This window comes from Enterobacter sp. AG326 (genome assembly GCF_004362415.1).
In the GTDB taxonomy this organism is placed as follows: domain Bacteria; phylum Pseudomonadota; class Gammaproteobacteria; order Enterobacterales; family Enterobacteriaceae; genus Enterobacter; species Enterobacter asburiae.
The window spans coordinates 285,272-340,938 of record NZ_SNXG01000001.1 but is presented as its reverse complement, the minus strand read 5'-3'; the positions used below and the strand labels follow the sequence as shown (position 1 = coordinate 340,938).

General features: G+C 55.3%; 60 protein-coding genes and 1 pseudogene (2 of these 61 running past the window's edge). 23 read left to right on the top strand and 38 right to left on the bottom strand.

Going from position 1 to position 55,667, the window contains the following annotated elements; all coding sequences use genetic code 11:
* The 4 genes in view from DFO52_RS01620 to silA are tightly spaced (at most 28 nt apart) and all read left to right on the top strand, a layout consistent with a single transcriptional unit that may run on beyond the window.
* On the top strand, window positions 1-482 hold the 3' end of the coding sequence (locus tag DFO52_RS01620; protein WP_133548998.1) for an efflux transporter outer membrane subunit. 904 nt of this gene lie to the left of the window's left edge; only the last 482 of its 1,386 coding nucleotides appear in the window; its start codon lies beyond the left edge, outside the window; its stop codon occupies window positions 480-482.
* Between the two features lie 28 nt (window positions 483-510).
* Window positions 511-852 carry a cation efflux system protein CusF gene (gene cusF / locus DFO52_RS01615; protein ID WP_047647704.1) on the top strand — a complete coding sequence of 114 codons (342 nt, stop codon included), beginning with the start codon at window positions 511-513 and terminating at the stop codon, window positions 850-852.
* Between the two features lie 11 nt (window positions 853-863).
* Window positions 864-2,114 carry an efflux RND transporter periplasmic adaptor subunit gene (locus DFO52_RS01610; RefSeq protein WP_133548996.1) on the top strand — a complete coding sequence of 417 codons (1,251 nt, stop codon included), beginning with the start codon at window positions 864-866 and terminating at the stop codon, window positions 2,112-2,114.
* Between the two features lie 10 nt (window positions 2,115-2,124).
* Complete coding sequence (gene silA, locus DFO52_RS01605) at window positions 2,125-5,265, top strand: Cu(+)/Ag(+) efflux RND transporter permease subunit SilA (protein ID WP_133549836.1); 3,141 nt, start codon at window positions 2,125-2,127, stop codon at window positions 5,263-5,265.
* A gap of 42 nt (window positions 5,266-5,307) precedes the next feature.
* Here the strand turns inward: silA and DFO52_RS01600 are convergent, their stop codons facing one another.
* The 4 genes and pseudogenes from DFO52_RS01600 to DFO52_RS01585 form a co-directional block, all read right to left on the bottom strand.
* Window positions 5,308-5,892, bottom strand: coding sequence for a hypothetical protein (locus DFO52_RS01600; RefSeq protein WP_133548994.1), 585 nt, complete (start codon window positions 5,890-5,892; stop codon window positions 5,308-5,310).
* A 15-nt stretch (window positions 5,893-5,907) separates the two neighbouring features.
* Entirely contained in the window at window positions 5,908-6,873 is a 966-nt protein-coding gene (locus DFO52_RS01595; protein WP_063439400.1) for a hypothetical protein, read from the bottom strand.
* 214 nt (window positions 6,874-7,087) lie between these two features.
* A pseudogene (locus DFO52_RS01590) lies at window positions 7,088-7,213 on the bottom strand (AraC family transcriptional regulator N-terminal domain-containing protein); the annotation flags it as partial.
* A gap of 250 nt (window positions 7,214-7,463) precedes the next feature.
* The gene (locus tag DFO52_RS01585) at window positions 7,464-8,372 is read right to left on the bottom strand and encodes a LysR family transcriptional regulator (RefSeq protein ID WP_133548992.1); all 909 of its coding nucleotides are present in this window, start codon (window positions 8,370-8,372) and stop codon (window positions 7,464-7,466) included.
* Between the two features lie 94 nt (window positions 8,373-8,466).
* Between DFO52_RS01585 and DFO52_RS01580 the strand changes: the two genes are divergently transcribed.
* The 5 genes from DFO52_RS01580 (at window position 8,467) to DFO52_RS01560 (ending at window position 11,388) form a co-directional block, all read left to right on the top strand.
* The gene (locus DFO52_RS01580) at window positions 8,467-9,429 is read left to right on the top strand and encodes an NAD-dependent epimerase/dehydratase family protein (protein ID WP_133548990.1); all 963 of its coding nucleotides are present in this window, start codon (window positions 8,467-8,469) and stop codon (window positions 9,427-9,429) included.
* Window positions 9,430-9,505: 76 nt separating this feature from the next.
* Window positions 9,506-9,949, top strand: a complete 444-nt coding sequence (locus tag DFO52_RS01575; protein WP_029741276.1) for a PACE efflux transporter — start codon at window positions 9,506-9,508, stop codon at window positions 9,947-9,949.
* Between the two features lie 38 nt (window positions 9,950-9,987).
* The gene (locus DFO52_RS01570; protein WP_133548988.1) at window positions 9,988-10,416 is read left to right on the top strand and encodes a DUF4354 family protein; all 429 of its coding nucleotides are present in this window, start codon (window positions 9,988-9,990) and stop codon (window positions 10,414-10,416) included.
* 88 nt (window positions 10,417-10,504) lie between these two features.
* Window positions 10,505-10,876: a VOC family protein gene (locus DFO52_RS01565; protein ID WP_029741274.1), complete on the top strand. Its 372-nt coding sequence runs from the start codon at window positions 10,505-10,507 to the stop codon at window positions 10,874-10,876.
* Between the two features lie 149 nt (window positions 10,877-11,025).
* Entirely contained in the window at window positions 11,026-11,388 is a 363-nt protein-coding gene (locus DFO52_RS01560) for a DUF4406 domain-containing protein (RefSeq protein WP_029741273.1), read from the top strand.
* Between the two features lie 38 nt (window positions 11,389-11,426).
* Here DFO52_RS01560 and DFO52_RS01555 read toward each other — a convergent pair whose 3' ends face one another.
* The gene (locus DFO52_RS01555; RefSeq protein ID WP_133549834.1) at window positions 11,427-12,200 is read right to left on the bottom strand and encodes a DeoR/GlpR family DNA-binding transcription regulator; all 774 of its coding nucleotides are present in this window, start codon (window positions 12,198-12,200) and stop codon (window positions 11,427-11,429) included.
* Between the two features lie 86 nt (window positions 12,201-12,286).
* Here DFO52_RS01555 and DFO52_RS01550 point away from each other — a divergent pair, with 86 nt between their 5' ends.
* On the top strand, window positions 12,287-12,871 hold the full coding sequence (locus DFO52_RS01550; protein ID WP_133548986.1) for an NUDIX domain-containing protein: 585 nt from the start codon (window positions 12,287-12,289) through the stop codon (window positions 12,869-12,871).
* Window positions 12,872-13,173: 302 nt separating this feature from the next.
* Complete coding sequence (locus DFO52_RS01545) at window positions 13,174-13,866, top strand: LuxR family transcriptional regulator (RefSeq protein ID WP_029741270.1); 693 nt, start codon at window positions 13,174-13,176, stop codon at window positions 13,864-13,866.
* A gap of 14 nt (window positions 13,867-13,880) precedes the next feature.
* Here DFO52_RS01545 and DFO52_RS01540 read toward each other — a convergent pair whose 3' ends face one another.
* Window positions 13,881-14,519 carry an acyl-homoserine-lactone synthase gene (locus tag DFO52_RS01540; RefSeq protein ID WP_133548984.1) on the bottom strand — a complete coding sequence of 213 codons (639 nt, stop codon included), beginning with the start codon at window positions 14,517-14,519 and terminating at the stop codon, window positions 13,881-13,883.
* Window positions 14,520-14,903: 384 nt separating this feature from the next.
* Here DFO52_RS01540 and tam point away from each other — a divergent pair, with 384 nt between their 5' ends.
* Window positions 14,904-15,662 (top strand): trans-aconitate 2-methyltransferase, encoded by a 759-nt coding sequence (tam, locus tag DFO52_RS01535; protein ID WP_029741268.1) that lies wholly within the window; start codon window positions 14,904-14,906, stop codon window positions 15,660-15,662.
* 4 nt (window positions 15,663-15,666) lie between these two features.
* Here the strand turns inward: tam and DFO52_RS01530 are convergent, their stop codons facing one another.
* From DFO52_RS01530 to DFO52_RS01500, 7 genes are all read right to left on the bottom strand, one after another.
* The gene (locus DFO52_RS01530; RefSeq protein ID WP_133548982.1) at window positions 15,667-16,857 is read right to left on the bottom strand and encodes a cytochrome c biogenesis protein/redoxin; all 1,191 of its coding nucleotides are present in this window, start codon (window positions 16,855-16,857) and stop codon (window positions 15,667-15,669) included.
* 139 nt (window positions 16,858-16,996) lie between these two features.
* On the bottom strand, window positions 16,997-18,295 hold the full coding sequence (locus DFO52_RS01525) for an ATP-binding protein (RefSeq protein WP_133548980.1): 1,299 nt from the start codon (window positions 18,293-18,295) through the stop codon (window positions 16,997-16,999).
* Window positions 18,292-19,032 carry a response regulator gene (locus DFO52_RS01520; RefSeq protein WP_023311803.1) on the bottom strand — a complete coding sequence of 247 codons (741 nt, stop codon included), beginning with the start codon at window positions 19,030-19,032 and terminating at the stop codon, window positions 18,292-18,294. Before DFO52_RS01520 ends, DFO52_RS01525 begins: the two co-directional genes overlap by 4 nt.
* A 44-nt stretch (window positions 19,033-19,076) precedes the next feature.
* Window positions 19,077-20,072 (bottom strand): alpha/beta hydrolase, encoded by a 996-nt coding sequence (locus tag DFO52_RS01515; RefSeq protein ID WP_133548978.1) that lies wholly within the window; start codon window positions 20,070-20,072, stop codon window positions 19,077-19,079.
* 145 nt (window positions 20,073-20,217) lie between these two features.
* Window positions 20,218-20,658, bottom strand: coding sequence for a GNAT family N-acetyltransferase (locus tag DFO52_RS01510; RefSeq protein ID WP_133548976.1), 441 nt, complete (start codon window positions 20,656-20,658; stop codon window positions 20,218-20,220).
* A 12-nt stretch (window positions 20,659-20,670) separates the two neighbouring features.
* Entirely contained in the window at window positions 20,671-21,141 is a 471-nt protein-coding gene (locus DFO52_RS01505) for a GNAT family N-acetyltransferase (RefSeq protein WP_133548974.1), read from the bottom strand.
* 9 nt (window positions 21,142-21,150) lie between these two features.
* Window positions 21,151-21,738 (bottom strand): hypothetical protein, encoded by a 588-nt coding sequence (locus DFO52_RS01500; RefSeq protein ID WP_133548972.1) that lies wholly within the window; start codon window positions 21,736-21,738, stop codon window positions 21,151-21,153.
* Between the two features lie 134 nt (window positions 21,739-21,872).
* On the opposite strand from DFO52_RS01500, the gene DFO52_RS01495 reads away from it, so the two are divergent.
* The gene (locus DFO52_RS01495) at window positions 21,873-22,421 is read left to right on the top strand and encodes a GNAT family N-acetyltransferase (protein WP_133548970.1); all 549 of its coding nucleotides are present in this window, start codon (window positions 21,873-21,875) and stop codon (window positions 22,419-22,421) included.
* On the opposite strand, the gene DFO52_RS01490 is transcribed toward DFO52_RS01495, so the two are convergent.
* The 9 genes from DFO52_RS01490 to sad all read right to left on the bottom strand — a co-directional run bounded on the left by DFO52_RS01490 (window position 22,409) and on the right by sad (window position 32,784).
* Entirely contained in the window at window positions 22,409-23,323 is a 915-nt protein-coding gene (locus DFO52_RS01490; protein ID WP_133548968.1) for a bestrophin family protein, read from the bottom strand. The two genes, DFO52_RS01495 and DFO52_RS01490, sit on opposite strands and share 13 nt — an antisense overlap.
* Before the next feature lie 199 nt (window positions 23,324-23,522).
* The gene (locus DFO52_RS01485) at window positions 23,523-24,974 is read right to left on the bottom strand and encodes a tagaturonate reductase (protein ID WP_133548966.1); all 1,452 of its coding nucleotides are present in this window, start codon (window positions 24,972-24,974) and stop codon (window positions 23,523-23,525) included.
* A gap of 116 nt (window positions 24,975-25,090) precedes the next feature.
* Complete coding sequence (locus tag DFO52_RS01480) at window positions 25,091-25,618, bottom strand: GNAT family N-acetyltransferase (RefSeq protein WP_133548964.1); 528 nt, start codon at window positions 25,616-25,618, stop codon at window positions 25,091-25,093.
* Between the two features lie 82 nt (window positions 25,619-25,700).
* Window positions 25,701-26,666, bottom strand: a complete 966-nt coding sequence (locus tag DFO52_RS01475; RefSeq protein WP_047647722.1) for a sensor domain-containing diguanylate cyclase — start codon at window positions 26,664-26,666, stop codon at window positions 25,701-25,703.
* Between the two features lie 119 nt (window positions 26,667-26,785).
* Window positions 26,786-28,225 (bottom strand): GGDEF domain-containing protein, encoded by a 1,440-nt coding sequence (locus DFO52_RS01470; RefSeq protein ID WP_133548962.1) that lies wholly within the window; start codon window positions 28,223-28,225, stop codon window positions 26,786-26,788.
* A 113-nt stretch (window positions 28,226-28,338) separates the two neighbouring features.
* Window positions 28,339-28,695: a DUF4186 domain-containing protein gene (locus DFO52_RS01465; RefSeq protein ID WP_133548960.1), complete on the bottom strand. Its 357-nt coding sequence runs from the start codon at window positions 28,693-28,695 to the stop codon at window positions 28,339-28,341.
* Window positions 28,695-29,621: a glutaminase B gene (gene glsB / locus DFO52_RS01460; protein WP_023311792.1), complete on the bottom strand. Its 927-nt coding sequence runs from the start codon at window positions 29,619-29,621 to the stop codon at window positions 28,695-28,697. The genes DFO52_RS01465 and glsB overlap by 1 nt, the downstream gene beginning before the upstream one ends.
* 62 nt (window positions 29,622-29,683) lie before the next feature.
* Window positions 29,684-31,273, bottom strand: coding sequence for a methyl-accepting chemotaxis protein (locus tag DFO52_RS01455; RefSeq protein ID WP_133548958.1), 1,590 nt, complete (start codon window positions 31,271-31,273; stop codon window positions 29,684-29,686).
* Window positions 31,274-31,395: 122 nt separating this feature from the next.
* Window positions 31,396-32,784: a succinate-semialdehyde dehydrogenase gene (sad, locus tag DFO52_RS01450; RefSeq protein ID WP_133548956.1), complete on the bottom strand. Its 1,389-nt coding sequence runs from the start codon at window positions 32,782-32,784 to the stop codon at window positions 31,396-31,398.
* 98 nt (window positions 32,785-32,882) lie between these two features.
* On the opposite strand from sad, the gene DFO52_RS01445 reads away from it, so the two are divergent.
* Window positions 32,883-33,761: a LysR family transcriptional regulator gene (locus tag DFO52_RS01445; RefSeq protein WP_029741251.1), complete on the top strand. Its 879-nt coding sequence runs from the start codon at window positions 32,883-32,885 to the stop codon at window positions 33,759-33,761.
* On the opposite strand, the gene DFO52_RS01440 is transcribed toward DFO52_RS01445, so the two are convergent.
* The 3 genes from DFO52_RS01440 to DFO52_RS01430 all read right to left on the bottom strand — a co-directional run bounded on the left by DFO52_RS01440 (window position 33,715) and on the right by DFO52_RS01430 (window position 35,889).
* Window positions 33,715-34,197, bottom strand: coding sequence for a GNAT family N-acetyltransferase (locus DFO52_RS01440; RefSeq protein ID WP_029741250.1), 483 nt, complete (start codon window positions 34,195-34,197; stop codon window positions 33,715-33,717). The two genes, DFO52_RS01445 and DFO52_RS01440, sit on opposite strands and share 47 nt — an antisense overlap.
* An 84-nt stretch (window positions 34,198-34,281) precedes the next feature.
* Complete coding sequence (locus tag DFO52_RS01435; protein WP_133548954.1) at window positions 34,282-35,073, bottom strand: PhzF family phenazine biosynthesis protein; 792 nt, start codon at window positions 35,071-35,073, stop codon at window positions 34,282-34,284.
* A 27-nt stretch (window positions 35,074-35,100) separates the two neighbouring features.
* Window positions 35,101-35,889, bottom strand: a complete 789-nt coding sequence (locus DFO52_RS01430) for a PhzF family phenazine biosynthesis protein (RefSeq protein WP_133548952.1) — start codon at window positions 35,887-35,889, stop codon at window positions 35,101-35,103.
* A gap of 177 nt (window positions 35,890-36,066) precedes the next feature.
* Here DFO52_RS01430 and DFO52_RS01425 point away from each other — a divergent pair, with 177 nt between their 5' ends.
* Entirely contained in the window at window positions 36,067-37,263 is a 1,197-nt protein-coding gene (locus DFO52_RS01425) for a sugar transporter (protein WP_133548950.1), read from the top strand.
* Window positions 37,264-37,348: 85 nt separating this feature from the next.
* Here the strand turns inward: DFO52_RS01425 and DFO52_RS01420 are convergent, their stop codons facing one another.
* Complete coding sequence (locus DFO52_RS01420; RefSeq protein ID WP_023311775.1) at window positions 37,349-38,014, bottom strand: MarC family NAAT transporter; 666 nt, start codon at window positions 38,012-38,014, stop codon at window positions 37,349-37,351.
* A gap of 255 nt (window positions 38,015-38,269) precedes the next feature.
* On the opposite strand from DFO52_RS01420, the gene marR reads away from it, so the two are divergent.
* Genes marR through marB form a run of 3 tightly spaced genes read left to right on the top strand, consistent with a single transcriptional unit; the run spans window position 38,270 to window position 39,356 of the window.
* Entirely contained in the window at window positions 38,270-38,704 is a 435-nt protein-coding gene (marR, locus tag DFO52_RS01415; RefSeq protein WP_008502236.1) for a multiple antibiotic resistance transcriptional regulator MarR, read from the top strand.
* Window positions 38,705-38,724: 20 nt separating this feature from the next.
* Window positions 38,725-39,105, top strand: a complete 381-nt coding sequence (marA, locus tag DFO52_RS01410) for an MDR efflux pump AcrAB transcriptional activator MarA (RefSeq protein ID WP_008502237.1) — start codon at window positions 38,725-38,727, stop codon at window positions 39,103-39,105.
* 32 nt (window positions 39,106-39,137) lie between these two features.
* Window positions 39,138-39,356 (top strand): multiple antibiotic resistance protein MarB, encoded by a 219-nt coding sequence (marB, locus tag DFO52_RS01405; RefSeq protein WP_029741246.1) that lies wholly within the window; start codon window positions 39,138-39,140, stop codon window positions 39,354-39,356.
* A 33-nt stretch (window positions 39,357-39,389) separates the two neighbouring features.
* On the opposite strand, the gene eamA is transcribed toward marB, so the two are convergent.
* Window positions 39,390-40,292, bottom strand: coding sequence for an O-acetylserine/cysteine exporter (eamA, locus tag DFO52_RS01400; protein WP_133548948.1), 903 nt, complete (start codon window positions 40,290-40,292; stop codon window positions 39,390-39,392).
* Between the two features lie 193 nt (window positions 40,293-40,485).
* Between eamA and ydeE the strand changes: the two genes are divergently transcribed.
* On the top strand, window positions 40,486-41,679 hold the full coding sequence (ydeE, locus tag DFO52_RS01395) for an efflux MFS transporter YdeE (protein ID WP_133548946.1): 1,194 nt from the start codon (window positions 40,486-40,488) through the stop codon (window positions 41,677-41,679).
* Window positions 41,680-41,725: 46 nt separating this feature from the next.
* Here ydeE and zinT read toward each other — a convergent pair whose 3' ends face one another.
* The 8 genes from zinT to DFO52_RS01355 form a co-directional block, all read right to left on the bottom strand.
* A complete protein-coding gene (gene zinT, locus DFO52_RS01390; RefSeq protein WP_029741243.1) occupies window positions 41,726-42,367 on the bottom strand; it encodes a metal-binding protein ZinT in 642 nt (213 codons plus the stop codon).
* Window positions 42,368-42,419: 52 nt separating this feature from the next.
* Complete coding sequence (gene urtE, locus DFO52_RS01385; protein WP_133549832.1) at window positions 42,420-43,118, bottom strand: urea ABC transporter ATP-binding subunit UrtE; 699 nt, start codon at window positions 43,116-43,118, stop codon at window positions 42,420-42,422.
* 9 nt (window positions 43,119-43,127) lie between these two features.
* On the bottom strand, window positions 43,128-43,925 hold the full coding sequence (gene urtD, locus DFO52_RS01380; RefSeq protein ID WP_133548944.1) for an urea ABC transporter ATP-binding protein UrtD: 798 nt from the start codon (window positions 43,923-43,925) through the stop codon (window positions 43,128-43,130).
* On the bottom strand, window positions 43,925-44,998 hold the full coding sequence (gene urtC / locus DFO52_RS01375; RefSeq protein WP_133548942.1) for an urea ABC transporter permease subunit UrtC: 1,074 nt from the start codon (window positions 44,996-44,998) through the stop codon (window positions 43,925-43,927). Before urtC ends, urtD begins: the two co-directional genes overlap by 1 nt.
* Window positions 44,998-46,572 carry an urea ABC transporter permease subunit UrtB gene (gene urtB, locus DFO52_RS01370; protein ID WP_133548940.1) on the bottom strand — a complete coding sequence of 525 codons (1,575 nt, stop codon included), beginning with the start codon at window positions 46,570-46,572 and terminating at the stop codon, window positions 44,998-45,000. The genes urtC and urtB overlap by 1 nt, the downstream gene beginning before the upstream one ends.
* 22 nt (window positions 46,573-46,594) lie before the next feature.
* Window positions 46,595-47,866 (bottom strand): urea ABC transporter substrate-binding protein, encoded by a 1,272-nt coding sequence (urtA, locus tag DFO52_RS01365; protein ID WP_133548938.1) that lies wholly within the window; start codon window positions 47,864-47,866, stop codon window positions 46,595-46,597.
* Between the two features lie 203 nt (window positions 47,867-48,069).
* On the bottom strand, window positions 48,070-49,173 hold the full coding sequence (locus tag DFO52_RS01360; RefSeq protein WP_029739575.1) for a cobalamin-independent methionine synthase II family protein: 1,104 nt from the start codon (window positions 49,171-49,173) through the stop codon (window positions 48,070-48,072).
* A 156-nt stretch (window positions 49,174-49,329) separates the two neighbouring features.
* On the bottom strand, window positions 49,330-49,743 hold the full coding sequence (locus tag DFO52_RS01355) for a rhodanese-like domain-containing protein (RefSeq protein WP_047741842.1): 414 nt from the start codon (window positions 49,741-49,743) through the stop codon (window positions 49,330-49,332).
* A gap of 73 nt (window positions 49,744-49,816) precedes the next feature.
* Here DFO52_RS01355 and ftrA point away from each other — a divergent pair, with 73 nt between their 5' ends.
* Together ftrA and DFO52_RS01345 are read left to right on the top strand one after the other, a co-directional pair.
* Window positions 49,817-50,824: a transcriptional regulator FtrA gene (gene ftrA, locus DFO52_RS01350; RefSeq protein ID WP_133548936.1), complete on the top strand. Its 1,008-nt coding sequence runs from the start codon at window positions 49,817-49,819 to the stop codon at window positions 50,822-50,824.
* A gap of 40 nt (window positions 50,825-50,864) precedes the next feature.
* The gene (locus DFO52_RS01345; protein WP_133548934.1) at window positions 50,865-51,401 is read left to right on the top strand and encodes a dihydrofolate reductase family protein; all 537 of its coding nucleotides are present in this window, start codon (window positions 50,865-50,867) and stop codon (window positions 51,399-51,401) included.
* A gap of 162 nt (window positions 51,402-51,563) precedes the next feature.
* Here DFO52_RS01345 and DFO52_RS01340 read toward each other — a convergent pair whose 3' ends face one another.
* Window positions 51,564-51,926 (bottom strand): hypothetical protein, encoded by a 363-nt coding sequence (locus DFO52_RS01340; protein WP_047647739.1) that lies wholly within the window; start codon window positions 51,924-51,926, stop codon window positions 51,564-51,566.
* A gap of 243 nt (window positions 51,927-52,169) precedes the next feature.
* On the opposite strand from DFO52_RS01340, the gene DFO52_RS01335 reads away from it, so the two are divergent.
* Window positions 52,170-52,400, top strand: a complete 231-nt coding sequence (locus tag DFO52_RS01335; RefSeq protein WP_039262502.1) for a DUF2554 family protein — start codon at window positions 52,170-52,172, stop codon at window positions 52,398-52,400.
* On the opposite strand, the gene DFO52_RS01330 is transcribed toward DFO52_RS01335, so the two are convergent.
* Together DFO52_RS01330 and DFO52_RS01325 are read right to left on the bottom strand one after the other, a co-directional pair.
* Window positions 52,401-54,365 (bottom strand): U32 family peptidase, encoded by a 1,965-nt coding sequence (locus DFO52_RS01330; protein ID WP_047647740.1) that lies wholly within the window; start codon window positions 54,363-54,365, stop codon window positions 52,401-52,403.
* An 80-nt stretch (window positions 54,366-54,445) separates the two neighbouring features.
* Complete coding sequence (locus DFO52_RS01325) at window positions 54,446-54,973, bottom strand: XRE family transcriptional regulator (protein ID WP_133548932.1); 528 nt, start codon at window positions 54,971-54,973, stop codon at window positions 54,446-54,448.
* 92 nt (window positions 54,974-55,065) lie between these two features.
* On the opposite strand from DFO52_RS01325, the gene DFO52_RS01320 reads away from it, so the two are divergent.
* On the top strand, window positions 55,066-55,667 hold the 5' portion of the coding sequence (locus DFO52_RS01320) for a benzoate/H(+) symporter BenE family transporter (protein WP_133548930.1). It continues 565 nt past the right edge of the window; only the first 602 of its 1,167 coding nucleotides appear in the window; the start codon lies at window positions 55,066-55,068; the stop codon falls past the right edge of the window.

Below are 55,667 nucleotides of genomic sequence, written 5' to 3'. Positions count from 1 at the left end.
GCGCCGCCTTTTTCCCGTCCATATCTCTCACCAGCGGGCTTTCAACCGGCAGCACGGAGTTGTCCAGCCTGTTCACGTCAGGGAGCGGGATGTGGAATTTTATTCCTAAAATTGAAATTCCCATTTTTAATGCGGGCAGAAATAAGGCCAACCTTAAGCTGGCCGAAATTCGCCAGCAGCAGTCGGTTGTGAATTACGAACAAAAAATTCAGTCCGCCTTCAAACAGGTTGCCGACGCGCTCGCGCTGCGAGATAGCATTAACCAGCAGCTTGCTGCGCAGCAGCGGTATCTTGATTCGCTACGCATCACCCAGCAGCGGGCCAGAGGGCTATATTCCAGCGGCGCTGTCAGCTATATCGAAGTGCTTGACGCGGAACGTTCTCTTTTCTCCACTCAGCAAAATATTCTCGACCTTATTTATGCCCGGCAGGTTAATGAAATTAATCTCTTCACCGCGCTCGGCGGCGGTTGGGTCGAATAACGTTATTTAATTAAACAGGAAAATAACCATGCGCAATTCACTTAAGGCCGTTGTATTTGGTGCGATCTCCATTGTGTTTTCTGCCGGCCTCCAGGCTGAGGTTCATCAGCACGAGATGATGAGTGCTGCCAGCGAAGGGACCTCAGAGCAGCTCATCACCGGGACCGGTATCGTGAAGGACATTGATTTCACAAATAAAAAAGTCACGATCTCCCATGAAGCGATCCCGGAAATTGGCTGGCCTGCGATGACCATGCGTTTCACCTTTATTCAGGCTGACGAGAGTATTAATTCTTTAAAAGTCGGCAGTCACGTGAATTTCTCGTTTGTTCAGCAGGGCAATCTCTCTTTACTCAAGAGCATTAAATAGCGAGAAACGGCATGGCCTCATTAAAAATAAAATATGCTGCCATGATAGTCAGCAGCCTTATTGCGGGAGGGCTGATATCGGTGACGGCATGGCAGGCGATTCATTCATCTGAAAAAACGGAAAATAGCGCACCAGAAAGAAAGGTGCTTTTCTGGTATGACCCAATGAAGCCAGACGTGAAATTCGATAAGCCCGGCAAATCGCCGTTTATGGATATGGATCTGGTGCCGAAATATGCGGATGAAAACGACAGTAAAAGCAGTGCCGGTATCCGTATTGATCCGACCCAGGTTCAGAACCTGGGATTAAAAACGCAAAAGGTGACGCGCGGAACGCTGAACTATGCCCAGACGATCCCGGCTAACGTCAGCTATAACGACTATCAGTTTGTCATTGTGCAGGCGCGCGCGGAAGGCTTCGTGGAGAAAGTGTACCCGCTGACGACGGGCGATAAGGTGAAGAAAGGCACGCCGCTTATCGATATTACCATTCCTGACTGGGTCGAGGCGCAGAGCGAGTTTCTGCTGTTATCCAGTACAGGCGGAACGCCGACGCAAATTAAAGGGGTTCTGGAACGGCTTCGGCTGGCGGGTATGCCGGATGAGGATATTCAGAGGCTGCGCGCGACCCGTACTATCCAGACCCGGTTTACCATCAGGGCGCCGATCGACGGGGCGATCACGGCCTTTGACCTGCGTACCGGCATGAATATTTCGAAAGATAAGGTGGTAGCGCAAATTCAGGGGATGGATCCGGTCTGGATCGGCGCGGCAGTGCCTGAATCCATTGCTTATCTGCTGAAAGAGACCTCACAGTTTGTTATTTCGATACCGGCCTGGCCGGATAAATCCTTCCCGGTTGAAAAATGGAGTCTTCTGCCGAGCGTGGATCCAACCACCCGTACCCTGCAGGTGCGCCTGCAGGTCGCTAACAAGGATGAGCTGCTGAAGCCGGGCATGAATGCCTACCTGAAGCTGAATACCCAAAGCCAGGAAATGCTGCTGATCCCCTCCCAGGCCGTTATCGATACCGGCAAAGAACAGCGCGTGATTACGGTTGATGCGGACGGGAATTTTGTACCGAAAAGGATCCACGTTCTGCATGAATCTCAGCAGCAGTCCGGCATTGGTAGCGGACTGGAAGAGGGGGAGTCGGTGGTGGTCAGCGGTCTATTCCTGATTGACTCGGAGGCCAATATTACCGGCGCGCTGGAGCGCATGCGTCACGCTGAAGCTGCTGACGGCGCGCACTCTGGCCATTAAGGAGACGATGATGATTGAATGGATTATCCGGCGGTCCGTCGCCAACCGTTTCCTGGTCATGATGGGGGCGCTGTTTCTCAGCGTCTGGGGGGCATGGACGATTATTAACACCCCGGTCGATGCCTTGCCCGATCTCTCTGACGTTCAGGTAATTATCAAAACCAGCTATCCCGGCCAGGCCCCGCAGATTGTTGAAAACCAGGTGACCTATCCACTGACTACCACCATGCTGTCGGTTCCCGGCGCAAAGACCGTGCGCGGTTTTTCGCAGTTTGGTGATTCGTACGTGTACGTCATTTTTGAAGACGGCACCGATTTGTACTGGGCCCGTTCGCGCGTGCTGGAGTATCTGAACCAGGTTCAGGGCAAGCTGCCTGCTGGCGTGAGCTCTGAAATTGGTCCTGATGCCACGGGCGTGGGCTGGATATTCGAGTATGCGCTGGTGGATCGCAGCGGAAAACACGATCTCGCGGAGTTGCGCTCGCTGCAGGACTGGTTCCTGAAATTTGAGCTGAAAACGATCCCGAACGTGGCAGAAGTGGCCTCTGTCGGCGGCGTGGTGAAGCAGTATCAGATCCAGGTCAATCCGTTAAAACTGGCTCAGTACGGCATTAGTCTGCCGGAGGTTAAGCAGGCCCTTGAGTCGTCTAACCAGGAGGCGGGGGGATCGTCAGTTGAAATGGCGGAAGCGGAGTATATGGTCCGCGCCAGCGGCTACCTGCAGACGATGGACGATTTCAATAACATTGTCCTGAAAACCGGAGAAAACGGGGTACCGATTTACCTTCGAGATATCGCCCGCGTACAAACGGGGCCGGAAATGCGCCGCGGTATTGCCGAGCTGAACGGGCAGGGGGAAGTTGCGGGCGGCGTGGTCATCCTGCGTTCGGGCAAAAATGCGCGTGAAGTCATTACGACGGTGAAAGATAAGCTGGAGACGCTGAAGGCCAGCCTGCCGGAGGGCGTTGAGATAGTGACTACCTACGATCGCAGCCAGCTCATCGATCGGGCAATCGACAACCTGAGTTCTAAACTGCTCGAAGAGTTTATCGTGGTGGCCATCGTCTGCGCCCTGTTCCTGTGGCACGTCCGCTCTGCGCTGGTCGCGATTATCTCTCTGCCGCTTGGCCTGTGTATTGCCTTTATCGTCATGCATTTCCAGGGGATGAACGCCAATATCATGTCGCTGGGCGGCATTGCCATTGCGGTCGGCGCGATGGTGGATGCCGCCATCGTCATGATTGAAAACGCGCACAAACGGCTGGAGGAGTGGGATCGCCAGCATCCGGGAGAGCAGATTGATAACGCCACCCGCTGGAAGGTGATCACCAACGCCTCTGTCGAGGTTGGCCCCGCGCTGTTTATCAGCCTGCTGATCATCACCTTATCCTTCATTCCTGTCTTTACCCTTGAGGGTCAGGAAGGGCGGCTGTTTGGTCCGCTGGCCTTCACCAAAACGTACTCCATGGCGGGCGCGGCCGCGCTGGCCATCATCGTTATCCCCATCCTGATGGGGTTCTGGATCCGGGGTAAAATTCCCGCTGAGACCAGTAACCCACTGAACAGGCTGCTGATTAAAGCCTACCATCCGCTACTGATTAAGGTGCTCCACTGGCCAAAAACAACCCTGCTGGTTGCGGCCTTATCCATCTTCACGGTGATCTGGCCTCTCAGCCAGGTGGGCGGCGAGTTTTTACCGAAGATCAACGAAGGCGATCTGCTGTATATGCCGTCAACGTTGCCGGGCGTCTCTCCGGCAGAAGCGGCGGCGCTCCTGCAGACCACGGACAAGTTAATCAAAACCGTCCCTGAAGTGGCCTCTGTTTTCGGCAAGACGGGTAAGGCCGAAACGGCTACGGATTCCGCGCCGCTCGAAATGGTGGAAACCACCATTCAGCTCAAACCTGAGAATGAGTGGCGGCCCGGCATGACGATTGACAAAATTATTGACGAACTCGACAAGACCGTTCGGTTGCCCGGCTTGGCTAACCTGTGGGTTCCGCCCATTCGTAACCGGATAGACATGCTTTCCACCGGGATCAAAAGCCCGATTGGTATCAAGGTGTCAGGTACCGTTTTGTCTGATATTGACGCCACGGCGCAGAGCATCGAGGCGGTAGCCAAAACGGTGCCGGGCGTGGTGTCAGCCCTGGCTGAACGTCTGGAGGGCGGGCGCTACATTGATGTCGATATCAACCGGGAAAAAGCCTCGCGCTACGGGATGACGGTGGGCGATGTGCAGCTCTTTGTCTCCTCGGCCATCGGCGGGGCGACGGTGGGTGAAACGGTGGAAGGCGTCGCCCGATACCCGATTAATATTCGCTATCCTCAGGACTACCGGAACAGCCCGAGCGCGTTGAAGCAGATGCCTATCCTCACGCCGATGAAACAGCAGATCACGCTGGGCGATGTGGCGGATATCAACGTGGTTTCCGGCCCCACGATGCTGAAAACGGAGAATGCCCGACCTGCGAGCTGGATTTATATCGATGCTCGCGGCAGAGATATGGTGTCGGTGGTGAACGACATTAAGACGGCCATTAGTCAGAACGTAAAGCTGAGGCCGGGCACCAGCGTCTCATTCTCCGGGCAGTTTGAGCTGCTCGAACACGCTAACAAGAAACTGAAGCTGATGGTGCCGATGACGGTGATGATCATCTTTATTCTGCTGTATCTGGCGTTCCGTCGCGTGGATGAAGCGCTGCTGATCCTGATGAGTCTGCCGTTCGCCCTGGTCGGTGGGATATGGTTCCTCTACTGGCAGGGCTTCCATATGTCTGTGGCAACCGGCACCGGCTTTATCGCCCTGGCCGGGGTGGCGGCAGAATTTGGGGTGGTCATGCTGATGTATTTGCGTCATGCCGTTGAAGCACAGCCGGCGTTGTCCCATCGGGACACGTTCACCGAACAGGGGCTTGATGACGCTCTTTATCATGGTGCCGTGCTGCGCGTGCGGCCAAAGGCGATGACCGTCGCGGTGATTATTGCCGGTCTGCTGCCCATTCTTTGGGGTACCGGTGCCGGGTCAGAGGTCATGAGCCGGATAGCGGCACCGATGATTGGCGGGATGATCACGGCGCCGCTGTTATCGCTGTTTATTATTCCTGCGGCGTACAAGTTAATTTTGCTGCGCAGGCATAAAAAGCCATAAAAAAAACCGCCAGCGATGGCGGGTTTTTTACGGAATGAACGCTTAGTGAGCTGTTTTAGCACGCGTCTGGCTGAGAAGCTTTCGCCAGGCACGATTATGCAGAGTAAACAGCAGCATCTTATAGAAGGCGGTTGAAAGGATACAGCTGCCGCTAAGCAGTAGCATGCCGATACTCACTAGCGCCGCGGTCAGACTGACGCCCGGAGCTGCGCTACCGCTCAGCGCGACCAGCAGATAGGCTGCCGTTAATACCAGGCTTATCACCGCCAGCGTAAGGTGTAACCTCACGGCGCGCATGCTGCCTTTGCCAATCATAAACATCGTCACGCCGTTAAGGCCAGCGAACAGAAGGGCGATCAGGACAACCCAGACGAATACGTGTTCCGCTGGTTGGTTGAGTCCGGCGAGTATGCCATACCCCAGCCACAGCTGAGGAATAGCGAAACTGACAATCACCCCGAGGGTACTAATCGCCGCTGGAATACCCATGGTGTGTAGACCTACAGGTTTGCCCATTTCGTCAGCCAACTCAGTCTTTAGCTGTTGCAGCTGTGTCGGGGAGGCATTGCTTATGCTGGTAGCCACCTCGTTACAGCGTTGCAGGCGACGGGAAAAAACTTTAACCATTTGAATACTCAGCGTTTAGTTAGACGAAAATGACTGCAACAGACCGACTACATAGCGCCCGGACTGGACGGTGTTTTGAGGATTGCGGATCGTCCCCGTTAGTGAACTGCCAACAAAGGCCGATGCGTTGTTCACAGCACTCATCAGCTCACGTTGCAGTGATTTCTGTAATGATTCGCTGGGAAAACGTTTCGGGTAGACGCCTGCGCGGATCGCTGCCTTCACACCGGCGCTGGAAATACCTGGATTCTGCGCTTTAATGATCTCTTCCGTGATGCGCTTACGCTCGGCACGGCTCAGGCTTTGGAACCAGGCGGTAACTTTACTTGAGGATGCCGCTTTCATCAGCTTGTACGTTTCTAAAGTACCTCGCAGCGCGGTTCCTGCCGCAGCCAGCGAAATGACATCCAGAACCGTCGTGGTAGCTACATACCAGTCCTGGCTGTCGAGCCAGGCAACATCGGAACCATGATCGTTATGGATAGCCAGCAGACGGCCCGCGCCAATCATGCATTGTGCGCCCGTTGCCAGCGTACCGGACAGGCTAATCGCAGCAATCACACCAGACCCGCCAGCGGTAAAAGGCACTGCCGCACCGGCACCAAACGCCATAACAAGCGTAACAATCATCGCGCCACAGGCAAAACCGGTTGAGGTAATTTCCGTAGCAAGTGAGGGAGTCGTTAGCGTCGCCACCACAGCTTTTTCTGCACTGATTTCCTTAGCATCCGGAATTTTACTGATTACCACATGGCTGACGGTGCTCTGATTCACATCTGCAATGCGGCGTGAAGGGCGTACCAGCCAGCGCTGTTTGCCATCATCAAAAATGATGCCGACATTGTAAAAATTACGCGTGCAGTCGAGTTGGGCGGCCAGCTTTTTAAAATCGATATCAGCACCGGTTTGTAGTCCCAGGCTGCGCGAAAGGTCATAAGAGGGAAGGGTGCTGTCAGGCGACTGCTGACCTGGTAAGTTCATCGGGGAAGCTCCTTCATTCCGTGAGGACAATTAATTAGCAGGATAATTTATTGAAGAAATTTATGATTCGAACACTAAGACTTAGATAATAGCAGCGTTAACTCGGTGAGCAAATGATATTGCTTGACTAAAATGTAAACGATACTAGGGGGTATTAAACCTTACCCGCAGACTCTCTTAATTCAGTAATATCCCTTTTAGGCGATTGACCGAACTCTCTTTGAATCAGCGGCCCGAGAACAGGAATGGCTTGAGGCTCGTCAAGCAAAGAGAGCAGGCGGCAGAAAGGCTCCAGCAAAACATCAGTAACTGTACCGATCCCTACACCCGTTCCCGCGTCCAGTGGCCAAAAGGCCACTGCATTGATGTGAGAGGGAAGGCAGCTATGAGGGTTTTGACTGAACTGAACAGTTTATGGCTTATTCTCTGATGTCCACATCGTATTTAACATAATATACATTATGCGCACCAATATGGAATCAGAAGAAATCTGGCATCTTATGGGCATCGTTGGCCTGGTTGCTGATGGCCTCTGAGTGTGTCTTCTCAAGTGCTGCTATCGTCACGCTAATCATCTCACAGTGCGTGGCTTACCGCTTTGCCCTGTTGATATAAGCCTGTAAACCCTCAGCAAGAAAATCAAACACCGTTTTACAGGCCTGACTGTGGCGTAAATCCTCATGCATCACCAGCCAGGTGTCCAGATGAAACGCAAAGTATTCAGGCATTATCCTCTGCAACGGCGGAGAAAAATCTGCCAGTTGTACCTGACACATTCCGATACCGGCCCCTGCGCGAATAAGGTTTAATTGTGCAATATCGCTGTCGGTCCGAACGGTAAACAGATCGCGGTTTAGCTGTGGGTATTGTTTAAGCGCCTGTAAAATAAAGGGCGTTAAATTATCGAAACCGACAAGCGTATGGGTTAATAACTCATCAATACTTTCCGGAGCACCACGCCGTGACAGATAGGCTGGCGCGGCATGCAGACCTATTTCCACCCTTCCCATCCGACGTGCAATCAGTTGCTCCTGCACCGGCGTCGCCATGCGTACGGCAATATCCGCCTCCCGATTCAGTAAATCCTGAACTCGATTAGACAGAACCAGTTCAACGGTTATTTGCGGATATTCTTCCTTTATCTGTGCAATCACGGGAGGCAGAACCTCCGTTCCGATGATTTCACTGGCGGCGACGCGCACCACGCCCCGCAATCCGGTTGCGTCGGAACTGAAACTGGCAGCCGACCGCTCAATCATCATGGCCGTATTTTCCATCGCCTGAGCATGACCCTTCAGCTCAACGGCTGCATCCGTGGCCTGCAATCCCGTCTGCGAACGAGTAAATAAAACAAGCCCCAGGGCTGATTCCAGCGCAGCAATATGCCGTCCGGCGGTTGGCTGAGTAATAGCAAGCCTGTGAGCGGCTCCTGACAGTGACCCTTCCTTCATCACGGCCAAAAAGGTGCGATACCATTCCCACGGAATATTTAGCTTCATACAAATATGCATACCTGCTGGCTTATATTATGCAATTACATTTAGCCCGTGTGGCCGCTAAGATGTCAAGCAGATATCCAATAAGGGCCAGACGATGAAAAGCACAAATAAGGTACTGATACTGGGCGCAACCGGTGGGATCGGTGGCGAAATTGCCCGTAAATTGATCCGTGATGAATGGGATGTTCGGGCATTGCGCCGCAGCGCCCCTCAACATGACGATCTCAACGAAAGCATGACGTGGATAAGCGGCGATGCGCAGAATGCTGAACAGGTTGAGGCAGCGGCGTCAGAATGCAGCGTGATTGTCCATGCCGTTAACCCGCCGGGTTATCGAAACTGGGAACAGCTGGTTTTACCCATGCTGCATAACACCATCAACGCAGCGGAGCGAAACGGTGCATTAATCGTTCTGCCGGGCACGATTTATAACTACGGTCCTGATGCTTTTCCCCTCTTACGCGAGGATTCCCCTCAGGATCCAATTACCCGAAAAGGAGCCATACGCGTGCAAATGGAGAATGCGCTCTCAGCCTATGCTCAGCGTGGCGGTAAGGTGCTCATTTTACGGGCGGGCGACTTTTTTGGTCCCCTCGCAGGCAACAACTGGTTTTCACAGGGACTGGTAAAACCGGGGCATCCACCGAAGGTCATTAAAAATCCCGGGCAAACCGGCGCAGGACATCAGTGGGCTTATCTGCCGGATGTCGCCGAAATCGTTGCGGCACTGCTGGCGCGGCGGGATGAGCTCGAAGCGTTTTCCTGTTTCCATATGCGTGGTCACTGGGATCCTGATGGGACAACGATGACCACAGCCATAAAGCACGTCGCGGAGCATGCCGGTATTAAGGCGAAGGTGAAGTCATTTCCGTGGTGGCTGGTCTCTGCAATGAGTCCGTTTAACACCACGCTGCGTGAAATGCGGGAGATGCGATATCTCTGGGAGCAGACAATAGAGATGGATAATTCAAAACTGATTGCCTTTTTAGGCCATGAACCGCAGACCCCCCTTACCGAGGCCGTGTGTTCTACATTAGCGGGCCTGGGCTGTATTTAACATAACCTGCACGTTTAGAAAGGGTTGAAAGATATCTGATATACTTCAGCTTTTGAAAAACCGCTGCCGTAAGCAAATGGAAATTGAATTAAATAAGAGTGTTAAAGAGAGAGTTTTCCATGCTGTCATTTTTGAAGTGACGGCCAACGTTATCATCGCGCTGTCACTCGCCTGGCTGATGAACGTGTCGGTACTCCAGTCAGGCTCGTTGTCCGTGATATCCGCCCTTACCGCAACGGTCTGGAATTTTATTTTTAATAAGCTCTTTGACTCCCTGCAGAAAAAACATCAGTTTCAGCGCACATTTCTCGTTCGCGCAATCCATGCGGTTGGTTTTGAAGCGGGACTTATCATCTCCTTAATCCCTGTGGCAATGGTTATGCTGAATCTGACCGTGGCTGAGGCATTTTTTGTTGAGATTGGTCTGGTGCTGTTTTTCCTGCCCTATACGATGCTGTTTAACTGGCTTTACGACTACCTGCGCTGGACGTTCGTTGGACGGAAACGTACGGCGTTATAGCTATAGTAGATCAATGTAAAAAATGAAGAGGAAGAAAAATGCGAAGTCTCCTGACTAAAAGAATTTGTCTTGCGTTAGCGTTATCCGCCGCCGTGACGGCTCAAGCCGCTCAGAAAGAGAGCCATGACGACAAACTCACCGGGATAACCATTTTCGCTCAAAAAGAGTCTCAGGGAAGCCAATGGGACAGTACAACGGGCGAAGCAAAATATATGGTTAGCTATAAGGTTACGCTGGATAACGCGTCGGGTAAAAGTATTGAGCCGGGCAAAGATAATAAGATTTGTTTCTTCCTGTTTGATAAAAATGGAAAAACATTTATGAGCACCGGCATTGAGCTTGAGATGTTGAAAAAATATAAACCGCGGGACAATAGAACAGGATTGGTCTATTTTTCCAGCTCAAACCCTGACGTTTTAAATATGCCATTTGTCCGTTTCGGCATCGGGAAAGACTGCATAAATTGATGACTGTCACATTGACACGTTGTTTAGCATGTTCGACCCCACTCTCCTTCTATACTGGTTATTTCTCCAACTCATAAAGGAAGGAACCATGTTCGATCATGTGAAATTCGGCGTCAGTGATTATGAAAAAAGTAAAACCTTCTTCCTCCATGCGCTTAAGCCGCTTGGCGTAGAACTCATCGATGAAGGCACGCCAGACTACGGTGTCGAAATGAGTTCAGGGGATGTTTCGCTCTGTCTTTTTCAGACAAATGAAAAACCAGCCCCTCTGCATCTGGCGTTTGTCGCCAACACGCGCCAGCAGGTTGATGCGTTTTACCATGCCGCCCTGCGCGCCGGCGGACGTGATAACGGCGGGCCGGGGCTGAGGTCATACGGTGACAATTACTATGCCGCGTTTGTCATCTCGCCCGATGGCCACAATATCGAGGCGGTGTGCCATGCGCCGGAAAGTCAGTAGCTCAGCCCTTCTGTCAGAAGCGATTAAATGATCTGCCATGCATCTTTTTGCACGATAATGCACGAAACTATTTCATAACGCGGCGACAATCCCGTAATGTATCGGCAGTAAACGTGCAACTTCATGCAATAACACTGACAGAGGTACCTATGACACAACAGCTAATTTTAATTGCCGGCCCCTATCGCAGCGGAACCGAAGGCGTTCAGGCACGCATTGATGAGAATCTGGCGCGTCTCGAAAGCGCAGCATTAGCCGTTTACCAGCGGGGTCACATCCCGGTCATTGGCGAATGGCTGGCTTTGCCGTTGGCAAAAGCCGCAGGATCGAAAACGGTTGGTGATGAAATCAGTGAAGCGATGCTGTACCCCGTTGCTCACCGGCTCATAGCTAAATGTGATGCCATTTATCGTATTGCCGGTGCGTCTAAAGGTGCCGATATGGACATTGAGGTCGCCCGCAAATATGGCCTGAAGGTTTATACCGCCCTTGAGAACATTCCTGAGGCTTAAGGCAGTCCGCCAGCCAGCCTGTGAGCACAGGCTGGCTATCAGAGAGTGTCACTCTCTGAGGTCAACACGACGGATACCCCCTTTTCCGATACCGCGCGGATCCACTCATTATCGGTATTGTCTTCAACGATAATGGTGTTCACCGATGACACATCGCCAATCACAAACGAAGACGCTGTGTTGATCTTTTCCGGAGAAGCCAGGACAACCGTCTCAGCTGCTCTGCCGGAAAATGCACGTTTGATGCACGCTTCTTCGAAATCGCCGGTTGTCAGCCCCGCCTCAGGATGGATCCCGGTCACGCCCATAAAGAACAGATCTGCATGAATATTTTCGATGCCTTCGATGGCCGCAGCGCCGACCGCAACAATGGAATGCTTATACAAGCGACCGCCGATCAGAATCACCTCGATGGACGGATGATCCACAAGCCCCAGGGCGATGCTCGGACTGTGCGTAACCACCGTTATGCGCAGGTCAGGAGGGAAAAACGTAATCAGCTCCGAAGTTGTCGTGCCACCGTCAACGATCACCACCTGGCCTGATGAAATCAGCTGTGCCCCTTTCCGGGCCACCCTTTTTTTTGCATCCATCTTCACGGACTGTCGTTCAGCAAATGGCGCAACAGCAGAAGATGACGGCAGCGCGCCGCCGTGAACACGCTGTAAACGCCCTTCTGCCGCCAGCTCGCGTAAATCACGCCGAATGGTGTCTTCAGAGACGTCAAAGAAAATACTTAGTGCTTTTGACTGGACCTGACCTTCGGCGCCAAGCTTTTCGAGGATCAGTTGTTTTCGCTGACTGGTGAGCATCATGAATTCCTGATGTTGCATGTTTTATCTTGAAGATGAACGATAATGCTGTTTATGATAATTACTCTACGTAAGGAGGAACAAACGTGCAATCAAAACGTGCAGATGTGCGCATCATTGACAGTGAAACCCTGTCAGATAACTGGTACAACCTTAAAAAATACACCTTCGACCTGCAGCGCCGTGACGGTGAATGGCAACGACAGCAACGAGAGGTCTACGACCGTGGCAACGGCGCGACTATTCTTCTCTACAACCGTGAGAAAAAAACGGTGATCCTGACGCGCCAGTTCCGCTTCCCTGTCTTTATCAACGGTCATGAGGACGATTTAATTGAAGCCGCGGCGGGACTGCTGGACAACATGGATCCCGAAAGCCGCATAAAAGCAGAAGCGGAAGAAGAGACAGGATTTCAGGTTTCGAGCGTGCAGAAAATCTTTGAAGCCTATATGAGTCCAGGCTCCGTTACGGAAAAACTCTATTTTTATCTTGCCGAGTACCAGCCGAAAGACAGAACCGGCGAAGGCGGCGGGATCAAGGCTGAAGGAGAAGATATCGACGTGCTGGAAATGACGCTTGAAGAGGCATTATGCGGCATTGAAACAGGCAAGATTGTCGACGGTAAAACCATTATGCTGCTTTATCATATTGCTCTTAAAGGCATTATGTAGCCTGCGGGTTAAAATCCTGATGAGAATCAGCTTCGGTACGCTTGTCCGATACTCGAATGTAAAGCGGAAAACCTCCTAAATTTCGCAGCCTACTATATTTAGTGAACTATTTCGGGATTCGACAAAATCGTCAACAATTCGCTGAGTCATCTGCATTTGCCATTTAGAAATGCCAAACGTTCGACAGGCTACCCGCTTAGGTAGCCTGTCTTATCTGTTGACTGGATTAAAATGCGACTCGCTACAGATAACGAAGCATATTATACTTGCTCCTCCACTCGAACAGGAGGCAAGCAACTCACGTGAAGGATACATATTACAACGACATAACGATCAATACGCTAATTCAGAGTGAGCTGGACGCGTTTTTTGAGGACTTCAAAGGGATCGTCTTCGCCTACGCCATTATGAACAAGAAAGATCCTTCACAGATGCGGATAATCAATAACAGCCCCGAGTGGTTTGATATCTACCTCGACAGGAAATATCAGTTCATTGACCCTGTTATCATTCGGGCTTTGCGCTGTGTTGAGGATTTTTTCTGGGAAAGTGATGTCATCCTGTCTGATGGATATAACCTGACGCGTATTTTCAACGAAAGCGTCCAGTATGATATCTACCAGGGGCAGACTTTCCCTCTGCATGATTATCTGAATAATCTTGTCGTCTTATCCGTCATCAGTCCTAAGCATTCTGGGATTGATATTGAAAAATATCGGCCACAATTTTTAAGCTTCCTTGTTCAACTGCATCAGAAGACACTCAATCTGTATAGCCAGCATCAACAGAAAAAGAATGTTTTTCTGTCGCCACGTGAGCGACAAATCCTTAAATGGGTCAGCGCCGGGAAAACCTACGCAGAAATTTCTGTTATTTTGTCTATTGCTGAACGCACCGTTAAATTCCACATGGGCAATGTAATGAAAAAACTCGGTGTGAATAATGCCAGGCACGCAATTAAACTTGGAACAGAACTACGATTACTGGACGACTGAGCCTCAGCCACTGGTTATAAGTGGCGTAAATGCTCCAGCATTTCGCGAAGCCAGTGACTGGATTTATCTTTGCTAATAATGTCTTCAATAATGCTGATACTGGCAGGCATAAATATATAGTAAATAACCTCCCCTTTTTCAGACACGCCGCGTTGAATAACTTCGACTTTCCAGTTTGCATGACGAAAAATGGCATACATACCACGACTGACTACTGCGTACATTCCATGATATTTATTGTTAATGCAATAAATATTCATCGCAAGAAACAATGCCTTACTCGCGGGCACGCCCTGCAGACTTGAGGAGTCTCGTCTTTCTTTATCTAAAAATAAACGGCTAATTTCACAGCAGGGAACATCTGCCGGAAAAATAATGGTTTCGGTAAAATAATTGTGAAAAATTTCGCTTATCATCGTCGGATGCGTCGCGTTAATGAATCGTGCGCCGCATAACAATTCTCCCTCATACATACCCAACAAGTATGTCGTGTTTGGGTTGTCAAATTGATCCTTTTCCATATCTTCCACGCATTCAACTTTCCAGTCGAGTCGGTCCCGAAAGGTTTTTCTCCTGAGTCGGAAGAGTTCGCGGGCTAATGCTGACGGTAAATCATCGTAATCATGCAAAAAAAACTCAATAACAGAATTCATTGCTCTTATTCCTGATAATAACACCTGAAACTATTATCCCCTGTCTTTTAGGACAGCTTTCATTGTGCATGGTATTCCTTATACTTAAAAAGTACCCGGCCACTAAGTCCTCGTGAAACTCAGTGGCCAGGAGGTCAAAGACCTACGAAACACCAGGGATATATCCATTCATGATTATCTAATATTTATAGTTTCGGGTACAGAGTGTAAGAAGCACTTAGCCGATAAAATATTAAAAAACGATAATCATAAAATAATTACAATTAAAGTATTGCCCCTTAAGAATTTAAGGGGTAATCTTTCCTTTTTCTTATTTTTTCCCCTATTATCTCTGTTCTTACTGCTGTGCTACTCTTGCAGAAGCATGCTAAACGGAGAACCAAAATGGCCGACTGGAATCCTTCTCTTTACCTGCAATACGGCGCGGAAAGAACGCGTCCTGCCGCTGAACTGCTCGCCAGAATTCCTCTGGATGAGGTCTCCACCATCGCTGATTTAGGCTGCGGGCCGGGAAACAGCACCGCGCTGTTGAAGCATCGCTGGCCTTTGGCGCACATTACCGGGGTCGACAACTCCCCTGCAATGCTCGAGGAAGCAAGAGCCGCATTGCCTGACTGCCATTTTGTTGAGGCCGATATCCGCCAGTACAAGCCTGGCCAGCCGCTGAGCCTGATTTATGCCAACGCTTCGCTGCAATGGGTTCCTGACCACTACGATCTCCTGCCTCATCTCGTTTCTTTGCTCACGCTTAACGGCGTATTAGCGATCCAGATGCCTGACAACTGGCTTGAACCCACTCACGTAGCGATGCGCGAAGTGGCGCTGGAGCAAGACTACCCTGACCGCGGCCGCGAACCTCTCCCGGGCGTGCATGCCTATTACGACATCTTGTCGGAGGCCGGCTGTGACGTGGATATCTGGCGAACAACCTATTTCCATAAAATGAGCTCCCACCAGGCCATTATTGACTGGGTAAGCGCCACCGGTTTACGCCCGTGGCTCCAGGAACTGAATGAGAGCGAGCAGAAACGTTTCCTGAAACGCTACCATGAACTTCTGGAAGAGCAGTATCCGCTCCAGGAAAATGGGCAGATACTGCTCGCTTTTCCGCGGCTATTTATCGTGGCGCAACGCCAGCCCTGACGGGTTATGACCGGGCTTCTTTCAGCAGTTGCTGGATGACCTTTTCCTGCTGCGCATAATCTCCTTCGCCAAAGGCGGTATAGCGTAGCTGGCCTTTGGCATCAAAATAGTAATGCGCTGGCCAGTACTGGTTCCCGAAAGCGTTCCAGATTTTGTAGTTGTTATCCGTCACCACCCGGTACGGCAGCTGCCATTTCTCTACAGCGGTTTTTACCGACGAAAGCGGCTTTTCCCAGGGATATTCCGGCGTGTGAACCCCAATCACGACCAGCCCCTGAGACTGATACTTCGTGGCCCAGTCTCTCACATGGGGAAGCGTATGCTGGCAGTTAATGCAATCCCACGTCCAGAAATCAATTAACACCACCTTCCCTCGCAGGGATTCAGACGTGACAGGGTCACCGTTAATCCACCCTGTGCCACCACTTAACGAAGGCAACTGGCTGCTGGGCTCTGTCAGCACGACCGGCCGGAGCTTCACCGGCGCGGCTGTGGGTTTCGCCAGGGTCAAAAGTGTTCTCTCCAGACGATCCGCAACGCCGTTTGCTCCTTTCAGAAGCGAAGTCATTCCTGTCGCGTTAAATACGACTGCCGCCAGCATCACCACGCCCGCCCCCTGCCGCAGCCTTTCCATCAGCGCCGATTTTGCTCTTAACGGCGCCATCAGCGTGCGGCCTCCTAAAACGAGCAGGCTCAGCATCAGCGCGCATCCGCTACCGTAGGCCGCCAGCAGCGCGCCCGTCGCAATGGCCGAGTGGCCCGCGATATTAATGCTGAAAATGGCGCCCAGTATGGGTCCGGCGCAGGGAGACCAGAGCAGCCCCACCGCAAGCCCGGCCAGAAAAGCCGATGCCATACCGCGCGTTTGCCCGCTTCGGGCGTTGAGTATATTGCCCGCGCTGACGGCCGGACCCGCAATACGCTGGGCGAATGACGGAAAAATTAAGGCCAGCGCGGCCGCGGCCAGAATGACGAGGGCGATCCAGCGCCCAACGATGGTTGCCTCGGCGATCCACTCGCTGGCGACGGTGACGACCATCGCCACCAGGGTGAACATCACGATCATCCCCGCGAGCAGGGCCAGAATATGGCGTCGCTGCCCCTGAAAACCAGCGAACAGGAGCGGGATAACCGGTAGCGTACATGGACTGAGCAGGCTTATCATCCCGCCCAGAAAAGCGATTAACAGAAACATAGACACCTCACAATACAAGTCCTGCGACGCTGCAGTGAGGCTATTTCATCGTGCGGATGTGTTCAGGATATGTGTAAAAACGCGGGTTTTGTCTGGCTCTGTATCGCCCTGCCCGGGAGATACAAAGCCGTACAATTACCTAACGGCGCGGTAGCGTAATGGAGACGTCCAGCCCGCCTTCGGTCCGATTCGTTAGGTTGAGCTTTCCTTCCAGCTGAGCGGTAAGCTGTGCGGCAATCGCCAGCCCGAGTCCTGTTCCGCCGGTATCGCGGTTGCGCGATGTTTCAACCCGATAAAACGGCTGTAACACCGCCTCAAGCTCGGCTTCGGGGATCCCCGGTCCGTCGTCCACAATGTGAATAACTACCTCGCTGTCAGACGAATCGTCTATGGCAATCGCGGCACGCTCGCCGAACTTGAGGGCGTTATCCAGCAGGTTGGTCATCACCCGACGAAGCGCCTGCGGACGCGTAACGATCGGTAAACGGGCTTCGCCTGCCTGAAACTGCACGTTTTTACCGATGTCCTGATAATCGCAGGCGATGCTGTTGACCCAGGCATTCAGCTCCAGCTTCAGCGGGGTCTCTTCCAGTGATTCTGATGACCGGGCATACGCAATGCCCTCGCGAACAAGACGCGTCATGCTATCAAGATCGTTCAGGAGCTTGTCGCGAAGTTCGGGTTCCCCAGCCATCTCTACGCGCAGCTTCATGCGGGTAATCGGCGTCTGGAGATCGTGAGAAATAGAGGCCAGGATCTGCGCGCGCTCCCTGAGATAAGACTGAATGCGCGTCTGCATTGCGTTAAAGGCATGGGCTGCGCGCTGCACCTCCAGCGGCCCTTTCTCCGTCATTGGCGTGCTGGCCGCCGGATCCAGTGCATCCACCGCGTGGGTAAATTGTGAAAAAGGCCGCACTACTTGCCGCACGGCAATCCAGGCGCACGCAGCCAGCAGCAGCAACTGCAGGATCAGCACAACGGGCAGCCAGCTGGCGACCGGCGGCATGCGCGGGATCAGGTCAATGGTCAGCGGCGCGCCGTCGCGCAGCGTCAGATGCGCCTGGATGTGTGAAACGGAACCGGGAACGGCGGTGAAGCTGAGCGGGTACCGTGTCGCGAGCGTCACTTTTAAGGTCCGGATGGCATCCTGCGAACGCTTATCCGTCGGCGCGTTGCCGGGCTCTCCCGGCCCCAGAATATAGCGGTAATTGCCCCGTTCGAGGCGCGGAAGCCAGGCCGCGCGTTCGCTGGCCGGTACGCGGTCTAAAATGGCGACGCTGGTTGCGACGTCGTTTTCCAGGTTACCGAGCATCACCGTTCTGGCGCTGTGCATTCGTTCAACCATGACCAGCGTCAGGCTCAGGCCGTTAGCCAGCAGCAGGCCGGACAGCACGACGAGCAGCAAGCGGGCCAGCAGCGAGCGTGGCCAGAGCGTCATTCGTTAGCCTCTTTGATGGTGACCGGCATCGTAAAAACGTAGCCTTCGCTGCGCACGGTCTTGATATAGGCGGGCGTGCGGGCATCTTCGTTCAGGCGCTGACGGACCCGGCTAACCAGCAGGTCGATAGAACGCTCAAACAGCTCGGCGTCGCGCCCCTGCGTCAGGTTGAGCAGCTGATCGCGGGTCAACACCCGCTGAGGATGATCAAGGAAAACGCGCAGCAGGCGATACTCCGCCCCGCTGAGCGCCACGATCACCCCTTCCGGATCGATTAAGTGGCGGGCAACGGTATCGAGCTGCCATTCACCGAACATCACCAGCCGCCCGGCTTCCGTCACCTGCAGATTGGGCGGCATCGTGCGAAAACGTCGTAAAATCGCTTTGATACGCGCCAGCAGTTCGCGGGCGACAAACGGCTTCACCACATAGTCATCCGCGCCCATCTCCAGACCCAGGATCCTGTCCGTCTCCTCATTGCGGGCCGTCAGCATCAGGATGGGCAGATCTTTATATTTACCGACGCGTAGCTCTCGACACAGCGTAAGGCCGTCGTCGCCGGGCATCATGACATCCAGCACCACCAGGTCGATATGCTGTTTATCCAGCACGACGCGCATCTCTTTGCCGTTGGCCGCGCCCGTCGCGCGATAGCCAGACTTACCGAGATAATCGACAATCAGTTCACGAATATCCCTGTCGTCATCGACGACAAGGATATGATCAATATGCTCCACCGAAATCTCCAGACCGAAGGGTAACGTACTGAAAATAGCACATTTCAGAGCTTGTCCGCGTCAACGACGGCCTTGACGAAATCCTGCGGATCTTCCTGGGGCGGATTGTGCCCCACGGTTGCCCCGAAGGTGCGGTGCTCATATTTACCGGTAAATTTACCCGCGTAGGCCTGCGGTGCCGGATGCGGCGCACCGTTGTTCCCGCCTTCGATGGTGATCGTTGGAACGGTGATATTCGGCAGCGTAGCGAGTTTTTGCTCGTAGCTGTCATATTTGCGCTCGCCTTTTTCCAGCCCTAAACGCCAGCGATAGTTGCTGAGCGTCACGGCGACGTGATCCGGGTTATCGAGGGATTTGGCGCTGGCGTTAAACACAGCATCGCTAAATTTCCAGTCAGGCGAGGCCTGAGACCAGATTAAGCGCGCGAAGTCATGCGTGTTTTTGGCATAGCCCTCAGCACCGCGCGCGGTGGCAAAATAGAACTGATACCACCACTGCTGCTCCGCTTTTGGCGGCAGCGGCTGTTTGCCAATCTGCTGGCTGCTGATGAGATACCCGCTCACCGATACCAGTGATTTAACCCGCTCTGGCCACAGCGCCGCAACGATATCCGCGGTACGGGCACCCCAGTCATATCCTGCAAATACCGCCTGCTTAATATTCAGGGCGTCCATCAGGTTTACAATATCTTTCGCCATGGCTGAAGGCTGGCCGTTGCGCGGCGTTTTGGCTGACAGAAAGCGCGTGGTGCCGTAGCCGCGCAGAGAAGGCACAATCACCCGATAGCCTTTTGCCGCCAGCGCGGGGGCGACGTCGGCATAGCTGTGAATGTCGTACGGCCAGCCGTGCAGTAAAATAACCGGCTGACCGTTTTTCGGGCCGATGTCGACATAGCCGACATTCAGATCGCCGGCGTTAATTTGCTGCGGATGATCAAAGGCTGCCGCGACGTTTGTGCCGGTGGCTTCGGCCTGGCAGGACATCACGGTGCCAAGAGAAACGGTCAGTGCGAGAGTTGAGTACGCGAATTTGCTAAACATGTTGGTATCTCCGGTTGAGTACAATTCACGGGGATATAACAACACTGCAATGTATAGCGGATATGTGCGAAAGCGGGTTTATTGCAAGCCTGTGTATGTATCCGGGACGCTGATACAGTGTGATACAAACACAGGCGCTGTCGCCTTAAAGGGAGAGGCGATAGCGGACGTAATCGTCAGCTTCGCCATATTTGTCATAGAGTTTACGCGCCGGGTTGTTTTCCCGGGTGACCCAATACAGCTTGGACCACCCTTCGCGCTTGCCTTCCTCAATCAGAGCATCAATGAGCGCCTTACCTGCGCCCGCCCCGCGTTCGTCGGCATCAACAAACAGATCTTCCAGATAACAAATGGGCGCGGTTGACCAGGTTCCTTCGTGAAGAATGCACATCGCGAAACCGATGACCTTTTGGTCCTTCTCGACCACCCGGCAGAACATCGTTGAATGCGCAGAGAGCGCCCTTTCCCATGTCGATGCGGTGACGGATTCCTCAAGGTAGCAATCATAAAAATGGGTATAGCCATCCCAAAGCGGTCGCCACCGGGAGTAATCGCCTTCGTACAGAGGTCTTACCGTGACAGCCATGTGTTCCTCACATTACAAATCGATCGCCATTTCGAAACAGCGTAAATCAACACCTGCCATACGCGAGTGATGATAGGTTTCGCGCAGCGTCACAAACCCCAGCTTATGATAAAACGGCTGGGCGTTAGGCGTTGCATCCAGCCTCAGGCGGGTTATCCCCCGGCTACGGGCCTCACTTTTGAGCGTCTCGATTATCCGGGTCGCCATGCCTTTACCGAACGCCGCGGGCAAGGTGAATATCGCCTCCAGGCAGTGGGTATCCAGATCCAGATAGCCGGTTGCCGCAATATCACCCTTTTCATCTTCCACCACATAAAAAGGGTATTCAACGATCGTCTGCCGAAAGCGTTCAGGCATGAGATCTGGCGTCCAGCGCGCAATGACGTCGGCGTCGTAGCTGGTTTTACAGCCGTGACGAATCGCCTGATTGCGAATGTTCCAGAGTATTTCGGCTTCCTGTGGCTTAGCTTTTCGTAACGTCATAACCCCTCTTTAACGGCTTTTTAGCCGCATTTCCCGTGCCAGTCTGGCAAGACGCTGAGTACGACAATAGAGCGTAAACAGCACAAAGCCGCTGCTGTTCATCACCACCCGACAAAATAACAGCGCGAAGGATGCGATGACCAGCGGCCAAAGGCCTCCGTCATGCGAAAGCAGGAAATGTAAAACCTGAACGAGGGTCGTTATCAGCAGAATGATGAACAACGCCCTAAACCCCAACAATCCCGACGTTTTCCCACGAGCCAGGAGTACGCTTATCACAATGAGCGCGCCTGTCATCGTCAATGATGGTACGAAAAAGCTCAATGCATGATGTAAAGGTGACAACCCCTGCAACGCGCTGAGAAAAGGCAGAAGGTTTAACGCAAACACCACTAAAAACAGAGGTAAAAGCACCGCTACCGGATAAGGATTTTGACGCGGAAGCTCGCTGAGTTGACGCGAAAAATACCGTTCCAGCTCGGGCGTGGAATGATTCAAGAGACGGGTATCACGATGAGTAATAGCCTCCTCTATCTCTTTGCCATGCTGCAGGAGTTCCTGGAAAACCCGTCCGGTTAAAAGAGACACAAAACTCATCAATATTTCGCCATTAAAGAAATGATGCCCATTTCTGGTAGGTAATAACCCCAGCGCGCCTCAACTGAATGTGATAGAGATGAAAATACCAGAACGCAAACAAAAGTATAACGCTTAAATATGGAGATCCGCGGATGACGATACCGACGTTCACGACAGAACGCCTACTGCTAAAACCGCTGGTTGCCGAAGATGCGGCCCAGATTCAAAAGCTGTATCCGCGCTGGGAGATTGTCCGCTATATGGTCTCTTCCGTGCCCTGGCCCTACCCGGATAACGGCGCGGAAAACTATGTCAACAACGTGGCGCTGCCGGATATGGCAAAAGGGATCGCCTGGTTCTGGAGCATCCGCCGTCGCGAGGTGCCGGATGAGTTGATGGGTATTATCTGTTTGTATGACGTCGAAGATAACAACCGTGGATTCTGGTTGGCCCCGGAGTTTCAGGGCCAGGGATACATGCGCGAGGCCAGCATTGCCGCGACGGATTACTGGTTCAATACCCTAAACAAACCCGTATTACGCGCCCCGAAAGCCGCCGCCAACAGCCGCTCCCGGCGTATTTCAGACCGTAGCGGCATGCGGCTTATCAGGACAGAAAAGAAAGCCTACGTCAGCGGCATGCTGGATTCCGAACTGTGGGAGATCACCCGCGACGAGTGGAACGCCCGTCAGGTCAGCTGATAATGCTTATCCGGCATCAGCCTTTCCGGAATGTTCTCTTCATCGTTCATCTGCAGCAGATCGCGTTCCATCATGTTGCAGATGGCGTCCAGCGGCAGATCGTTATTCTCTGTGCCGAACGGGTCTTCCAGCTCTTCCGCCAGGGTGTCCAGCGAGATAAAGGTGTAGGAGATCAGCGCCGAGACAAACGGCGTCATGTAGTGCAGATCCACAACCAGCGCGAACGGCAGCATGATGCAGAACAGATACACCGTGCGGTGCAAAATCAGCGTATACGCAAACGGCACCGGCGTTGTCGCAATGCGCTCGCACCCGGAAAGGATGATGGACATATCGTTCAGACGGTTGTTCAGACTGTGGAACAGGATGTCTGAAAGCTGCCCGTTTCGCCGCCGCACGGCCAGCCACTCCCCCATGATCAGTAAAATACGGTTCGCCGGCGAGTTGGCGCTCATCACGTGACGTAAATCATCCGGAGCAAGATAGCGAGAAAGTTGCTCGGCGTTCAGCTCCCGCCGTAGGGTCATGCGCAGGCAGTTGGCAAAAGCAATCTGCAGGCGGACAAATTCCCCCAGGTGCTTATCGTCAGGTAAAGTGTTTTTTACCTCGCGAAACAGCGAGCGCGCCGCTATCATCAGCTGCCCCCACAGCAGGCGAGCCTCAACGTAGCGTGAATAACAGGCGTTGTTTCTGAAACCCAGAAAGATAGCGATCGCTACGCCGAGAATGCTAAATGGCGCCACGGTAAATTTGATGCCCAGCGAGGTATACCACGGCAGCATCAGGATAACGGCAATAGAAAGCAGGAAGTTGAGCAGCAGTCGGGTGTAAATTTTGGGAAGTACCGAACCGTGCCAGACAAAAATCAGTTGTAGCCAGTGCTGTTTAGGACGAACAATCATAGTGAATTTCAGGAAGGAAAAGAGCGTGGCTATTAAACGTGATCTCCCTCACCGTTGCAAGCATGTTAACGGAACATTGAATTTTATGACCTGCCCGGCGATAACCGCACGGTGTTGCATGAGGTTTTAAAAAAGAGCAAATAGTATGTTGTAACTAAATTAAGATGTAATTAAACCCGGCCGAAGCCGGGTGACGTCATTAGCAAAGGGGTTTCACCGCTGCGCGCATTCCCTTCAGGAGAATGGCGTCAAGATCCAGGGTGACCTGGTCGACAAGCCCGGAGACCTGCGTGAGATCCTGTTCCCAGTGCTCGCTCACGCTCAGTACGGATTGCACCAGCTCACGGGTGCTCAACTGCTGGTCGCGATGCTGTGCCCACAGCTGCTGATAACGTTCCAGCCAGAAGGCATCATCCTGCACCGGATAGTTTTCCCCGTTACGTTCCCCGCGATAAAACGCTATCAGTGCAGCCAGAGCGAACGTCAGACGTGCAGGCAATTGTCCGCTTGCGTTCTGCCCTGCCAGCAGCTGCGGCAGGATGCGGGTGCGATATTTGGTCATGCCGTTGAGCGCAATGGAAAGCAGCTGGTGTCGGATGTAGGGATTACGAAAACGCCCTGTTACCGCACTGGCGAAAGATTCCAGCTCGTCACGCGGCAGATCGAGGACCGGAATGATCTCCTGATAAATTGCTTTTTCGACGAATGCGCAGATCTCTGCATCATTCATCGCCTCGCCCACCGTATCCAGCCCGGCCTGGAATGCCACCGGCACCAGCGCAGTGTGTGCGCCGTTCAGGATAGCGACTTTGCGCTCTTTGTAAGGCCTGATGTCGTCGACAATCAGCACATTCAACGGGTACTTATCCAGGCGGAGTTCCTGAGCAAGGGATGCCGGCCCCTGGATAACGAACAGATAGAAATGTTCAGCCGTATCCAGGAATCCATCGTGATAGCCCAGCTCAGCTTCAAGCGTGGCCGCTTCGTCGCGCGGGTAACCGGTCACGATACGGTCGACCAGCGTCGAGCAGAAGCTGTTGGCGTCGTTTAGCCACCGGATAAAGGCCGCAGGCAGCGCCCACTCCCGGGCATAGCGCAGGACAAGTTCACGCAGCGCATCACCGTTGTAGTCAATCAGTTCGCACGGAATGATGATCCAGCCTTTATCCGCTGCACCGTTGAAGTGGCTGAAGCGCTCAAACAGCAGTCGCGTCAGCTTCGCCGGGTAGCTCACCGCAGGGGCATCGTCGAATTGGTCACCCGCGTGGTAGCTGATACCCGCTTCGGTGGTGTTCGAGAAAACAAAGCGCATATCCGGATTGTGCGCCAGTTTCAGGAACGCATCATACTGGCTGTAGACGTCGATCTCCCGGTTAACCGAGCGGATAAGACGGCTCTCACTTACCGCTTCATCCTGCCCGTTCAGGCCGCGAATGATAGTGGTATAGAGACCATCCTGAGTGTTCAGCGACGGCGGGAAGTCGCTCTGAATAGGACGGACGATAACCACTCCGGCGTTAAGATCGGTATTTTCATTTAGCAGGTCAATTTGCCAGTCGACAAACGCACGCAGGAAGTTGCCTTCACCAAACTGAATAATGCGTTCCGGGTATTGAACACCGGGAAAATCACGACGGTTGAGCGTGTTCACAGGGATTCCTTTTATGATTAGTCATACAGCATGATAAGATTGGTACGATAACTTATCAAAACTTAACGACCAGATACCCTGTTTTGATCAATCCACGGCGTAGTTGTACAAAATAATCATAAGAACTTATAGAACACGGACGTGGCCGTCATGGTGCCGTCCGGCATCAGGGCATAGCGTGGGATCTCCCCTACCTTTTGCCAGCCGGCACGCTGGTAGAACGTCTCGGCGCCGCTGCCGGTGGAGGTATCGAGCACCAGAACCGAAATATCTCTGGCCCGCGCCTCCGCTTCAAGCGCTTCCATCAATGCCATCGCGGCACCTTTGCGCCGCGCTTTCTCGTGAACCAGCAGCTTCGCCACATCGGCTCGATGCGGCTGGTTTTCCGGCTGGTCGACGATCAGCTGCACCGTTCCGATGACGCCGTCCTGCGGGTCGATACTGGCCAGCACGAGGCGCTCGTTGCGCCCTACGCTTTCAGCGATGCCGCGCCAGAACGAACGAGCCTTATCCAGACTAAAGGGAAGCATAAAGCTGACGGATGCCCCGCCGTTCACACAGTTTTCGAGGATCCCGGCCAGCGCATCAAGGTGGGTGAGAATGTCGTCTCGGGTGAGGTTTTTGATTTGCAGTGAGGTATTCATTGTTTTTCCTTACGTTGAATACCGTCACTGTGCATTTAACATCTTCTTAACGCAAACGGATCGGACATACGCTTTTGTTATGTTACCGGGCGCGCTGGCGCTGCTGTTTCATGGCATACATTTTTTCATCGGCCTCTTTTAACCACTGCTGCAGGTCGTTGCCGTTATGATCGAATTCACTTAGCCCCCACGAGAAATGGAGCGACCAGGGGTGAAGCTTCCGGGCGTTATAGCTTTCGACCTGCTCGGCAAGATACTGCATGGCAATCCAGGCGCCCTGCTCATCCGTATCCGCGAACAGCACGGCGAACTCGTCCCCGCCAAAACGCACCAGCAGATCCGCTTCACGGAAAGAGGCGCGCATCAGCTGCGCCATCGCTTTCAGCGCCTTATCCCCCTCTTCATGCCCGAAGCGATCGTTAATTTCCTTAAAGCGATCCAAATCCAGCCAGCCGAGCGTCAGCGGCTCAGCGCGACGCCGGGCAACGGAAAGCGTGAACCGCACGAGCTGATTAAAGCCCCGACGGTTGAATAACCCGGTTAATTCATCCGTAGTCGCCGCGCTGATGGCAGCAAATTCATCCTCTGCCAGCGCGCCAAGATCTCCCAGCACGGCGAGGTCGGCGGCAGAAAACTCGCGGGGAGCGTAATCAATCAGGCACAGCGAGCCAACGCTTGCGCCGTCGCGCAGGCGCAGCGGGAAGCCCGCGTAAAAGCGCACGCGAGGCTCACCGGCCACCAGCGGGTTATCCGCAAAGCGATCGTCCTGCAGCATATCCCCCACCACCAGCGGCGCTTCGGTGAGGATCGTATGGCCACAAAATGAGATATTGCGCGGAACGCTGCCGGGCGCCTGGCCGTCGGCCGACTTAACGATCAGCGAATGCTCATCAATGAGATTGACCATCGCCAGCGGCACCTGGAAGAAGCGTTTTGCCAGACGCGTTAAGCGGTCAAACGCCGGGGAGCTGTCGATATCAAGCAGGCCTGATTCTCGTAGCGAGTTGAGTCTGTCTGTTTCATTTTCAGGGGTTGCAGGTGCTTTCATAATGTCTCCTGACGTAAAGCGTTACTAAAAGCGTAGCTTAAACAGAGACATTGTCAGTGTTCTGACAGCCTGTTAAGCCGCTTACTATTCACGTCAATGCCTTATGACGATTAACGCAGCTATGTTTCACTCCCGGAGGGCGCGGCAAGTTGCTCGTCCGCCACCCGGGCGCTGGTACGGTTTCGACCCGCTTTTTTTGAACGATAGAGATGATCGTCCGCTTCGGCCATGAGCTTGTTGAAGACCTCGGTCAACTGCCAGGACTCGGCCTTTCCGCTGCCGAGGCCAATGCTGACCGTCAGATAGAGCGTCTGGTGACGCCATGTAAAAGGATGGCTGGCAACGTTGGATCGGATACGTTCAGCCAGTTCAAAACCGTGCTGCGCGTCGCCTGAATTGACCACCACGGCGAACTCTTCCCCGCCCATGCGCGCCACCATGCCGTCTTCCCCGACGACCTGCTGCACCTGTCGGGCAAACGACGCCAGCACGCGGTCTCCGCACTCGTGGCCGTAGTTATCATTAATGCTTTTGAAATAATCAATATCCAGCAGCATGACGGTCAGAAAACGCGTGTGCCGGTACGTCTCTTCATGCTTTAACGCCTCATAAAGCCCGGAACGCGAGTAGACGTGCGTTAGAAAGTCATAATCCGCCCTCAGTGAAACCTGGCGGATCAGGGAATTAATCGCCGCCATGCTGACGGATACCATCACCGGGCAGATCGCCATCGTGGCGATCCCCAGCCGGGCTGAAAACATCATTGGCGTCGTAAACGGCGTCGCCACGGCAATATTAATAATCGAGTTGGCGACCAGAATAATTTCAGTGGCGCCCGTGATAAACGTCAGCAGACAGGTCGCAGGCAACGAGTAACGAACCGCACACCAGATAAGCGCGGGCAGAGGAAACGAGAGGCTCCCCGCGCCGCCAATCACCACCGACGCGATCACCGAGACGATCAGCGCAATTACCGGCAGCAGCTGCTCCAGACGTAGCCTGAGCTCACGCCCGGGCATACGTAACGTGAGCATACAGGGCACAACAAGCACGCCGGTTGAGAACTGCTCGCTAAACCAGTCGGCAAACAGCGGCCAGAAGGTATGACTGTCAATCCCGACCGACCCTACCGCGCCGAGCAAGGCGCAAAGCAGCGCGGCAATCAGACAGTAGTTAAACAGGCGTAGCGCGTTAAGCGGATCGGGGGTTTTCTTCATCAGCCGCTTGTCGCGCTGGACCAGCACGGCGACGGCGACGATAAAGATCATGTTTGACAGGTTGATCACCACGGAGGCCATACCCCAGTTGGTCGTTACCGCGTCGTACAACAGCATCGCGACATAACATACCGCGTAGTAATGCAGGCGATTCAGGTAAACATAGCGGGCGAAGATCCCTGCCATGACGCCATTCAGCGGCCAGAACAGCGACAGGGCCTCAACGAGCCGTAATTCCGCGCCCACAAAATAGAATAAGGTGGTGAGGATGAAGATCGTCGCTGCATTTCGCAGCGGCGTGTCAACCTGGAACGGCCTGAAAGCGGTAAGAGCAGAACGCATTAAATATCATTCCATATGAAAGCTTATGGCAATTATTGCGGTCGTCAGCATGATCGGGACTAACTTGGGATGCATCTATAACACAAATACCACGGGAGCATAACTCGTCAAATTTAGGCGTTCATCTGCAGCACCAGCCAGTGGTGGATGACGCTGACGATATAATTTTGTTGCGGCGCCGTGAGCGTTACGCCCTGTGGAATATTATGCCATTTTGCCAGACAGCCCCGACAACAGGTAGCGGTGGCATGCTGGGCGATAAACACCGGATGACCGCGCATGGGCGTCTGTTTACCGTCGTTGGCGGGGTGCGCGGGCGCAAGGCGCTTTTCGACAAAATCCGCGGTGTGCCGGTCAATGGTTTCGGGGCCTTTGTCCCAGCAGTACTGTCGTTCCTTATCGCCTAAGCGAAAGCGCGAGCGAAATGTCGATCGCGCCAGGCGGGAAAAGAGAGGATCCAGATCGGACATCAGTATACGGAACGTCCCAGGCGCTGGGTCAGTTTCTCCAGAACCGCCACGCCGGCAAGCGAATTTCCCGTTTCATCCAGTTCCGGGCTCCAGACGGCTATCGCCATTTCATGCGGCACAATCGCCACGACCCCGCCGCCAACGCCAGATTTAGCCGGAAGCCCAACGCGCCAGGCAAACTCACCGGCGTTTTGATACATCCCGCTGGTGGCCATCAGCGCGTTAACCTGCCGAGCCTGAAGCGGAGAAACGACCTCCTGATCGAGATGCGGCGCGTGCCCCTGGTGTGCAAGGAACAGGAACGTCTGAGCCAGCTCAACGCAGCTCATTTTCAGGGCGCAGTAATGGAAGTAGTTTTGCAGCACGGTCGCCACGTCGTTGTGGAAATTACCGAAGGATTTCATCAGCCACGCGATAGCCGCGTTACGGGCGGAATGTTCAAACTCCGAGCGTGCCACCACCGCATCATAGGCAATATCGTCAACGCCAGAGAGCTGGCGAACAATCTCCAGCATTCGCTGGCGCGGTGCGCTGAGGCGACTTTGCAGCATATCGCAGACCACCAGCGCCCCGGCATTGATAAAGGGATTTCGCGGTTTACCCTGCTCAATCTCGAGCTGAAGCAGCGAGTTAAAAGGCTGGCCGGAAGGATCTTTACCGACACGCTGCCAGATCTCTTCTTCTTCATACTGGCGCATCGCCGCAACCAGACTCAGCACTTTTGAAATGGACTGAATGGAAAAACGCTCAGTCGCATCGCCTGCCTGGTATCGCTGTCCGTCAATGGTACAGATAGCAATCCCCAGCTTATTCCCGCTCACCGAGGCAAGGGCCGGAATATAGTCGGCAACCTTCCCCTTTCCAATTAACGGACGAACCTGCGCCAGAATCTCGTCCAACATCTCATTATGGATGACCGCAGCCACACTTTGCTCCTTGCCCTCAGGCTAAAACGGGCTGCGAGTATAACAGAGGCTTATGTATTGCGTCAGGCGCTAAGACGAAAACGCGAAACGGCCTGCAATAAAAGATCGGATTGCTTTTGCAGCCGCTCAGAGGCATCCGAGGCGTCTGAGACCAGCAGGTCCGTCTGACGGGAGACCTGATTCAGCGCCTGAAGCTGGCGCGTCATCTGGTGAATACTGTCTCCCTGGCTGAGCGTGGCGGTTGAGATCTCATTAAGCAAACTGCTTAAATTGCCCACCAGACCGGTGACCTGCTGCAAATTCTCTTCCATCAGGTTAACCGCGCGGGAACCGTCTTCAATGCCCTGCAGCGAGCGGTTAATAAGTTCCTGAATGGTCTGCGTCGAGTGGCTGCTTTTTCGGGCCAAAAGCCCGACTTCCCTGGCGACGACGGCAAAGCCGCGCCCCTGGTTTCCGGCATGGGCCGCCTCGATGGCGGCATTCAGCGCCAGGATGTTGGTCTGAAACGCCACGCTGTCGATCATCGCCACGATCCCGCGCATCTCAGAAGATCGGTCGACGATCGCCTGCATGGACGCATTCACGGTCGACATCATCCGGTCGCCGCCCGCGGCCGCATGCCGCGCTTCATCGGCCCTCGAGCTGGCGAGCCTGGCATAGCCGGTATTCCCTTCCACATGGCTTTCCAGCGCCGCGATATGCGCCGTCACATCCTCAAGCTCTTTCGCCTGGCGCGCTGACTGCTGATACAGCTTCTGGTTACCCTCCGCAAGGGAGTCAATGTTCTCCACCATCGTTGCGGTGGCATGGCTGACCTGCGTCACCAGCTGCTGCAGACCGTGCTGCATCGTCGCAATACTGTCGCTAAGCTGACCTATCTCCCGGTTGAAGCGCATGACCTTCGGCGGCGTGCCGGAGAGATCCCCTGCCGCCAGCCGGTTAATATGCGCAATCAATCGACGCAGCGGCGTAATCACCCATCTGGACATGCCGAACCAGACAACAATCGCGATGGCAAGCAACAGCACCGGCGCAAACAGGAACAACGTTTGCAGGCCGGAGAGCTGCGCCATTAAGCTCTGACGTCCCTGCATGGCCTGCTTCTCGCTTGCCTGCTGATAGCGCGCATAGTTGTCGTTAAAATCAGACTGAAACGCCTGAGCCGGTACGGCAAAAAAAGCGTCGATGGTATTTGTCTTGATTAGACCGTCTGCCTGCTCTTTGATCGCGTCGTAGAAAAGCTGATAGCTGTTCACCAGGGCATCGTCTTTCGGCGGATTGAGCGCCAGCCAGGCCTTCCACGCCTGCTGAGAAACCGCCAGCGCCTTTTGCGCATCGTCCATCAGGCTGTGCCAGCTCCCGTCGGAGCCGGTCTCTTTATCCTGCATAAACCAGACGCCGGAGCGGTTAAGCAGGTCGCTTGCCGCCAGCAGGGAAACGCGGGCCAGATCCAGCTTGCTCTGCTGCTGCCAGGCCAGCAGGTTTTGCTGCTCGTTGCGCTGGGCGTCGTTCAGGGAGGCGTTAAGCAGGAATGAGGAGGAGAGCTGCAGCGCGGAGAAAAGGCCAATAATGCAAAAGATACCCGTCAGCAGGCCAAAGTGACGAGGGGTGAGACGCTGCGCAATACGGCGAAAAATTTGCGTTAGGTTCATAATTATCTTCATTAACAATGCATTAGACGCGTGCGAGTCTACGAAATGAAAATGACAGAACCATTGCAGATAAATGACAGCGGCCCTCGTGATGAGGGCCGAAATCACAGGCGGGCGATAAATTACACGCGATCCTTCCAGACCGTTTGCACGTTGCAGAACTCGTGCAGGCCAAAATGGGAAAGCTCGCGACCAAAGCCGCTTTTCTTCACGCCGCCGAAGGGCACGCGCGCGTCGCTGGCGCTAAAGCCGTTGATAAACACGCCGCCGCACTCCAGTTCGCGGGAGAATTTATCCGCCAGCGCCGCGTCAGCGGTAAAGACGGTGGCGGACAGGCCAAAGTCGCTGTCGTTGGCAAGCGTCAGGGCATGCGCCGCGTCTTTCGCAACAGTCACGGCCGCGACCGGACCAAACAGTTCCTGGCGGAACGCCGTCATCGACGGGGTAACGTTCGACAGCACGGTTGGCGCGTAGTAATTACCCTCTCCGCTGATTTTCTCTCCGCCCAGCAGCAGCGTTGCCCCTTCGGCCAGGGTGGCCTGCACCTGCTGATGCAGCTCATCGCGCAGGTCAAAACGCGCCATCGGGCCCAGATAGTTATCTTCTTCTTCCGGCGCGCCCATCTTTAACGCGGCGACGGCGTCAACGAAGCGGCGGGTAAAGGTCTCTGCGATCCCCTCCTCAACGATAAAACGTTTGGCCGCCGCGCACACCTGCCCGGTATTCTGGTAGCGACCTGCAACCGCCGCCTTCACGGCAAGATCCAGGTCGGCATCGTTAAGTACTATAAACGGGTCGGAGCCACCCAGCTCAAGAACGCATTTTTTCAGCGCGGCTCCTGCCTGCGCGCCAATGGCCGCACCGGCACGCACGCTGCCGGTGACGGTCACCGCCGCAATACGACGATCGTTAATCGCCTGGCTTACGCCGTCATTGGTGGCGTTCACCCAGCCGAATACGCCTTCAGGGAAACCGGCATCCGCAAAGATCTGTGCAATAAGATCCGCAGAACCGAGCACGTTTGGCGCATGTTTCAGCAGATAGCTGTTACCTGCCAGCAGAATGGGTACCGCGCCGCGCAGCACCTGCCAGAGCGGGAAGTTCCATGGCATTACCGCGAGAATAGGCCCCAGCGGACGGTATTCAATGACCGCGTTATGGTTTTCCACCAGCGTGGGTTCCGCACGCAGCATCGCCGGGCCGTGCTCGGCATACCAGTCGCACAGACCGGCGGATTTTGTCACTTCCGCCCGCGCCTGCAGGATGGGTTTTCCCATTTCACGGGAGATGGTCTGCGCCATCTCTTCTGCGCGGTTTCGCAGCGCTGCGCCGAGATCCCGCAGCTTCTGCGCCCGGTGGGACACGCTTTCGCGTCGCCACTGGCGATACCCCGCGTCAGACTGAGAAATCGCGCGTTCAACCTCTTCCGGCGTCGCCCAGGCGAAGGCACCGAGGGTTTCCCCCGTTGCCGGGTTAACGGACAGGGCATGTGTAGCAGATGAATATTTCATGATGTTCTCCACGCATTTCGGTTGATTGATTGTGGCTCACTCTGCTATTTCTTAAAAATGAATAATACTAACCACCTTATTCACGAAACGAGAATGCTATGGACTTAACCCAGCTTGAAATGTTTAACGCCGTCGCGCTGACGGGCAGCATCACCCAGGCGGCGCAGAAGGTGCATCGCGTGCCGTCCAACCTGACGACCCGCATCCGCCAGCTGGAAGCCGATCTTGGCGTTGAGCTGTTTATTCGTGAGAACCAGCGTTTGCGCCTATCCCCCGCCGGGCATAACTTCCTGCGCTACAGCAGGCAGATCCTCGCCCTGGTGGACGAAGCGCGCATGGTCGTCGCGGGTGATGAGCCGCAGGGGTTATTTGCCCTCGGCGCGCTGGAAAGCACCGCCGCGGTGCGCATTCCTGAAACGCTGGCGCAGTTTAACCAGCGCTATCCGCGCATCCAGTTTGCCCTTTCTACCGGGCCATCCGGGACGATGATTGATGGCGTACAGGAGGGAACGCTAAGCGCCGCCTTTGTCGACGGGCCACTGTCGCACCCGGAGCTGGAGGGCATGCCGGTCTACAGGGAAGAGATGATGCTGGTCACGCCTGCCGGGCATGCGGAGGTGACGCGCGCCACACAGGTCAGCGGCAGCGACGTTTATGCCTTTCGCGCGAACTGCTCGTACCGTCGACATCTGGAAAGCTGGTTTCATGCGGACAGAGCCACGCCCGGCCGCATTCATGAGATGGAGTCCTATCACGGCATGCTCGCCTGCGTCATTGCGGGCGCGGGTATCGCGCTGATGCCGCGCTCAATGCTGGAGAGTATGCCGGGACATCATCAGGTTGAAGCCTGGCCGCTGGCGGAAAACTGGCGCTGGCTCACGACCTGGCTGGTGTGGCGGCGCGGGGCGATGACCCGCCAGCTGGAAGCCTTTATAGCGCTGCTAAACGAACGTCTTCAACCAGCGCCTTCTCCATAAACAGGCTGAGCGGATCGTCAGCGTACGGGGCAAACGCCGGACGCAAATCGTACCCGCACTGCTCATACAGACGAACCGCGGCGCGCTGTTTGATGCCCGTCTCCAGTCGCACCGTGTGGCAGTGACGGCTCAGGGCCTCATCTTCCAGGGCGGCCAGCAGCGTCTCGCCGAGATGCTGCCCCCGATGGGCCGGATCGATATAGACCCGCTTCATCTCCCCCGTTCCGTCACCGTTGAGCACGATGGCTCCGCAGCCCACGGCGTGCAGCTGCTGGTCACGAATGACCATCAGGATCAGCGAAGCTTCCGGCAGCGCGGACAGGTCGAGAAGATGATTGCTTTCGGCGGGATAGAGCTCGCTCTGATAGCGGTCAAGCGCCGCGATCAGGTTGAGAATGTCCGGATGACGTGCAGATTCAGAGGTAATGGAATACATGGCAGGCTCCTTGCTGTTTTTATATCAACATAGCTCAGGCCTGCCGGGGTGGTTCATAGTATTAACTTATAGCGCGTCACTCAGCTAGCGCAGGAAGATTCGCCCTTTCAGATACAGTGTCGCCTGGCCGCTAATCAGCACGCGGTCGCCCTTCAGCTCGCAGCGCAGATCCCCGCCACGGTATGACACCTGGCGGGCATTGAGCGACGTTTTGCCCAGCTTTTCGCTCCAGTAAGGGATCAGCATGCTGTGGGCGGATCCGGTAACCGGATCTTCCGGCACCCCTTCGCCCGGGCAGAAGAAGCGGCTGACGAAGTCATATTCTTCTCCCGGCGCCGTCACGCAGACCATTTTATCCAGCGGAAGCATGGCCCCGATATCCGGCGTTAACGCTTCAACCTGCTGCTGGCTCTCCAGCACCACCATGTAATCGCGTCCGACGCGCACCTCTTTTGCCGCCGTGATGCCCAGCGCGCTAAACAGCACTTCAGGTGGGTTCTCGACAACCTCCGTCGACCACGCGGGGAAGTTCAGCGTCAGCCAGTCGCCGCTGCGTTTGACGGTCAGCTCGCCCACAAAGCGGGTGGTGAAGGTAATTTCGGTATGCGGATAATCAAGGTATTCGAAAATGACGTGCGATGCGGCAAGCGTAGCGTGACCGCAGAGGTTAATTTCATCCAGCGTGGTGAACCAGCGCAGCTCAAACCCGCCGTCGGTGCGTACGAAAAAGGCGGTCTCAGACTGGTTATGCTGCTGCGCCATTTTGAGCAGCGTTTCGTCCGGCAGCCACTCTTCCAGAGGACATACCGCTGCGGCGTTGCCGCCAAAGGTTTTATCGCTGAAGGCATCCACCAGATAAAAATCAATTTCCTGCATTGTCTCTTCCTCTCTTGTTATGGGTTTTTAGCGCAGAAAAACTGTGCCTTTCAGATAAAGCGTGGCCTGCCCGCTCATCAGCACGCGCGAACCTTTCAGCTCGCAGCGTACGTCGCCGCCGCGCGCTGAAACCTGACGGGCAAACATCGTCGTTTTGCCCAGCTTTTCGCTCCAGTAAGGGATCAGCATGGTGTGCGCAGAGCCGGTGACCGGGTCCTCCGGGACGGAAACGCCCGGTGAGAAAAAGCGGCTGACAAAATCATATTCCCTCTCACCGCGCGCCGTAACGCACACCTTATGCTCGCCTGGCTTCATCGCCGAGAAGCGCGGCGCAAGCGCTTCAACCTGCTGGCGATTCTCCAGAACGATCAGCCAGGCGCGCCCTTTACGGGCTTCAACGTAGCGGCTGATACCCAGCGCCGAGAGCATCTCCGGCGGGGGCGTCTCTTCATGGGTTGGACATGCCGGGAAGTCCAGCGTCATCCACTCCCCCTCCCGGCTGACCGTCAGGCGGCCAGAGGCGGTATCAAAGTGGATCCGCGAATCCGGGTAATCCAGCTCGGTAAACAGCACGTGCGCGGCCGCCAGCGTAGCGTGGCCGCAGAGATTGACTTCGGTGAGCGTGGTAAACCAGCGTAGCTCAATGCCCCCTTTACTGCAGACGAAAAAAGCGGTTTCCGACTGATTATGCTGCTGCGCCATTTTCAGCAAGGTCTCATCGGGTAACCATTCCTTGAGCGGGCAAACGGCGGCCGGATTGCCGCCAAATGAGGTATCGCTGAACGCATCTACCAGATAAAAATCAATCTCCTGCATTGTCTTACCGCCTGTTTTTATTGTGTTGTTCTTTTATATTCAATGAAAACAGCGTTCCCGGCTACCGCTTTCATAAGGTAAATATTGAGATCTGCGTCACATAATGGTTGAGTTTTCGCCGTTCAACGTTTTAAGATCGTCTCCTCTTCTTTTCAGCAACGAATCTCCGACATCCCTATGACAACGAACACAGTTTCCCGCAGGGTTGCGTGGCTACGCGTGGTCACGCTGGCCATCGCCGCGTTTATTTTTAACACCACAGAATTTGTTCCGGTTGGGCTGTTGTCTGACATCGCTGAAAGTTTCCAGATGGAAACGGCCCAGGTGGGCATTATGTTGACCATCTACGCCTGGGTAGTGGCGATGATGTCCTTGCCGTTTATGCTTTTGACCAGCCAGATGGAGCGGCGCAGGCTGCTGATCGGTCTGTTTGTGCTGTTCATCGCCAGCCATGTCCTGTCGTTTATGGCGTGGAATTTTACGGTGCTGGTCATCAGCCGAATCGGCATTGCCTTTGCCCATGCGGTGTTCTGGTCGATCACCGCGTCTCTGGCTATTCGACTCGCTCCGGCAGGGAAACGCGCCCAGGCGCTGAGCCTGATTGCCACCGGTACCGCACTGGCGATGGTGCTGGGACTGCCGATTGGCCGCATCGTAGGGCAATACTTCGGCTGGCGTACGACGTTCTTCGCCATTGGTATGGGCGCGCTGGTTACGCTGGTATGCCTGATTAAGCTGCTGCCCGCGCTGCCGAGCGAGCATTCCGGCTCGCTGAAAAGCCTGCCGCTGCTGATGCGTCGCCCGGCGCTGCTGGGTATCTACCTGCTTACCGTCATTGTGGTGACGGCCCATTACACGGCATACAGCTACATTGAACCCTTTGTGCAGGTGGTGGCGGGCTTTAGCGCCAACTTTGCCACCGTCCTGCTGTTGATCCTCGGCGGAGCGGGCATTGTTGGCAGCGTGCTGTTCGGTAAGCTGGGTAACCGGCATGCGTCGACGCTGGTGAGCTGCGCTATCGGTCTGCTGCTGGCCTGCCTGCTGCTGCTGATGCCTGCCGCAGGCAGTGAAAGCCATCTGGCGATCCTCAGCCTGTTCTGGGGCGTGGCGATCATGATTATTGGTCTGGGCATGCAGGTGAAAGTTCTGGCCCTGGCACCGGATGCAACGGACGTCGCCATGTCGCTGTTCTCAGGGATTTTCAATCTGGGGATTGGCGCGGGCGCGCTGGTGGGAAATCAGGTAATACTGCACGTATCAATGTCGGCGATTGGCTATCTCGGCGCCATTCCGGCGCTGGTGGCGCTGATCTGGTCGGTGCTCATCTTCCGTAAATGGCCGGTGGCGCTGGAGGAACAGGGTCAGCACGGGTGAGCCTTCTTGCCGGGTGGCGGCTTCGCCTTACCCGGCCTACAAAACCCGCAGGCCCGTGCAAGCGAAGCGCCGCCCGGCAATCGCATCAATGATAGGTCTTAATAATTTCCAGCACGCCGTTAATAATAAACTGCACGCCCATACAGACCAGTAAGAAGCCCATCAGACGGGAAATCGCCTCGATACCGCCCTTGCCTACCCAGCGCATAATGGCGCCAGAGCTGCGCAGCGACGCCCACACGATAACCCCGATAATCGCAAAAATCAGCGGTGGCGCAACCGTCAGCACCCAGTCCGGGAAGGTTGCGCTGTCGCGCACCGTTGACGCGGAGCTGATGATCATCGCGATCGTACCCGGCCCCGCCGTGCTCGGCATGGCAATCGGCACAAAGGCGATATTCGCACTCGGCTCGGTTTCCAGCTCTTCCGATTTGCTGGCCGCTTCCGGCGACTCATGCGCTTTTTGCGCCGGGAACAGCATGCGGAAACCGATAAAGGCCACAATCAGCCCCCCGGCGATACGCAGGCCGGGGATGGAAATCCCGAAGGTGTTCATCACCACCTGTCCGGCATAGTAAGCCACCATCATGATGGCAAACACATACACCGAGGCCATCATCGACTGATGGTTGCGTTCGGCGCTGTTCATATTCCCTGCCAGCCCGAGGAACAGCGCCACCGTCGTTAACGGGTTAGCCAACGGCAGCAAGACCACCAGCCCAAGGCTGATTGCTTTTATTAAATCCAACATAGTGCGTTGTCGTCCTTATCCATATTTAACACAGCAATTATAGGGTGAAAGTGTGACATTGAGCCATGGGCGCAACGCAACGATTATTTCTGTTCTGGAAAGATAACTCACAGTTATCTATATGATTTGAAAGACCACAAAAAAAGTTCATGAAACGTTTTAGCAATTCGTGGCATCGGCTGACTCATTCAGTTGACTTATACTTGCCTGAGCAATAATATCTGCCGTGACTAACTACTTGCCAGGGCAACCATTGTGAAAAGCACCAGTGATATCTTTAACGACGTTGTTCCGCTGGGTCGTCTTATTCATATGGTAAATCAGAAAAAAGATCGCCTGCTCAATGACTATCTGTCACCGCTGGATATCACCGCAACACAGTTCAAAGTGCTGTGTTCCATTCGCTGCGAAGTGTGTATCACACCGGTTGAGCTGAAAAAGGTGCTCTCTGTCGATCTGGGCGCGTTAACCCGCATGCTGGATCGTCTCGTCTGCAAAGGATGGATAGAACGAAGCCCTAACCCGAATGACAAACGCGGCGTACTGGTGAAGCTGACCAGCGATGGCGCGGCCATGTGCGAGCAATGTCATCAATTAGTAGGACAAACACTGCATCAGGAACTAACAAAAAACTTAACGGCAGATGAAGTGGCAACCCTTGAGCTTCTGCTCAAAAAAATACTGCCGTAAACAGAAAAAGAGGTATGACGATGTCCAGACGCAATACTGACGCTATCACCATTCATAGCATTTTGGACTGGATCGAAGATAACCTGGAATCGCCGCTCTCCCTTGAAAAAGTGTCAGAGCGTTCAGGTTACTCCAAATGGCACCTGCAACGGATGTTCAAAAAAGAGACCGGTCATTCATTAGGTCAATACATTCGCAGCCGCAAGCTGACGGAAATTGCCCAGAAACTGAAAGAAAGCAATGAGCCGATCCTTTATCTGGCGGAGCGTTACGGATTTGAATCGCAACAAACCCTGACGCGTACGTTCAAGAACTATTTTGACGTGCCGCCTCATAAGTACCGAATCACCAGCGTGCCGGGCGAATCCCGATACCTGTATCCGTTAAAACACTGTAGTTAACCATCGCCTGTAAAGACGTAACCGAGGAAATCATGAAAGTTACCGCCTCCGCCGCCCTCGCCTTGCTGGTGCTGTTCTCCAGCCAGACCTTCGCGGAGCAAACCCCTCGTGCAACGCAGCAAAATAATCCTGATACGATGATTTTGCCGTCAGCACATGACCAGTCGCCTTATGATTTCAACCATATGGGTGCTGGTAGCGACAAATCCGACGAATTGGGCGTGCCTTATTATAATCAGCACGGCCTCTGATTCGTTTTTGCCCCGCAGACGCGGGGCTTTTTTTTATGCCTTTCTTACCCGCGTCGCCCGACGCACGCGCAGGCCAAAGACGTTAATGTACAGTCCGGCCATAATCAGCACGGCGCCAATCAGCTGCAGCGCGCTCAGCGTTTCATCCAGCAAGAGTGCCGCACTGGCAAGCCCCACCACCGGCACCAGCAGGGATAACGGTGCCACGCGCCAGGTTTCATAGCGCCCCAGCAGCGATCCCCAGATCCCGTAGCCCACAATGGTGGCGACAAAGGCCAGATAGACAAGAGAAAGGATTGTGGTCAGATCGATTTCGACCAGACTATTCAGCATTACATCCGGACCATCCAGAATAAATGACGCCGCCAGAAACGGGATTATCGGGATCAGCGCGCTCCAGACAACCAGAGACATCACCGCCGGGCGCGCCTCGTGCTGCATAATCAGCTTGTTGAAAATATTCCCGCAGGCCCAGCTCAGCCCCGCCGCCAGCGTCAGCATAAAGCCGAGCAGCGCCACATCCTGGCCGTTCAGGCTGGCTTCAATGAGCACCAGCACGCCGAACACCGCCAGCGTAATGCCCGCCAGCTGTTTGCCCTGCAGGCGCTCGCCAAACACAAAGGCGCCGAGAATAATGGTAAAGAACGCCTGCGCCTGCAACACCAGCGAGGCCAGACCGGCCGGCATACCGAACTTGATGGCGCAGAAGAGAAACGCGAACTGGCCGAAGCTAATGGTCAGACCGTAGCCCAGCAGCAGCTTTAACGGGATCTTCGGACGGGCGACGAAAAAGAGCGCCGGGAACGCGACCAGCAAAAAACGCAAACCGGCCAGCATCAGCGGCGGCATATTGTGTAACCCCAGCTTGATGACCACAAAATTGAGCCCCCATACTACGACCACCAGCAACGCCAGCAGCCCGTCTTTACGCGTCATACCCTGCCCCTGAATTATTAATTATTTGTTAACACTTCAAGGTAACAGAAAAAAGCGGGCGGCGAGAAGATCATTAATTCTGGCAGTCAGGCGAAGCACTTAGGGATAAATTAGGCGCTATACAAGCCCCTTATGTCGTGATAATCCTTTTAGGACACAACATAAAAAGCATAAGCATTTGTCGGGCAGGAATATGAAACCATCTCTCAGGCGCTCAACCGCAGCGCTGCTGGCATCGTCATTGTTATTAACCATTGGTCGGGGGGCAACGCTGCCGTTTATGACCATTTATCTCACGCGCGTCTACAGCATGAGCGTCGAGAATATTGGTTATGCCCTGACGATTGCGCTGACTATCGGCGTGGTGTTCAGCCTGGGATTTGGCATTCTGGCCGATAAGTTCGATAAAAAGCGCTACATGCTGATCGCGATCGTGGCCTTTATCGCCGGATTTGTCGCAATCCCGCTGGTCGATAACGTCACGCTGGTGGTGCTGTTCTTTGCGCTGATCAACTGCGCCTATTCCGTCTTTTCAACGGTGCTGAAGGCCTGGTTCTCCGACGTGCTCACCGCAAGCCAGAAAGCGCGCGTCTTCTCGCTTAACTACAGCTTTCTGAATATTGGCTGGACGATCGGGCCGCCGATTGGCACCCTGCTGGTGATGTACAGCCTGCAGCTGCCGTTCTGGCTGGCGGCCTTCTGCGCCGCGCTGCCGCTCGGATTCATCCATTTCTTCGTGCAGAAAAGCGTTGCGCTGGATACCGCCGAGGAGAAGATGCCCTGGCAGCCGTCGGTGCTGCTGAAAGACCGAGCGCTGTTCTGGTATACGCTCTCTGGCCTGCTCGCGTCATACGTCGGCGGATCGTTCGCGACCTGCATTTCGCAATACGTTCTGGCCGCGCATGCGGACAGTAATTTCGCCGAAAAGGTGGTCGCCGTGGTATTGCCCGTCAACGCCGCCGTGGTGGTGACGCTGCAATATGCGCTGGGCCGCAAGATCTCTGCCAGCAATATTCGCCCGCTGATGACCCTCGCCACCCTGTTTTTTATCGTGGGGCTGGGTGGCTTTATGATCTCCGGGGAAAACCTGGTCTACTGGGGCATCGCTGCCGCCATCTTTACCCTGGGTGAGATTATCTATGCGCCGGGCGAATACATGCTGATCGACAACATTGCCCCGCCGGGGATGAAGGCAAGCTATTTCTCCGCGCAGGCGCTGGGCTGGCTCGGCGCGGCGGCAAACCCGATGATCACCGGTATTATCCTGACCAACCTGCCGCACTGGTCGCTATTTGTCATTATGATGGTCGCCATTGTCATTGCGTGGCTGATGATTTTGCGCGGAATGAGCGTGAAGGCGTGGTGCGAAACGCCCAACGTGGCGTAGCGCTTCCAGGCCGGGTAAGGCGTAGCCGCCACCCGGCAATAAAGCATCAGTGGTGCAACATTTCCTCCACCACCTGCTCTTTGTACATCTCATTGGGATAATAGGTCGGCCAGTTATCCATCTCTTTCAGCAGCGCCTCGTGGGAGGTGTTGCCCATGAAAATGTGAAAATGCGAAGAGGCTTTCGGTGCGATGGTGTGGTCGCTGAACTGAACAAACTTCGGTGCCTTGCTGCCGGCATCCTTACACTCAAACAGATAGCGAACGCCTTTTTTGCCCGATGCGTAGGTCAGTATTTTGTAGCCGCTGTAATCATACTGACAGCGGCTGACCGCTTTGCCCTTATGAAATTCCATCACGTTATTTTCGATGCCGATAGCATCCACGTCCGTCGCATAACCCTTGCGGTAGTACGCTTTCACCTCGTCAAAGGTTTTGCTTTTGTCTTTCTGCGCTTTCTGTTTAAACACCGGATCCAGCGAGCCGTCCAGCAGGAACGGATAGACCGACTGCCAGGTCCCGTCCCAGTCAGACAGCGATCTGTCCTTCACGTCCTTATCCTCAAACACGCCGCTCGCCGCTTTCTGTTCCGCTTCGGTCATCTGATGGCCGTGCGAGTGAGCAAACAGCTGGCCGCTGACCAGCAGCGCCCCCAGAGTCATGGCAAATTTCCCAATATGTGCAGCCAACATAACACCCTCATTCCGTTTTGTAAGAATGAGGATGTTATAATATAACATTTCATATCGCAACCAATCCGCGAACGCCCTCCTGCTCCATGTTTTCACCCCGCCCACGCTGGATTATGGTGCCGCGCGACATCAGCAGATAGCTGTCGGCCAGCTCGGCGGCAAAGTCGTAAAACTGTTCGACAAGCAGGATCGCCATGTCGCCTCTGTTCGCCAGGGTACGGATCACCTGGCCAATCTCTTTAATCACCGACGGCTGTATGCCTTCCGTCGGCTCGTCCAGAATCAGCAGCTGCGGACGGCTCGCCAGCGCGCGGCCAATCGCCAGCTGCTGCTGCTGTCCACCGGAGAGATCGCCCCCGCGCCGATGCTTCATCTCTTTGAGTACCGGGAACAGCTGCCAGATCTCGTCCGGAATCTGCTTCGCCTCGCGGGCGGAAAATCGCGACAGCCCCAGCAGGAGGTTCTCTTCCACGGTCAGGCGCGGGAAAATCTCGCGGCCCTGCGGGACGTACGCCACGCCAGACTGCACCCGCTGGTGCGGCCTGCTGTGGGTGATCTTTTTACCCTGCCAGACAATCTCCCCGGTTTTTGCCGGGATCAGCCCCATCAGACACTTCAGCAGCGTGGTTTTGCCGACGCCGTTGCGGCCCAGCAGGCAGGTGACTTCTCCGGTGACGGCCTCAAAACTCACGCCGCGCAGGATATGGCTGCCGCCGTAATACTGATTCAGTTCGTTAACCTGTAACATCATCGCTCCTTAGCGCCCCAGATAGACCTCAATCACCTGCTCGTTTGCCTGCACCTCACGAAGCGAACCTTCCGCCAGTACCCGCCCCTGGTGCAGCACCGTGACGTGGTCGGCGATGGTTTCAACAAAGCCCATATCGTGCTCCACCACCATCAGGGAGTGCTTACCCGCCAGCGTTTTGAACAGCTCGGCAGTGTATTCCGTTTCCGCGTCAGTCATCCCGGCGGCCGGTTCATCCAGCAGCAGCAGGTGCGGGTCCTGTACCAGAAGCATACCGATTTCCAGAAACTGTTTTTGCCCGTGCGAAAGCAGCCCGGCGCGGCGGTCACGTTCGCTGCTAAGGCGCAGCAAAACCAGCATCTCATCAATGCGGTCGCGCTGTTCACCGTTGAGCGTTGCCCGCAGGCTCGCCCAGACGGATTTATCGGTTTTCATGGCGATCTCCAGGTTTTCCCACACCGTCAGCGCTTCAAAAACGGTGGGTTTCTGGAATTTACGCCCAATCCCCTGGCGGGCAATGGCCGCAGGCTCCAGCGCGGTCAGGTCGATGGACTGATCGTAAATCGCCCTGCCGCTCTTTGGCCGCGTTTTGCCGGTGATGACGTCCATCAGCGTGGTTTTACCGGCGCCGTTAGGGCCAATCACGCAGCGCAGCTCGCCCACGCCGATATTCAGCGAGAGATCGGTCAGGGCCTGAAAACCATCAAAATTGACGTTAATGGCCTCAAGCTGAAGCACCGGGTCGGTCTGTTCACGGTAACGATCGCCCGGCAACTGGCGGGTAAATAACCCTTCGGCTGGCTGCATTATTTCTCTCCCTTTCGAAACAGACCGTAGACGCCGCGCGGTAAAAACAGCGTGACGGCGATGAAAATCAGCCCCAGGAACAGCTGCCAGTATTCGGGCATCGCGACGGTGAAGAAGCTCTTGGCACCGTTTACCAGCGCCGCGCCAATCACCGGCCCGACCAGCGTGCCGCGCCCGCCCAGCGCCACCCAGATGGCCGCTTCAATCGAGTTGGTCGGCGACATTTCACCGGGGTTGATAATGCCCACCTGCGGGACGTACAGCGCCCCCGCCAGGCCGCACAGCACGGCAGAAAGCGTCCATACCAGCAGCTTGAACCCGCGCGGATCGTAGCCGCAAAACGTCAGGCGGTTTTCGGCGTCGCGAACGGCGGTCAGGATGCGGCCAAACTTGCTCTTCGCCAGGGCAAATCCGGTGCCCAACGCCAGAATCAGCAACAGCACGGTCGCCAGAAACAGCGCGATACGGGTGGTCGTTTCCGTCACCGAAAACCCGAGCAGCGTGGTGAAGCCGGTAAAGCCGTTATTGCCGCCAAAGCCGGTTTCATTGCGAAAGAACAGCAGCATCCCGGCATAGGTCAGCGCCTGGGTCATAATCGAGAAATAGACTCCTTTGATCTTTGAGCGAAAGGCGAACCAGCCGAACACCAGAGCCAGCAGGCCCGGCACCATCACAATCAGCACCAGCGCCCAGGCAAAATGCTGGGTTCCCCACCAGAACCACGGCAGCTCGCTCCAGGAGAGAAACGACATAAACGCGGGAAGACCGTCACCCGCGGACTGGCGCATCAGGTACATGCCCATCGCGTAGCCGCCCAGGGCGAAGAAGATGCCGTGCCCAAGAGAGAGCATCCCGGCGTAGCCCCACACCAGATCCAGCGCCACCGCAACGATGGCATAGCAGAGGATCTTGCCAATCAGCGTCAGCATCCAGGTCGACAGCGCCAGCGGATGCGTCGCAGGCAGTAAGGCGAAAAACGGTAAGATCAGCAGACACACCACCAGCAGGCTGCCTGCAAGTTGCGTTGTGCGCGGCGCTTTGCGCGCCAGCGTTAAGGTCAGCGGCTGGCTCATCAGTCAATCACCCTCCCTTTCAGCGCAAACAGCCCCTGAGGGCGTTTCTGAATAAACAGCACGATCGCCACCAGAATCACGATCTTGCCCAGCACCGCCCCCATCTGCGGTTCAAGAATTTTATTGAAAATACCCAGACCAAACGCCGCGGCCACGCTGCCTGCCAGCTGGCCTACGCCACCCAGCACGACCACGAGGAAGGAATCAATAATGTAGCCCTGGCCCAGCTCCGGCCCGACGTTACCGAGCTGCGATAGCGCCACGCCGCCTAACCCGGCAATTCCTGAGCCAAGCCCAAACGCCAGCATATCGACGCGGCCTGTCGGTACCCCGCAGCAGGCGGCCATGCTGCGGTTCTGCGTCACCGCGCGTACGTTCAGCCCCAGACGGGTTTTATTCAGAATGAGCCAGCTAAAGAACAGCACCAGCAGCACGAAGCCCAGCACCACGATGCGGTTCCACGGCAGCGTCAGGTTGGCAAAGATCTGCACCCCGCCGGAAAGCCATGCCGGGTTGGCCACCTCCAGATTCTGGGCGCCAAACGTCATGCGCACCAGCTGGATGAGCATCAGGCTGATCCCCCACGTTGCCAGCAGCGTTTCCAGCGGGCGACCGTACAGATGGCGGATCACGGTGCGCTCCAGCACCATCCCGATACCCGCCGTCAGGCAGAACGCAACCGGCAGCGCGATAACGGGATAGAGCGCCAGCCACTGGGGCGCAAGCCCGGCCATCGCCTGCTGCACCATCCACGTGGCATACGCGCCCAGCATCAGCATCTCACCGTGCGCCATATTAATGACGCCCAGCAGGCCGTAGGTGATGGCAAGCCCCAGCGCCGCCAGCAGCAGCACCGACCCCAGCGACAGCCCCATAAACGCCTGGCCCAGCAGATCGCCCCACATCAGCCGATGCTGGATCTGGCTAAGGCTCTCCTGCGCGGCGGCGCGAACCCCGGCATCAGGCTCTGTCTGTGCCTGGGTAAACGGGGCAAGTCTGGACTCCACGTCCGGATCGTCAGACCGCCCTAATAATTCGACAGCCTTGCGGCGCACCTCTGCCTGCGGGCTGGCTAGCTGGAGATTCGCCACCGCCAGTAAAAGCACCTGACGTGCCACCGCGTCCGTTTCATCGTTTACCCGCTTTTCCAGAAAAGCGAGCATCCCCGGCTGGGCATCCCGCTGAAGCTGACGTGCCGCTGCCCGCCTTTCTGTGACGCTGTCACTCACCAGCTGATGCGTAGCGATGGCCGTGGCGGCCAGCACGCGCAGCCGGTTGGTCAGACGAACGGCTTTGGCTGCCCCTTCGGTCGACTTAGCGTCACCGAGCGAGACCATTTGACCGTTGCGCTGCGCAAAGGCGTGCTTTTGGCTGTCGGTATAGAGATTTTCTTTTTGCAGTGCCTGCAGCAGCGGCAGCCTCGAGGCGTCCGGCGCGGCGGCCCACTGCGAAAGCAACTCCGCCTGCTGGCTGCGGCTGGCGGCAACAAAACGATCGGCATCCGATGCCTGCGCCATCCCTGGCAGCAGTCCGGAAAGCCATACAAGAGCGATGAACATGCGCATGGCGTTCATGACGTTTCTCCCTGGTGATGGCTTAGTTGCTGGCGGTTTTCATCGGCTGGTCGGGCTTTTTATCGTTTCCGGCGATGAACGGGCTCCACGGCTGGGCGCGTACCGGCTGCTCCGTCTGCCACACCACGTTAAACTGGCCGTTACCTTCGATTTCACCGATCATGACCGGCTTATGCAGATGGTGGTTGGTGGCATCCATGGTGAGCGTAAAGCCAGACGGCGCCTTAAAGGACTGGCCGGCCATCGCCGCACGCACTTTATCCACGTCGGTAGTGCCCGCTTTTTCCACCGCCTGCGCCCACATATGGATCCCCACCCAGGTAGCTTCCATCGGGTCGTTGGTCACCACGGTATCGGCATTCGGCAGCTTGTGCGCTTTGGCATAGGCTTTGTAATCCGCCACGAAGGCCTGGTTGGTCGGGTTATCCACGGATTCAAAGTAGTTCCACGCCGCGAGGTTACCGACCAGCGGTTTGGTGTCGATCCCGCGCAGCTCTTCTTCGCCCACGGAGAACGCCACCACCGGTACGTCTGTCGCCTTCAGCCCCTGGTTAGCGAGCTCTTTGTAGAACGGAACGTTGGAATCGCCGTTGATGGTCGACACCACGGCGGTTTTACCGCCCGCAGAGAATTTCTTGATGTTGGCGACGATGGTCTGGTAGTCGCTGTGACCGAACGGGGTGTAAACCTCCTCGATGTCCTTATCCTCAACCCCTTTCGAATGCAGGAACGCGCGCAGGATCTTGTTGGTGGTGCGCGGGTAAACATAGTCCGTGCCCAGCAGGAAGAAGCGCTTCGCCGCGCCGCCGTCTTCGCTCATCAGGTATTCCACCGCCGGGATGGCCTGCTGGTTCGGCGCCGCGCCGGTATAGAAGACGTTCGGCGACATCTCTTCACCTTCATACTGCACCGGATAGAACAGCAGACCGTTCAGCTCCTCGAAGACCGGCAGCACGGATTTGCGCGATACCGACGTCCAGCAGCCGAATACCACCGCCACTTTATCCTGACTCAACAGCTGGCGCGCCTTCTCGGCAAACAGCGGCCAGTTTGAGGCCGGATCCACCACTACCGGCTCCAGTTTTTTACCCAGCACGCCGCCTTTCGCGTTGATCTCGTCGATGGTCATCAGCGCGACGTCTTTCAGCGGCGTTTCGGAGATGGCCATGGTGCCGGAAAGAGAATGCATGATCCCTACTTTGATGGTATCGGCCGCCTGCACGCCAAAACTCATTCCCATCGCCACGACGGACGCGGATAACGCAAAGGCTTTTAATAAGGTACGACGCTGCATATTTTCACTCCTGAAAAAGAACGCTGTGCGAAAACGTCCGTTACGGCGTGGACGCGGAAAATAAAGATGTCAGCGAAGCAGGAGCAAAAAGGATGCCAGAATGGAGGTAGCGCTATTTCTGGAGGGGGAACGCGGGATGTAAAGAGAACGTCTCAGAATGGCACAGCGCTGCACTTTTATAATGCAGCGCTGTGGATGAGGCTTTACCAGACTTCGCTGGCGATCTGCGTGACCAGACGGACTTTGTCCCACTGCTGGGTTTCGCTCAGGCTGTTGCCCTCTTCGGTAGAGGCAAAGCCGCACTGCGGGCTGAGGCAAATTTGCTCTTTTGCCACGTATTTCGCCGCCTCTTCCAGACGAGCCTTAATACCCTCCGGGTTCTCCAGCTCTCCGTTTTTGGTGGTGATCAGGCCCAGCACCACCTGCTGCTTGCCCGGGCGAATGAAGCGCAACGGCGCGAAATCACCGCTGCGGTCGTTATCGTATTCAAGGAAGAAGGCGTCAACGTTGACCGTGCCGAACAGCACTTCCGCCACCGGCTCGTAGCCGCCTTCGGAAATCCAGGTTGAACGGAAGTTACCGCGGCAGACGTGCAGGCCGATGGTCAGATCGTCCGGCTTGCCTTCCAGCGCCTTGTTCAGGACGCGGGCATAGATGCGTGCCAGCTCATCGGCATCATCGCCGCGCTCGCGGATCTGACGGCGCTGATCGTCCGAACAGAGATAGGCCCAGACGGTGTCGTCCAGCTGCAGGTAACGGCAGCCCGCGTCGTAAAATGCGCGGATGGCGTCGCGCCAGGTGGTCGCCAGATCGTCGAAATAGTCATTCAGATCCGGGTACACCGTCTCATCGATGTCTTTACGCCCGCCGCGGAAATGCAGGACGCTTGGGCTGGGAATGGTCATCTTCGGCTGAGCATTGCCGCTGATGCTTTTCAGGTAGCGGAAATCTTCGAGCATCGGATGGTCGCCAAAGCCCAGCTTGCCGGTGACGCGCACGCCGTGGGCTTTGGTTTGTACCCCGTTGAACTGGATACCCTGCTGTGAATCGTAGCGCTCAACGCCCTGCAGACCGTCAAAGAAGTCAAAGTGCCACCAGGCACGGCGAAATTCACCGTCGGTCACGACATGCAGGCCGCACGCACACTGCTGCTCGACGACGTGGCGGATGGCATCATCCTCTACCGCGCGAAGCTGTCCGGCGTCAATTTCGCCGCTGGCGAACTTCAGGCGAGCCTCTTTGATGGCATCCGGGCGTAAAAAACTGCCGACTACATCGGCGCGGTACGGGGCGTGCTGTCGTTGCATGGAAATCTCCTCAGTCTGCCGGCGATAATTGCCAGCAGTGATAATTCATCATTTGAAGATTTAGACTTCTGGATGTCTAAATGTCCAAAAAAGATGTCATACCTGTCCTGTTCCGGCAAACGAGAAAATTTCACGGGTGTTGAAAAAAATTCATGTTCACAGCGCGACGGCAGTTTCGCTGCTGGCAAAGGCGAACTTTTCATCCTCCCATCCGGTGATCCCCCCGAGCATGATTTTGACCGGCAGCCCGAGGCGCGCCAGCTTGAGCGCGGCTCTGTCCGCGCCGTTACAGTGCGGCCCTGCGCAGTAAACGACGAACAGCGTGCCTTCAGGCCATTCGGCCATGCGCTCAGCGGTAATCTGGCTCCGCGGCAGGTGCAGTGCGCCAGGTACGTGACGGCGGGCAAACTGCTCCGGGCTGCCCACTACGTGTAGCAGCACGAAGTCCTGCTCATTATTGGCGATGGCGTGATGCACATCCGCACAGTCGGTTTCAACGCTCAGGCGGCGCAGAAAATGGGTAACGGCTTCCTGCGGCTCGGCAGCCGGAAATTCAGTAACATAGCTCATGATCCTTCCTCATCTTTGGCGTTTGTGTTAACACTACTCTATCCACAAATTCAGCCCGTGAATGCGTTCGCTCATGCCAGAAAACAGCAAAAAGATGACAAACTTAAGACAAATTGCCCGCCCGCAGGTGGTCGTGCTGGCGTATGACGGTCTGTGTACCTTTGAGTTTGGCGTGGCGGTGGAGATCTTCGGCCTGCCGCGCCCCGAGCTGGGCGACGAGTGGTATCGTTTTGCGGTGGCGAGCGTGGACAGCGGTGAACTTCGGGCAACTGGCGGGATCCGCATCGTTACCGATGGTGATTTAAGCCTGCTTGCGTCTGCGGACCTGATTGTGGTTCCCGGCTGGCGGGGGCTGGATTCACCGGTTCCGGATGCGCTCTGCGAGGCACTACGCCAGGCCAGCGCGCGAGGGTGTCAGCTGCTCTCCATCTGTTCGGGGGTGTTTGTGCTGGCCGCAACGGGGCTATTGAACGGCCGCAAAGCCACGACGCACTGGCGCTACATTGACGCGCTAAAAGCCCGTTACCCTGACATCGACGTGGTTGAGGATGTGCTCTACCAGGACGAAGGCGATATTCTGACGTCCGCTGGTAGCGCAGCGGGTATCGATCTCTGTCTGCACGTTGTGCGGCGGGATTTTGGCATGGAAACCGCCAACAGCGTGGCGCGTCGGCTGGTCATTCCCCCTCACCGGGATGGTTCACAGCCGCAACAGCTGAGCCGTCCGGTGGCGCAGCTGCGGGAAAGCCAGCGTCTCGGCCAGCTGTTTGATTTTCTGCACACGCATCTTATCGAGGCGCACAGCGTCGACTCCCTGGCGCGTCGAGTCGGAATGAGCCAGCGCACCTTCCTTCGTCGCTTCGAGGCGGCAACGGGGACGACGCCCGCACGCTGGTTGATCAATGAACGCCTGCTGAGAGCAAAAGATTATCTGGAAAGCAGCCGGTTAAGCATCGACAGCATCGCTGAACAAACCGGGTTTGGTCAGGCGTCGACACTGCGTCATCATTTTCGCCAGCAGTTCGCGCTTTCCCCGGCTCAGTATCGCAAACAATTTTCACGTCCGGGTACTGCACGCTGAGGCGTCAGTTTTAGGGCTACACTGGCACACGGAGCACCTGATGGTCACCACACACGTTTTTATCGCGGTTAGTCTTGATGGTTACATCGCCCGACAGAATGACGATATCGACTGGCTGCTGCAGCGCGACGATCCAACGGAAGATCATGGCTATGAGGCATTCATCGCGGACAAAGAGTGGATCGTGATGGGCCGGGGTAGCTATGAGAAGGTACTGACCTTTGACGCATGGCCTTACGATCGTCCCGTGCTGGTGCTCTCCCGACAGCTGGCCGGTACGCCCGTGCCGGAGGCGCTAAAGGGAAAAGTGCAGTTTTCATCCAGGACGCCAAAGGAGGTGCTGGACGATCTCGCTGCGCAGGACGTACATCGCGTCTATCTCGATGGCGGACAGGTGATCCAGTCGTTCCTGCGCGAACGTCTGGTAGCCGATATGGTGATCACGACCGTTCCTGTACTGCTCGGGGAGGGAAAACCGCTGTTCGGAACGTTGTCCCGGGATATGGATTTGACACTGGTATCAAGCCGCTGCTTCCCTTCGGGTCTGGTGCAGTCGCATTATCGGCTGACGCCATAACCCTATCGCGACGATCGGCGCAAAAAAACCGCCAAAAAATGGCGGTAAATGCTTGCATGGATAGATTTGTGTTTTGGTCTCTACGTCCCGACACTCCATGGCCGGGCAGCGGATCTCATACAACCTAACACCTGTTGTCTTAACGAATGCTAAACAACCTTATTAACCAGTATGGGTATTGATCTGCAAATAACGCATAAGGCCCTGCTCAGCGCTCTGTTTTGCATCGTCATTAATGGCTTCCAGATAAAAGGAGCGAGCGACACCATAAGGTGCTTTTTCAGAGGGATACACCGCGAACTGGAATGTTTTTCCTCTCGCCCGATGAGTGCAGTCTAATTCCCAACGCTGATCGTTCACTTTTTTGCTGGCGCAGGCAACGCTACCATAATCGCTGGTTAAATAAGAACCCACGCGAATTTCTGCAGATTGAATATATTCTGGTTCGTCATTACCTGCATAACGAACCCCTGCAGCGGCTCCAACAGCCACTGCCAGAAGCGCAAGCGCTATTATTTTTTTCATTTATAAATGACCTGTTCCTTAGCCTAAGATTACTATTATATAAGATTAATCCTTAATGCATACATCCAATTGTGGACCAGAAATGGTAGTTTACAAAGATTCAGTTGTTTTTAGGAACTGTCCTAACCGCTATTTCGAACGCACATTATTTGACATTTTCTTTGCGCTAATTTTAATTTTTGAATAATAACCATAAGAAATAATCGACATGATTACTGCGCATTGTTTTTCAGCGGTGAAACCATGATTAAAAAAGGGTTATCTTTCGTCATGCTTATTTGTGCGCTGTTTTCAGGCCAGCTTATGGCCGGACACAAAGGACACGAATATTTATGGGTCAAGAATGTGGCGCATCAGCTTCGTCATGAAGCCGACAGCGATGAGTTGCGAAGCGCTGCGGAAGAGTCGGCGGAGGGTTTGCGCGAACACCACCTGTGGCAGAAGTCGCGCAAACCGGACACGCACGTTCGGTGATTAGCTGCCCTTGCGTTTTGGCAGGGTTTTCATCAGATCGTCCGGACTGACGGACGCCACAATACTGCCGGGCTGCGGCATTTTGAAGATGTGGTTTTTCATCTTACCAATCACATGCATTTCGCAGGGACGGCAGTCGAACTTGAGGGTCAGAACCTCATCGCCGTTTACCAGCTGCATAGGGGTAGCCTTCCAGCTCTTAATGTTCCCTTTCGCCTGCTTAGGACACAGGTTAAACGCAAAGCGCAGGCAGTGCTTGGTGATCATCACCGGCACATCGCCCTTCTCTTCATGCGCTTCATAGGCGGCGTCGATCAGCTGCACGCCGTGGCGATGATAGAATTCACGCGCTTTATGGTTGTAGACGTTGGCGAGGAAGGACAAATGGGTGTCCGGGTATACTGGCGCAGGGACGGCTTCCGCTTTACGGCTTCCGCGCGGATACTGTGCCAGGCGCGCGGCATCCAGCATCTCTGCCGTTTCACGGCGGAACGCGTTAAGCAGGCTGTTTGGCACAAACAGCGCATCCGGCAGATTCACGTCGATAGCGCGCGCGTAGTAAATCGTCTGGCCCAGCTTCGCCACGCCATCCTTCAGGCTGTTAAGCGCTTTTTCCGCGTTGTTTGCCACCTCGAAAAGGCCATCGAGCGTATGCGTCACGCTGATGCCGTCTTCACAGGTCATGGTCAGAATCAGCTGCTCTTCCCAGCCGCCCAGCTCAATATCCACGGCGATACGACGTTCGCTGGAGGTTTTTAGCAGCGCCTGCTGCCAGTTATGATCGAGGTTACGGTTAAGCGCCGCGTTCGGCCGCGCCTTGTAGAGATCGGCGGGCATTTCATTCGGCCAGACGCGATAGCGGTTCTCGCCGGTTTTTTCGACCGTATTGGCACGGAAGCCTACGACCTCACGCTTAATCATCACGTTAAGGCCATCGCCGTTCGCCAGCGGTTCCGTCACTTCGACATCAAGGTGATCCTTCGCCACTTTCAGCACTTCACCCACCGGTAAACCGATAAACTTCGGTGAGTCAAACGCGCCGATATCCCCTTTACGGGCATTCACAAAATAGTCCGTGCTGCCGCGGTGGAACGTTTTGTCCGTCGACGGAATAAAGAAATGCTCGGTGCGGCCGGCAGACGCGCGCGCCAGGTCGCCGCGATCTTCGATAATGGCGTCCAGCATCTGGCGATAGTGCGCGGTGATGTTCTTCACGTAGCTCATATCTTTGTAGCGCCCTTCAATCTTGAAGGAACGTACGCCCGCGTCGATCAGCGCGCCCAGGTTGGCCGTCTGATCGTTATCCTTCATGGAGAGCAGGTGTTTTTCGAACGCCACGACGCGGCCCTGATCGTCTTTCAGGGTATACGGCAGACGGCAGGCCTGAGAGCAGTCGCCGCGGTTGGCGCTGCGGCCCGTCTGCGCGTGGGAAATGTTGCACTGACCGGAGTAAGCTACGCACAGCGCACCGTGGATAAAGAATTCAATCGTCGCGTCTGTCGCCTGGTGAATATCGCGGATCTGATTCAGGTTCAGCTCGCGCGCCAGAACGATCTGCGAAAAGCCGACGTCGGAGAGAAACTTCGCCTTCTCGACCGTGCGGATATCGCACTGGGTACTGGCATGCAGTTCAATGGGCGGAATATCCAGCTCAAGCACGCCCATATCCTGAACGATCAGGGCATCAATGCCGGCCTGGTAGAGATCGGTAATCAGACGTTGTGCAGGCTCCAGCTCATCATCATGAAGAATGGTGTTCAGGGTCACGAACACTTTCGCCCCAAAACGGTGGGCGAACGGCACCAGTTCAGCAATATCGCTCAGGCTGTTGCTGGCGTTATGGCGGGCACCGAAGCCAGGGCCGCCAATGTAGACGGCGTCAGCGCCGTGAAGGATCGCTTCACGGGCAATGGCGGCGTCGCGGGCCGGGCTTAAAAGTTCAAGATGATGGGATTGCAGGCGCATACTTCGTCGTTATCCGTTATGGTCAAAATGGCGGCTATTGTAGTCAGAAGTATGCGTCAGCGAAACAGTTTTGCGTAGCGTCAGCGGGGATAATGAATCAGGGAGTGAAAATGCACCGTCCGGTCGCTGCTGTTGCGGTAGGCGTGCGGTTTATCACCGGCGAAACGGACGCCCGAATCGGCAGAAATCGTCTGCCACTCGCCGTCAAGCTTCATCTCCAGCTCGCCGCTGACCACTACCACATGTTCAATTACCCCGGCCTCATGCGGCGTGGATTCACTTAGCGCGCCGGGTGCCAGCGTAATGGAGAAATAATCAAACCCGAGTGTCTCGTCCCACGGAAAGAGCGGTTTGACCATCATCGCCTGCTGCTGCGGGTCAAACACCGCCTGCCGGTCCGCCTCTGGCGTGATGAACGCGGAAAACGGGACGTTCAGCCCGGTGGCTATTTTCCACAGCGTCGACACCGTCGGGCTGGATTCATTGCGCTCGATTTGCCCCAGCATCGCTTTTGACACGCCGGTCTCGTCCGCGAGCTTCGACAAACTCCAGCCGCGCGCCTGGCGCAGCGTTTTCAGCGTTGTTGCAAGGTGTAGTGTGATGTCCATGGTCCCTCCTGATGGCGATCAGCATACCACTTGTACGCTATAGCGCACAGTGTTACCTTATACCGGACGTTATAACGCACAACGGAGTTTCTATGCGCCCTTCCTCTCACCTTGTTCCAGTCGCACTGGCTGGATTTGTCGCCGTGCTGGTCGGTTACGCCAGCTCGGCCGCCATCATCTGGCAGGCCGCCGCGGCGGCTGGTGCCAGCGCACAGCAGATCGCAGGCTGGATGACCGCGCTGGGGATTGGGATGGGTGTCAGCACGCTGGCGCTCTCCTGGTGGTACAAAGCGCCGGTGCTGACCGCCTGGTCGACGCCCGGCGCGGCGCTTCTCGCCACCAGCCTGCACGGCGTGACGCTGGCTGAGACGATCGGCGTGTTTATCTTTGCTAACGCGCTCATTTTACTTTGCGGCATCACCGGGCTCTTCGCCCGTCTGATGAGGCTGATCCCCCATTCGCTTGCTGCCGCCATGCTGGCTGGGGTGCTGCTGCAGTTTGGCCTGCATGCTTTTGCGCATCTTGAGGGACACTTTCTCCTGTGCGGCAGCATGATTGCGGCGTGGCTGCTGGCTAAAGCGCTGGCGCCGCGCTATGCCATCGTGGTCACGCTGCTGGTGGGCGGTATCGTGGCATGGGCGGGAGGTGACGTTGTCACCGATAAGCTCGCGTTCTCCCTTGTGATGCCTGAGTT

Bases quoted from the DNA above. Each gene is read 5' to 3' on its own strand.
- cusF (WP_047647704.1), top strand. From the start codon at position 511: ATGCGCAATTCACTTAAGGCCGTTGTATTTGGTGCGATCTCCATTGTG.
- DFO52_RS01610 (WP_133548996.1), top strand. From the start codon at position 864: ATGGCCTCATTAAAAATAAAATATGCTGCCATGATAGTCAGCAGCCTT.
- silA (WP_133549836.1), top strand. From the start codon at position 2,125: ATGATTGAATGGATTATCCGGCGGTCCGTCGCCAACCGTTTCCTGGTC.
- DFO52_RS01600 (WP_133548994.1), bottom strand. From the start codon at position 5,892: ATGGTTAAAGTTTTTTCCCGTCGCCTGCAACGCTGTAACGAGGTGGCT.
- DFO52_RS01595 (WP_063439400.1), bottom strand. From the start codon at position 6,873: ATGAACTTACCAGGTCAGCAGTCGCCTGACAGCACCCTTCCCTCTTAT.
- DFO52_RS01585 (WP_133548992.1), bottom strand. From the start codon at position 8,372: ATGAAGCTAAATATTCCGTGGGAATGGTATCGCACCTTTTTGGCCGTG.
- DFO52_RS01580 (WP_133548990.1), top strand. From the start codon at position 8,467: ATGAAAAGCACAAATAAGGTACTGATACTGGGCGCAACCGGTGGGATC.
- DFO52_RS01575 (WP_029741276.1), top strand. From the start codon at position 9,506: ATGGAAATTGAATTAAATAAGAGTGTTAAAGAGAGAGTTTTCCATGCT.
- DFO52_RS01570 (WP_133548988.1), top strand. From the start codon at position 9,988: ATGCGAAGTCTCCTGACTAAAAGAATTTGTCTTGCGTTAGCGTTATCC.
- DFO52_RS01565 (WP_029741274.1), top strand. From the start codon at position 10,505: ATGTTCGATCATGTGAAATTCGGCGTCAGTGATTATGAAAAAAGTAAA.
- DFO52_RS01560 (WP_029741273.1), top strand. From the start codon at position 11,026: ATGACACAACAGCTAATTTTAATTGCCGGCCCCTATCGCAGCGGAACC.
- DFO52_RS01555 (WP_133549834.1), bottom strand. From the start codon at position 12,200: ATGCTCACCAGTCAGCGAAAACAACTGATCCTCGAAAAGCTTGGCGCC.
- DFO52_RS01540 (WP_133548984.1), bottom strand. From the start codon at position 14,519: ATGAATTCTGTTATTGAGTTTTTTTTGCATGATTACGATGATTTACCG.
- tam (WP_029741268.1), top strand. From the start codon at position 14,904: ATGGCCGACTGGAATCCTTCTCTTTACCTGCAATACGGCGCGGAAAGA.
- DFO52_RS01530 (WP_133548982.1), bottom strand. From the start codon at position 16,857: ATGTTTCTGTTAATCGCTTTTCTGGGCGGGATGATAAGCCTGCTCAGT.
- DFO52_RS01525 (WP_133548980.1), bottom strand. From the start codon at position 18,295: ATGACGCTCTGGCCACGCTCGCTGCTGGCCCGCTTGCTGCTCGTCGTG.
- DFO52_RS01515 (WP_133548978.1), bottom strand. From the start codon at position 20,072: ATGTTTAGCAAATTCGCGTACTCAACTCTCGCACTGACCGTTTCTCTT.
- DFO52_RS01510 (WP_133548976.1), bottom strand. From the start codon at position 20,658: ATGGCTGTCACGGTAAGACCTCTGTACGAAGGCGATTACTCCCGGTGG.
- DFO52_RS01505 (WP_133548974.1), bottom strand. From the start codon at position 21,141: ATGACGTTACGAAAAGCTAAGCCACAGGAAGCCGAAATACTCTGGAAC.
- DFO52_RS01500 (WP_133548972.1), bottom strand. From the start codon at position 21,738: ATGAGTTTTGTGTCTCTTTTAACCGGACGGGTTTTCCAGGAACTCCTG.
- DFO52_RS01495 (WP_133548970.1), top strand. From the start codon at position 21,873: ATGACGATACCGACGTTCACGACAGAACGCCTACTGCTAAAACCGCTG.
- DFO52_RS01490 (WP_133548968.1), bottom strand. From the start codon at position 23,323: ATGATTGTTCGTCCTAAACAGCACTGGCTACAACTGATTTTTGTCTGG.
- DFO52_RS01480 (WP_133548964.1), bottom strand. From the start codon at position 25,618: ATGAATACCTCACTGCAAATCAAAAACCTCACCCGAGACGACATTCTC.
- DFO52_RS01475 (WP_047647722.1), bottom strand. From the start codon at position 26,666: ATGAAAGCACCTGCAACCCCTGAAAATGAAACAGACAGACTCAACTCG.
- DFO52_RS01470 (WP_133548962.1), bottom strand. From the start codon at position 28,225: ATGCGTTCTGCTCTTACCGCTTTCAGGCCGTTCCAGGTTGACACGCCG.
- DFO52_RS01465 (WP_133548960.1), bottom strand. From the start codon at position 28,695: ATGTCCGATCTGGATCCTCTCTTTTCCCGCCTGGCGCGATCGACATTT.
- DFO52_RS01455 (WP_133548958.1), bottom strand. From the start codon at position 31,273: ATGAACCTAACGCAAATTTTTCGCCGTATTGCGCAGCGTCTCACCCCT.
- sad (WP_133548956.1), bottom strand. From the start codon at position 32,784: ATGAAATATTCATCTGCTACACATGCCCTGTCCGTTAACCCGGCAACG.
- DFO52_RS01445 (WP_029741251.1), top strand. From the start codon at position 32,883: ATGGACTTAACCCAGCTTGAAATGTTTAACGCCGTCGCGCTGACGGGC.
- DFO52_RS01440 (WP_029741250.1), bottom strand. From the start codon at position 34,197: ATGTATTCCATTACCTCTGAATCTGCACGTCATCCGGACATTCTCAAC.
- DFO52_RS01435 (WP_133548954.1), bottom strand. From the start codon at position 35,073: ATGCAGGAAATTGATTTTTATCTGGTGGATGCCTTCAGCGATAAAACC.
- DFO52_RS01430 (WP_133548952.1), bottom strand. From the start codon at position 35,889: ATGCAGGAGATTGATTTTTATCTGGTAGATGCGTTCAGCGATACCTCA.
- DFO52_RS01425 (WP_133548950.1), top strand. From the start codon at position 36,067: ATGACAACGAACACAGTTTCCCGCAGGGTTGCGTGGCTACGCGTGGTC.
- DFO52_RS01420 (WP_023311775.1), bottom strand. From the start codon at position 38,014: ATGTTGGATTTAATAAAAGCAATCAGCCTTGGGCTGGTGGTCTTGCTG.
- marA (WP_008502237.1), top strand. From the start codon at position 38,725: ATGTCCAGACGCAATACTGACGCTATCACCATTCATAGCATTTTGGAC.
- marB (WP_029741246.1), top strand. From the start codon at position 39,138: ATGAAAGTTACCGCCTCCGCCGCCCTCGCCTTGCTGGTGCTGTTCTCC.
- eamA (WP_133548948.1), bottom strand. From the start codon at position 40,292: ATGACGCGTAAAGACGGGCTGCTGGCGTTGCTGGTGGTCGTAGTATGG.
- ydeE (WP_133548946.1), top strand. From the start codon at position 40,486: ATGAAACCATCTCTCAGGCGCTCAACCGCAGCGCTGCTGGCATCGTCA.
- urtE (WP_133549832.1), bottom strand. From the start codon at position 43,118: ATGTTACAGGTTAACGAACTGAATCAGTATTACGGCGGCAGCCATATC.
- urtD (WP_133548944.1), bottom strand. From the start codon at position 43,925: ATGCAGCCAGCCGAAGGGTTATTTACCCGCCAGTTGCCGGGCGATCGT.
- urtC (WP_133548942.1), bottom strand. From the start codon at position 44,998: ATGAGCCAGCCGCTGACCTTAACGCTGGCGCGCAAAGCGCCGCGCACA.
- urtB (WP_133548940.1), bottom strand. From the start codon at position 46,572: ATGAACGCCATGCGCATGTTCATCGCTCTTGTATGGCTTTCCGGACTG.
- urtA (WP_133548938.1), bottom strand. From the start codon at position 47,866: ATGCAGCGTCGTACCTTATTAAAAGCCTTTGCGTTATCCGCGTCCGTC.
- DFO52_RS01360 (WP_029739575.1), bottom strand. From the start codon at position 49,173: ATGCAACGACAGCACGCCCCGTACCGCGCCGATGTAGTCGGCAGTTTT.
- DFO52_RS01355 (WP_047741842.1), bottom strand. From the start codon at position 49,743: ATGAGCTATGTTACTGAATTTCCGGCTGCCGAGCCGCAGGAAGCCGTT.
- ftrA (WP_133548936.1), top strand. From the start codon at position 49,817: ATGCCAGAAAACAGCAAAAAGATGACAAACTTAAGACAAATTGCCCGC.
- DFO52_RS01345 (WP_133548934.1), top strand. From the start codon at position 50,865: ATGGTCACCACACACGTTTTTATCGCGGTTAGTCTTGATGGTTACATC.
- DFO52_RS01340 (WP_047647739.1), bottom strand. From the start codon at position 51,926: ATGAAAAAAATAATAGCGCTTGCGCTTCTGGCAGTGGCTGTTGGAGCC.
- DFO52_RS01335 (WP_039262502.1), top strand. From the start codon at position 52,170: ATGATTAAAAAAGGGTTATCTTTCGTCATGCTTATTTGTGCGCTGTTT.
- DFO52_RS01330 (WP_047647740.1), bottom strand. From the start codon at position 54,365: ATGCGCCTGCAATCCCATCATCTTGAACTTTTAAGCCCGGCCCGCGAC.
- DFO52_RS01325 (WP_133548932.1), bottom strand. From the start codon at position 54,973: ATGGACATCACACTACACCTTGCAACAACGCTGAAAACGCTGCGCCAG.